This is a genomic window from Nocardia sp. NPDC004123, assembly GCF_053603795.1.
Map to the genome: position 1 here is coordinate 1 of NZ_JBSGGG010000002.1, position 56,408 is coordinate 56,408.

A 56,408-nucleotide genomic window follows, 5' to 3' on the forward strand; every position below is an offset into this window, starting at 1 on the left:
ATCTACGGCATGCCGGTCCTCAACGTCGACCAGGCCAAGAGCGTGATCGTGCTCAAGCGGTCGATGAACTCCGGCTTCGCCGGCATCGACAACCCCCTGTTCTACGCCGACCACACCTCCATGCTGTTCGGCGACGCCAAGAAGTCCGTCGGCGCGGTCACCGAGGAACTCAAGGCGCTGTAGCGGTTTCGTGAAGTACCCCGTTCTTGACCTCCAGGTCCGGAACGGGGTACTTTTGCATTCATGGGCCGACCACGGAACTTCGACGAAGACGCCGTGGTGGAACGTGCAATGGAGACGTTCTGGACCCATGGCTATGCGAACACCTCTCCCGCCCAGCTCGCGGAAGCCTGCGGAGTCGGAAAAGGCAGTCTGTACAACACCTTCGGAAGCAAGCGGGAGTTGTTCGACCAGTGCATGGCGCTCTACGACCGGACCGGGGTGGAACTGGCCCGGGAGGTCTTGTCACAGCCGGGGACGACCCGCGAACGACTGCGCGCCTGGATGCGGTGGACCGTCGACAACGATCTGGCCCAGCCGGTCCGCCGGGGGTGCCTGGTGGTGAATACCGCCATGGAGCTCGGCGGGCATGATGCCGAGGCGACCAAGGCGGTGACGGCCGCGCACACACACCTGGTCGAGGCGTTCACCGAGCGCATCGAGCAGGGGCAGCGCGACGGCGATGTCCCAACGCAACTCGACGCCCTGGCCTACAGCGAGTTCTTGATGAATACCATTGGCGGCCTTCGCATCATGGCCAAGATCGCGGACGCGGAGACGCTGTACCGCATTATCGACACCGCACTGACCACCCTCTGACCGACTCACGGGCCGCATCCGGCGGCCCTTTCCTTTACCCCAGTTTTTGACCTATAGTTCAAGAAAGGTACGAATCATGGATCTCGGACTGAACGGCAAGACCGCCCTCGTCACCGGCGCCAGCCGGGGCATCGGACTGGCCGTCGCCGAAGCGCTGGCCGATGAGGGCGTGCGCGTCGTGGGCGTGGCCCGCAACGTCACCCCGGAGCTCGAAAAGGTCGCGGCAGCAGCGGTTTCCACCGATCTGAGCACCACCGAGGGCGCGCTGGCCGCGGTCGAGGCGGCGCTGTCCGAGCTCGGCGGCATCGACATCCTGGTCAACAATGTGGGCGGCGGCGACGCCGACCAGCTGACCCTGGGCGGGTTCCTGGACGCCCCGGAAGAGCAGTGGCGAAAGCTGTTCGACCTCAACCTGTTCGGCGTCGTGACCACCACCCGCGCGGCATTGCCGAGCATCATCGAGCGGCGCGGCGCGATCGTGACCGTATCCTCGATCAACGCCCGGATTCCGGCGGCCGGCCCGGCGGGCTACAGCGAGGCCAAGGCCGCGCTCACCAACTTCGGCAAGCGGCTCAGCGAGGAGTTCGGCCCGCAGGGCGTCCGCGTCAACACGGTGTCGCCCGGGCCGGTCGGCACCGACATCTGGCGCGGCCCCGACCACCTCGGCGCGAAGCTGGCCGCGGCCAACGGCATGGACCACGAGCAGTTCCTGAACGCCATTCCGGCGCAGTTCAATATCGCCTCCGGCCGCATCGCCGAAGCGAAGGAGGTGGCGGCGCTGGTGACCTTCCTGGCCTCCGAGCAGGCCGCCATCATCACCGGCGCGGACTATGTGATCGACGGCGGCATCATCAAGACGGTCTGACACACCGGTACGACAACGGCCCGCGTTCCCGAAAAGAACGCGGGCCGTTGATATTCGATCGACTACAGGTAGAGGCCGGTGCCGTGCTCGGGGTGGGAGTTGGCGATGGCGTGCAGATCGCGTTCGCGCAGCACGTAATACGCCTGCGCCTGGATCTCCACCTCGAACTGATCGTCGGCGCTGAACAGCACCTGGTCGCCGACGCTCACCGCGCGGACATGGGAACCCACACCACAGACCTCGCCCCACGACAGGCGCTTGGCCACCTGCGCGGTGGCCGGGATGAGAATGCCGCCACTGCTGCGCCGCTCGCCCGCCTCGGGGTTGAGCTTGACCATGACGCGGTCGTGCAGCATTTGGATCTCTAGCTTGGCATCGGACACCGCGGCAGTGTACTGCGCGAGTACGAGCGGTTACGCCCCGGCGCCCGCGTTCGGCCCGGCGACCGACGCCGCGGTCTCGGGCGCGACGATGCGGCGGATGGCGTCCTTGATCCACGCGCGCTGCTCCTCCGGATCGGCGTCCACGCCGATGGTGAAGGCGTTGACCTGCGGGACGGCCAGCGGATAGTTGATCATCGACATGAGCAGCATCAGCACCTGACCGGACGGCATGTCCGCGCGCATCAGGCCCTTGCCCTGCGCCACCTCGACCTTCTCGCGCTTCTCCAGGTAACGGCCGCAGCGCAATTCGCCTGCCGAGGCATGCTCCCGGCCCAGTTCCAGGGCCTCCCACTGCAGCAGGCGCAGCAATTCGGGATGCTCGCGGTGGTAGTCGATGTGCTGGTCGATCCAGGTGTCGAGGTCCTCGATATCAGTGGTCACCGAGCCGGCCACGGCCAGCATGGTCTTCTCCAGCACCTGATGGAAGAGCTTCTCCTTGTCGCCGAAGTAGGCGTAGATGAGCTGCTTGTTGGCCTTGGCATTGCGCGCGATGCGGTCCACCCGCGCCCCGGCGATCCCGTACTGCGCGAATTCCGCGGTCGCGGCCTCGAAGATGCGCGCCTTCGTGGCCTCGGGATCCCTGGTGCCTGCCATGCCCTCGATGGTAACCAACCAACCGGTTGACAAGCCGGGGATCCCCGTGGAATATCTCTAACCAACCGGTTAGTTACAAGACTCGAGTTTCCGGCGCAACGGCGCGCCCGCCACCCCCATTCCCCCTTCACGCTCGGGAGAACGACGTGACCACCCTCGAAAACCGGCCTGCCGCAACGGCTCCCGTCGCGACCGGCACCCTCGAGTTCGCCGCCCGCTGGCGCGCGCTACCCGTCATCCTCAGTGCCATGTTCATGGCGATGTTCGACTGGTTCGTCGTCAATGTCGCCGCCTCCTCGCTGGAACACGACCTGCACGCCGGTGAATCGGCACTGGAACTCATCGTCGGCGGCTACGGCTTCGCCTACGCCTCGGGCCTGATCACCGGCGGCCGGCTCGGCGACCTGCACGGACACCGGCGGCTGTTCGTGATCGGCATGCTCGCCTTCACCTTCGCCTCACTGCTGTGCGGGCTCGCGCCCAATGCCTGGGCGCTGGTCGCCTTCCGCATTCTGCAGGGCGGCACCGCGGCGCTGATGGTGCCGCAGATGCTCGCACTCATCAACACGCTCTTCCCGCCGCACGAACGGCCCAGGGCCATGGCCGCTTTCGGCGCCACCATCGGCATCGGCGCGGTATCGGGTCAGGTGCTGGGCGGGGTGCTGCTCGACGCCGACCTGTTCGGGTGGGGCTGGCGCACCATCTTCTACATCAATGTGCCCATCGGGCTGATCGCCGCCGCCCTGGCCGCGCGCTGGCTGCCCCGGCACGAGCCGACCCACCGGCCGAAACTGGACCCGATCGGCGCGCTGGGCATCTCGGCCGCGCTGGCACTGCTGCTGGTCCCGATCACACTGGGGCGTCCCGAGGGCTGGCCGGTGTGGACCTGGGTCAGCATGCTCGCCTCGATCCCGGTGCTGCTGCTCACCCTGCGCTACGAGAACCGGTTGGCCACGCGCGGCGGCGAACCCGTCCTCGACACCGGCATGGTGCGTGAACGCGGGTTCAGCCTCGGACTGGTGATCGCGGGCGGATACCTGACCTTCTTCGCCGGATTCATGCTGTGCCTGACGCTCATGCTGCAGAACGGGCTCGGGCTCGCGCCGCTCACCGCTGGACTGGCCTTCGCGCCGCTGGGACTGTGCTTCGCGGGCAGCTCGTTCTTCCTCGCGCCGCGGGTCGCCGCCCGGATCGGTAATCGGGTCATGGTGGCGGGGACGCTCACCAGCCTCACCGGGCTGGCGCTGACCCTGGCCGTGCTGGCCACCATGGGCCAGAACGTGACCGTGCTCGCGCTCATCCCCGGCATGATGATCGTCGGCACCGGCAATGGGCTGACCATTCCGTCGGTGGTCGGGGCCGTGCTGTCGTCGGGGATTCCGGCGCGGCAGGCCGGGATGGCGGCCGGCGTGCTCACCACTTCGCAGCAGTTCGGAAACGCCATCGGCGCAACGGTTCTCGGGGTGATCTTCTTCAGCGCCCTGGGCGCGCACCACGGGACCGGCGGCTACGTGACCGCCATGGAGATGGCCGCGCTCGGCGGGGCCGCGGTGCTGGGCGTCGTGCTCACCGCCGCACTCGCCCTGCCGAAGGCCGCCGCCGCACACTGAGAACTCCCGATTGTCGTACGGGCTTCCGGACAAATCAGCCGGAAGCCCGTACGTTCCTGAGTGTGGACATCGATCTCGACACACTGCGCGGTCTGCTCCCGACGGGCATGGTGGTGACCGATCCGGACGTGCTGGCCGGATATCGGCAGGATCGGGCGCTGGATCCGGAGGCCGGGACCGCGCTCGCGCTGGTGCGGGCGCTCACCACCGAGCAGGTCGCGGCCACCGTGCGGTGGGCGGCCGAGCATCGGGTGCCGATCGTGCCGCGCGGAGCCGGGACCGGGCTGTCCGGCGGGGCCACCGCACAGCCCGGGGCGCTGATGCTGAGCACCGAGAAGATGCGGGAGATCAGCGTCGACACCGTGACGCGGACCGCGGTGGTGCAGCCGGGACTGCTGAACGCCGAGGTCAAGCGGGCCGTGGCCGAACACGGGCTGTGGTATCCGCCGGACCCGTCCTCCTTCGAGATCTGCTCCATCGGCGGGAACGCGGCCACCAATGCCGGCGGGCTGTGCTGCGTGAAGTACGGCGTCACAACCGATTACGTGCTCGGCATGGAGGTCGTCCTGGCCGACGGGACCGTGGTGCGGCTGGGCGGGCCGCGGCTCAAGGACTCGGCGGGGCTCTCGCTGACCAAACTGTTCGTGGGCAGCGAGGGGACGCTGGGGATCATCACCGAGCTGACCCTGCGGCTGCTGCCCGCGCAGCCACCGCAGTCCACCGTGGTCGCCACCTTCCCCACGCTCACCGCGGCGACCGACGCGATCCTGGCCATCACCGGCCAATTGCGGCCCTCCATGCTGGAATTCATGGATTCGGTGGCCATCAATGCCGTCGAGGACGAGCTGCGCATGGGACTCGACCGGAACGCGGCGGGGCTGCTGGTGGCGCGGTCCGACGCCCCGGGCGAACACGCCGGGCACGAGGCGGACATCATGCTGGCCGCCTGCGAAAAAGCCGGGGCCACCGAGGCTTTCCGCACCGACGATCCGGACGAGGGCGAAGCCTTCTGCGCGGCACGGCGATTCGCCATCCCGGCCGTGGAACGCAAAGGGCCGCTACTGCTCGAGGACGTGGGCGTGCCGCTGCCGCGGCTCGGCGACCTGGTCACCGGCATCGCCGAGATCGCCGCGCACCGGCGGGTGCTCATCTCCGTCATCGCACACGCGGGCGACGGCAACACCCATCCCCTGATCGTCCACGACCCCGCCGACCCGGAGGAGTCCGAGCGCGCGCACCTCGCGTTCGGCGAGATCATGGAGCTGGCCATCGGCCTGGGCGGCACCATCACCGGTGAGCACGGCGTCGGCCGGCTCAAGAAGGCCTGGTTACCGGATCAGCTCGGCCCCGATGTGATGGCGCTCACTCGCCGGATCAAGGACGCGCTGGATCCGCACGGGATACTCAATCCGGGCGCGGTCCTCTGACCGGCCCGCCGGAACAATCCGCATCGCAAGGGAGTTCACACCGGTCATGAGCACCAAGCTGGAGCACAATGCCGACGCGACCCGCTACGAGATCTACCTGGACGGCACTCTCGCGGGCTACGCCGACTACGCGGAGCGGGTGGACGGCGACACCAGGGTCCGCGACATCCAGCACACCCTCACCTTTCCCGAGTTCCGGGGCCGCGGCGTGGCCGCGCAGGTGGTGGAGTTCGCGCTGAACGACGCGCGCACGGACGGCTTCTCGATCATTCCCACCTGCTGGTACGTCGAGAAGTACATCGGGGAGCACCCCGAATACGCCGACCTGGTGGCCTAATTCGCGCGGTGGTGCCGACGCTGCCAGACCCGGAAATGCCGGTCGGCGCTGCCCACCATCGCCTCCCCCACCTTCGCGTCGTCGAACCCCGGTAGTGACTGCAGCTTGGCCAGGAACGCGGTGTCGGCGGCCGAGTAGGGCACCACGCACCCCTTACCGGTCGCCCCGATCAACACGAAGAACACGTCCCCCGCGAACGGGCCGTCGGCCGCCGTAATGATCCGCACCTCTGCCAGTTCCGTCCACGCGACCTCTTCCACCCGTCCGTCGGCCAGTGTGCGCCGGACGAAGGTGTCGTTGATTTCGACTCCGGCCATGGCTCCATAGTGCCCCCGGCATCCCCACCCGAACAGCCCTCAAACCCGCGCTTTACCCGAGGAAGCCGCGAAGAGAAGTTCCGGCGAACCCTCTTGCCGCACATGGGCGGCGAGCCGAGTGCCAGAGCAATCCTTCAGCTACTGAACAGATTTCGCCGCGTCCGCGGCCCGCGCGTCACGCGGCGGTCGAATCCCGCTGATTCACAGGAGATTCCCGGCTAAGTGAAGAACTAACGTTTCAATACTCGGTTAGGGTCCGGAAGTCCCCTGGACACAGGGGTTTTCGACAACAACTGGGGAGAAACAGACCCGATGAAGAAGTCGGTCCTTGCTCGTTCGAGCGCCGGTATCGCCGGAGCCGCTGCCGTGGCCGGGCTCACCCTCGCGATGGCCCCCGCGGCCTCCGCGCAGCTCGCCATCACGACCTCCACGGCCTACTGCGCCGGCACCACCTACACCATCACCTTCCCCGCGGCCGACGCCGCGGCCATGGCCTCCCAGTACGGCGACAACAACTTCGTCCTGGAAGCCACCAACACCACCAGCAACGTCACCTGGTGGTCCGCCGCCGTGGCCTCCACCTCGGGCCAGGACGTGACCTTCCAGTGGACGCCGTCGCAATCGGTGCCCGCGTCCGCCACCGCGACGGGCTCCTGGAACCTGTTCGTCACCGAGGCCCATGTCGCGGCCACCGCCGAGGGCCCGCTGGCGGTCACCGTCGTGCAGACCGCACCCTCCGGGACCAGCTGCACCCCGTCCACCGGAACCGGCAGCTCCAACTCCATCCCGCTGATCGGCGGCCTGCTCAGCAGCCTGTCCGCGCAGTAGTTCGCAGACGTCCGGCCCGGTACTCCCTCACCCGGGCCGAACGCAACGGAGGCGGCCCCGAGCCCGGCTCGGAGCCGCCTCCCGCGTATCCGCCGGATCGAAAAGCGATCAGCGCAGGATCTGACGCGACATGACGACGCGCTGGATCTGGTTGGTGCCCTCGTAGATCTGGGTGATCTTGGCGTCGCGCATCATGCGCTCCACCGGGAAGTCGGTGGTGTAGCCGGCGCCGCCGAAAAGCTGGACGGCGTTGGTGGTGACCTCCATGGCCACATCCGAGGCGAAGCACTTGGCGGCCGCGGAGATGAAGCCGAGGTTCTTCTCGCCACGCTCGGCGCGGGCGGCCGAGGTGTAGACCATGAGGCGGGCGGCCTCGATCTTCATGGCCATGTCGGCCAGCATGAACTGGGTGTTCTGGAAGTCGGCGATGGCCTTGCCGAACTGCTTGCGGTCCTTGGTGTAGGCGATCGCGGCGTCCAGGGCGCCCTGGGCGATACCGACGGCCTGCGCGCCGATGGTCGGGCGGGTGTGGTCCAGGGTCTGCAGGGCGGTCTTGAAACCGGTGCCGGGCTCGCCGACGATGCGGTCGCCGGGGACCTTGCAGTTCTCGAAGTACAGCTCGGCGGTCGGGGAACCCTTGATGCCCAGCTTGTGCTCCAGCGGGCCGACCACGAAGCCCTCGTCGTCCTTGTGGACCATGAACGAGGAGATGCCGTTGGCGCCCTTGTCGGCGTCGGTGACGGCCATGACGGTGTACCAGTCGGACCGGCCGCCGTTGGTGATCCAGCACTTGGAGCCGTTGATGATCCAGCCGTCGCCGTCGGCCTTGGCGCGGGTGCGCATGGAGGCGGCGTCGGAGCCGGCCTCACGCTCGGACAGGGCGTACGAGGCCATCTTGCCCGCGACGATGTCGGACAGCACCTTGTGCTTGAGCTCCTCGGAGCCGTTCAGGATCAGGCCCATGGTGCCCAGCTTGTTGACGGCCGGGATGAGCGAGGAGGAACCGCAGACGCGGGCGACCTCTTCGATCACGATGCAGGTGGCGACCGAGTCCGCACCCTGGCCGCCGTAGGCCTCCGGCACGTGCACGGCATTGAAGCCGGCCGCGTTGAGGGCGGTCAGCGCCTCCTCGGGGAAGCGGGCGTTGCCGTCCACGTCCTTCGCGTAGGGGGCGATCTCCTTCTCGGACAGGCCGCGGATGGCCTCGCGCAGCTCGTGGTGGAAGTCCTCGAGCTGGAACAAGTTGAAATCGGGGTTGCCCGCCATGGGGTTCGTCTCCTGGTCTTCGGGGGATCGCCGCTGGTTGCCCAGCATCGCCAACTTGTGCGGCACTCAGTGCCAGTCGAAATCGAGTATACGCCGCGAAATCGCAGTTACGTGCAGGTACCTGCGAACTAATCTGTGGCACGCAGTGTCATTTGCGCCACTGTGGGCGTCTCACAACGTATCGAGGCGACGGGCCAGCAGGTCCGCGACCTGCCGTGGCGAGAGATCACGGGGAAACACCGCCACCACCATCTCGTCCGAGGCCGGCGCGGGCCCGCGTCCCCCGCGCGGAATCGCCGCCAGCGCCGCCCGCAGATCCGCCGGGCTCGCCGCCGACTCACCCCGGACCATCCGCCGCAGCAGATAGTTGTGGGTAGCCGTCACCGCGGCCGTGAACTGCACCAACTCCAGATCCGCGGTCCCCTGCAATCGCCCGCGCAGATAGTCGGTGAACAACCGCTCGTACCGGAAGACCGTCACGATCTCCCGCTCGCGCAGCGTCGGCACCTGCCGCACCACCCGGTAGCGCCGGGCCGCGATCTCCCGCCACTGCGTGAACCGCTCGAACACCTCGACCACGGCCTCGCACACGGCATCCCACGGATCCCCCTGCGCCGCCTCCGACGGTGTGCTCTCCAAGAATGCCCGCGCCTGCGCCAGCTGCGACTCGTGATCGGCGAAGACCACGTCCTCCTTGGACCGGAACTGCCGGAAGAAGGTCCGCCGCGAAATCCCCGCCGCCTCCGCGATCTCGTCGACCGTCGTTGCCTCGTAACCCTTTTCGGCGAACAGCCGTAGCGCCTGATCCACCACGGTGAGACGGCGCTGGGTCGGATCCGCGTCGGCGCGCGGCCGTGCGGGCTGGTCGGTAGGCATCCGCCAACCGTAGCGACCCCGCCGCCCGCCCCGGCACCGCCTCGCGATGGCACGCCGTTCCACCGATCCGGCGCCACGGTCACCGACGACGAGCACGCAGTGCGAAGAGGTCCCGGCGCATGTGCACATCACGCCGAAACAGTTCGAGGCGGCGCTTGCCGCACCGCCTCGTCCCGTCGCCGAATCGCGGCGCTAGCCCAGGAGTTTGGTGCGCAGCGCCTCGTCCTTCTCGAGGACCATGTTTTCCAGGCCGGCCTGGAAAAGCTCCATGCGGGAACGCAATTCGGGGTCGGCGGTGGCGAGGATGCGGACCGCGAGCAGGCCGGCGTTGCGGGCGCCGCCGATGGAGACGGTGGCGACCGGGACGCCGGCGGGCATCTGGACGATCGACAGCAGGGAGTCCATGCCGTCCAGGTACTTCAGTGGCACCGGCACGCCGATGACCGGCAGCGGGGTGGCGGAGGCGACCATGCCGGGCAGGTGGGCCGCGCCGCCCGCGCCCGCGATGATCACCTTGACGCCGCGCTCGGCCGCGTTCTTGGCGTAGTCGAGCATGCGCTGCGGGGTGCGGTGCGCGGAGACCACGCCGACCTCGAAGCGAATGCCGAACTCGGCCAGGGCTTCCGCGGCCGCCTCCATGGTGGGCCAGTCGGAGTCCGACCCCATGATGAGGCCAACCTGTGCGGTGTCAGTCATGGTGCGGATCCCATCCGTCGGTCCAGATCGCGTGCGACATCCAGTGCGCCGCCCGCTCGGCTTTCTCCCGGGTCTCGGCCACGTCGTCGCCGAGGATGTTGATGTGGCCGATCTTGCGGTCGGGGCGTTCGCTCTTGCCGTAGAGGTGCACCTTGGCCTCGGGGATGCGGGCCGAAAGATGGTGCAGCCGTTCGTCCATGGACATCTCGGGGGCCTGCGGCGCGCCCAGGATATTGGCCATGACGGTGACCGGGGCCAGCGGCCTGGTGCTGCCCAGCGGGTAGTCCAGGACCGCACGCAGGTGCTGCTCGAACTGACCGGTGCAGGCGCCGTCCATGCCCCAGTGGCCGGAGTTGTGCGGCCGCATGGCCAGCTCGTTGACCAGCAGCTCGCCGGCGTGGGTCTCGAACAGCTCCACGGCCATGGCGCCGGTCACGCCGAGCGCGGCGGCCAGGCGCAGGGCGAGCGCCTCGGCCTCGGTGGCCCTGGCCTCGGTCAGGTCCTGCGCGGGCGCGATGACCACCGCGCACTGGCCGTTGCGCTGCACGGTCTCCACCACCGGCCAGGCGGCGGCCTGCCCGAACGGGGAGCGCGCCACCATGGCCGACAACTCCCGCTTCAGGTCCACCTTGGCCTCGGCCATCAGCGAGACCCCGTGGGCCAGCTGGTCTTCGATGATCGGGGCGGCCTCGGCGGCGTCGGCGGGCATCCACACGCCGCGGCCGTCGTAGCCGCCGCGCACCGCCTTGAGCACGAACGGCCAGCCGTGCTCGTCGGCGAAGGTCACGGCGTCGGCGACCGAGGTCACCTCGGTGTAGGCCGGGATCGGCACGCCCAGCTCGGCCAGCTTGCGCCGCATCCGGAGCTTGTCCTGGGCGTAGATCAGCGCCTGCGGCGGCGGCTGCACGTTCACACCCTCGGCGATGAGCGCCTCCAGGTGCGCGGTCGGCACGTGCTCGTGGTCGAAGGTCAGCGCGTAGGAGCCGACGGCGGCCTTGCGCAGCGCGGCCAGATCGTCGTGGCTGCCGAGGACCACGTCCGGCGTCACCTGGGCGGCCGGGTCGTCGGGGCGCTCGGCGAGCACGCGCAGCCGCTGGCCCAGCGCGATGGCCGCCTGATGGGTCATGCGCGCGAGCTGGCCACCGCCGATCATGGTGACGGTGGGCATCGCGGAGGAATCGAAGGAACGGGCGCTCACGCTGCACCATGTTGTCATGACACCCACCGGCTACCGACCCTCGGGTCGCATGACAGGTATCTGCCCCCATTTGTACCGGCCGGACAGCGTGTGGACCAGAGACGTAGACTCGCTCCGTGTCATTTGTCGACAAAGTGGTCAACCGCCTGCCCACCCCCCTGCGGGCCCTCGCGGACCGCCATTACGAACTACTCAAGTTCGCGATAGTCGGTGCGACCACGTTCGTCATCGACCTGGGCATTTTCTACGTCCTCAAATGGACGATCATGGACACCAAGCCGACCGTGGCCCGCATCATGTCGGGCACGATCGCGGTCATCGTGTCCTACATCCTCAACCGGGAATGGACCTTCGACAAGCGCGGTGGGCGCGAGAAGCACCACGAAGCGCTGCTGTTCTTCCTGGTCAGCGGAATCGGCGTCGGACTCGCCGCGCTGCCGCTGTGGGTGTCGAGCTACGTGTTCGACCTCCGGCAGCCCAATGTGAGTTTCACCGTCGAGAACATCGCCGACTTCTTCAGCGCCTTCATCATCGGCAACCTGCTGCAAATGGCATTCCGATTCTGGGCCATGAAGCGGTGGGTGTTCCCCGACGAAATGCAGGAACTGCAAACCGAATTCGAGGACCTCGTCAACGAGGCCGAAGATCTCGTCACCGAGAACGAGGAACAGCTGGGTCACAGCTGAGAGTGACGGTCAGGCGGACGCCGCCCGCCGGACTTTCCCCGATGGTCGCGGTACCGCCGTGTAGGCGGGATTGCTGTGCGACCAGGGCCAGACCCAGGCCGCTGCCCGGCGTCGTGCTCGCCCGGTAGAACCGTTCGAAGACGCGCTCCCGATCCGGTGCCGGGATCCCGCGACCGTCGTCGTCGACGGTGAGGACGACGTGATCGTCGTCGCGCCGCGCCGCGATCTCGATGCGCCGCGCCCCGCCGTGCCGGACGGCATTGGTCACCGCATTGTCGACGATCGAACGCAGCCCCGCGGCCAGCCCGCGCAGCACGATGGGCTCTACCGCCTCGGTGTCGATGAGCACGCCGGGATTCGAGCGCCGGGCGTCGTCCACCACTTGATCGATGAGCTGTCCGAGCTCCAGATCCTCCCGATCGGATTCGGTGGCCAGATCGCCCGCCGCCAGCCGTTCCAGGGCCTGCAGGGTGGCCTCGACCGAACTCTGCGCACTCAGGATCTCGTCGAGGATCTCCGCGCGCTCGGCATCCGACAGCGGCATGGACCGCAGCACCTGCAGGTCGGTGCGCATGGCCGTCAGGGGCGTGCGCAGCTCGTGCGCGGCGGTGGCGGCGAAATCGCGTGCCGTGACCAGTGCTTCGCCGGTGTGCCGGCGCTCGGTCGCGATGCGCCCCAGCATGGTGTTCATGGCCTCGGCCAATTCCGTCGTCTCGCTGGCCACCGGATGACGCGGGGTCTGCAGGGCCAGCCCCTCGCCCAGCCCGGCCGTCGCCGCGGTCAGCCGCCGCAGCGGGACCACCGCCCGATGCGCGGAATACCAGCCCAGCACCGCCGCCAGCAGCACCGCGGCCAGTCCGATGAGCACGATCCGGATCCGCTGCTGCGCAGCCGAATCCGAGGCCACATCGGTCGACACGGTCACCGCCACCGGGTGGCCGTCGAGCGCCACCGTGCGCGAGTACTCCGCCTCCGGACTGCCCGGCTCGCCGCGCACGACGAGCACCCCGGGTTCCGTGGCGGCGGGTAGGCCCGGCTCGGGAGCAGCCGTGCCGCCGGGCAAGGGGAGACTCGGCAGCACGGGTTCCGGCAGCGACCGGCCGGGTTGCAGCTGGGCGGGGGCGAGCACGATCGCGCTGACCACCCGGCCGACCTGATTCGCCGCGTCGTTCGGCGCGAACGCGAACAGCACCACCGACATGGCGGCGACCACCACCGCGGCCGTCGCGGCGCTCGCCAGCGCGACCCGGGCGCGCAGCGACACCGGCCGTCGCGGCAGCCTGGTCACGGCTCGGTCCGCAGCACGAAGCCGACGCCGCGCACGGTGTGCACGAGTCGCGGGGATCCGGCGGCCTCGATCTTGCGGCGGAGGTAGGAGACGAACACATCGACCACCTTGGTCTGGGTTTCGAAGTCGTAACCCCAGACCCGGTCGAGGAGCTGGGCGCGGGAGAAGACCTGCCCCGGCGCCGCGGCCAGCGCGGCGAGCAGATCGAATTCGCGTTTGGTGAGGTCGAGGGGCGTGCCGTCGACCCATGCGCGCCGCGCGCCGGGTGCGATGGTCAGCGGGCCGACGGTGATGTGATCGTCGGTGACGTGGGCCGGGGCGGGCGCGCGCCGCAGCATGGCGCGCAGCCGGGCCACCAGTTCGCCCAGGTCGAAGGGCTTGGTGAGGTAGTCGTCGGCCCCGGCCTCCAGGGCGTCGATGCGATCGGTGACCTCGGCGCGGGCGCTGAGCACGCAGATCGGGATGTCGTTGCCCAGCGAGCGCAGTGCCGTGACGACCTGCACGCCATCCAGATTCGGCATGTTCAGGTCGAGCAGCATGGCCTGCGGGGCATACGCGGCGATCTGGCGGAGCGCGGCGGCCCCGTCTGCCGCGGTTTCGACGTCGAAACCCGACATCCGGAGCCCCCGCGCCACCGAGGACAGCACCCTGACATCGTCGTCCACAATCAGAATCCGGGGACCCGTCACACGATCAGACGATACTGACGTGAGCTGAGAGCGGAGCCTCAGCGACCCGGGTTCACCACGATGGTCTGCGACGGTTTGCCCGGCAGGACCGCCACGCCCGGATCGCCCGGCGGCACGGTCACCACGCCGGGCGCCGGCAGGCCCGGCTGCAACGGGAGGGCCGGCACGGCGCCGGGGCCGGGCGGCACACCCGGCTCGGCCTGGCGCACAGTCACATTGCCGTCGCGATCCTTGATGATCAGCACGCCCGGACCGGTGGGGGCGGCCGGGGCGGCGGGCTCGGCACTGCCCGTATCCGCCAGTCCCGCAATCGAATCCGGCGTCGCGGCCTGCGCCACCGCGGGCAGTACCAGCGCCCCGAGGGCCGCGGTCCCGAGGACCGCGGCGCTCGTGGTGCGGCGGACGGTGAAGATCGGCATGGCGTCTCCTGTTCTCTCACCGGCGATGGTGCGCCGGCTCCGGTTGACGAATCCGAAGGTAGGAAGCGGATTCTCAGGACCGGCTAACGAACGGTTAGAGAACGGATAGAAGATCAGCGCGGCTCGGTGCCGACCGCGATCGGCCGCGACGCCACCCCCGAGGAGCCGAGGAACACGGCGAACAGGGCGGGGCGGCGACGCTGGAGTTCCAGTCGCCCGCCGTCGGCTTCGATCAGCGCGCGGGCCAGGGCCAGCCCGACGCCGGTGGAGCCCGCCGCCGAGAAGCCGCGATCGAAGATGTGCGGCGCCAGCTCATCTCGCACGCCGTCGCCCTCGTCGGCGACCTCGACGACCACCAGCGGCTCGTGATCGTCCATGCGGCCCGTCACCGTGCGCACCGACACCGTGCAGGTGCCGCCGCCGTGCATGAGCGCATTGTCGACCAACACCGCGAGCGCCTCGCGCAGGCGTGAACCCGTCACGGGCGCTTTGAGAGTCGGGTCGCCGAGCAGCACCAGCTTGCGCCCGGCCTCGGCGAAGGGATGCCGCCATTCCGCGACGACACTGCGCAATTCGGCCACCACCGGCAGCGGATCGCGCTCGGCCGCGCCCTCGTCGCGGGAGGCGCGCACCAGTTCGTCGATGGCGTCGGTGAGCCGATCCACCTGCGCCATGGCCTCTTCCGCCTCGTGCACCACCGCCGGGTCGGCGTGCGCGGAGAGCTCGTCCAGGCGCAGGCGCACGGCGGTGAGCCGGCTGCGCAGCTGATGCGAGACATCGGCGACCAGGGCGTGCTCGCGCTGCAGCCGGCCCGCGATTTCCACTGTGGCCGAATCCAGGACGTCGGACACCCGGTCCAGTTCGGTGATGCCGTGGCGGCGCGGATCGGCGCGGAAGTCGCCCATGGCCAGCCGCGCCGCGCGGGCCGCCACGTCCCGCAGTGGGTCGGCCACCCGGCGCGCGGTCACCACCGCCACCGCGATGCCCGCGCCCAGCGAGATGAGCACCAGGCCCAGCACCGCGCCGAGCGCCTGCCGCTGCATGGAATGCATTGGGGCCGAAGGCACTTCCAGCCGCAGCGAGCCGTCGGTGCCCATCGACCAGGACTCCGAGAGCGGATCGCGCACCGTGTTCGCGCCGATGTCGACCTTCTTGTTGGGCTCGGTCGGCGTCGGATAGATGATGGTCAGCTTGCCGTTGGCGGGAATCAGCAGCCGCACCGCCTTGGTGTCCAGCTCGCCGTACAGCACGCCGTCGCGCTCCTGTCGCGTCACCTCCTCGGAGATGCCGTCGAGCCGGTTGCGCAGTTCGTTGCGGTTGATGTCCTCGACCCACTTCCAGGCCGTGAACGCCAGCGGCACACCGAGAACCAGAGTGGTGAGGGTCAAGGCGGCCACCATGGACAGCAGGATCCTGCGTCTCATCGTCGAGATGCCTCGCTTCGCCGGGTTTTCGGGGTTCGGACGCGCGCGGAACAGCACAACAGTAAGGATTTCGAACTGAGCGGCTAGTCGGTATTGAACCGGAAGCCTACGCCGCGGACGGTCACGATACGCCGCTCGGCCACCGGCCCCTCGTCGCCGATCTTGCGGCGCAGCCACGACATGTGCATGTCCAGGGTCTTGGAGCCGCGCAGATCGGCGTCACCCCACACCTCGCGCAGGATCATCTCGCGCGAGACCACCTGCCCGGCCCGGTCGATGAGCACCTTCAGCAGCTCGTACTCCTTGTTCGCCAGGTTCACCTCGATGCCGTTCACCAGCACCCGCCGCGCGGCCGGCTCCAGCCGGATGCCGCCCACCTCCACGGTCTCGTCCCCGATTCCGCTGCGGCGCAACAACGCCCGCACCCGGGCCAGCAGCTCGGCCAGCCGGAACGGCTTGCCCACATAGTCGTCCGCGCCGGCGTCCAGGCCGACCACGAAGTCCACCTCGTCGGTGCGCGCGGTGAGCATGAGCACGGCCAGCTCGGCGCCGCGCGCCCGCACCTGACGGCACACCTCGAGCCCGTCCATACCGGGCAGGCCGAGGTCCAGGATCAGCAGGTCGTGACCACCCTCCAGGGCCCGTTCGAGCACGGCGGGACCGTAGCTCTCCACGGTCACCGAATAGCCTTCACGGCCCAGCGCCCGCGACAGCGGGGCGGCGATGGCCTCGTCGTCTTCGGCCAGCAGTACTGCGGTCACGGCACCAGACTACGGGTACGCCCCGGCGGATCCGTAGAAGCCGCCACCGTTCGGATTGTTCTGCACCACATCGAAGACCTGGTGATAGAGCAGCGCGTGCACCTGCTGCACATGCGGAATGTCGTCGTACTCCAGCGGATCCTCCGACGACGAACCGATGATCAGCGTGCCGGTACCCAGCATGCGATCGAACAACCCATGGCGGAACTGCACATTCGAGATCCGGTTCATCGGAATGTCGATGCCGGTGTGGGTGAGCACGCCCTGCCGGATCAGCACCCGCCGATCGGTCACGATGAAATGCGTCGACTTCCACCGGATCAGCGGAGCGAGGCTGCGCCACACCACGATCCCCAGCCACAGCACCAGAATGGCGAGCAGCAAACCGGTCTGGAGGGTGCCGCCGGTATTGCGCGCCGTCACCCCCGCGGCGAATCCGGCCAACGCGGTGATCAGGATGAAAGTCACAGCAGGCCAGAACAACATCTTCCAGTGCGGATGGCGGTGCAGCAGCAGCACCTCTTCGGGCGCCAATGCCTCCTCCGGATAACCCATACCGAAACCCTATCGCGGCCGGATGCCGGAAGGCCGCACGGCGACCTGCGGGCCGGGGAGCAATCGTCCGGTTGCCGGTACCATCAGCAGGCACGAGTTGCCTCTTCCTAGCTGTACCGCGCAAGACCTTCAGGGTTTTCCCGAGCAGGACCATCCGGCTTCGCCGGTGATCGTCGACAGCAGGCTCTACCCGGTTGTGACACAGGAGGCGAGTGTGACCCGAGAGTTGACGCAGTTCCAGATACTTCGCGAGCTCGAACCGGTCGCCGAGGCGAATCTGAATCGGCATCTGTCGATGGCCAAGGAATGGCACCCGCACGATTACGTGCCGTGGGAGCAGGGCCGCAATTTCGCCGCCATGGGTGGCGAGGACTGGGATCCCGCGCAGTCGCGGCTGACCGAGGTCGCCAAGATCGCGATGATCACCAATCTGCTCACCGAGGACAATCTGCCCTCGTACCACCGCGAGATCGCCGAGAACTTCTCCCAGGACGGCGCCTGGGGCACCTGGGTGGGCCGTTGGACCGCCGAGGAGAACCGGCACGGCATCGTCATGCGGGACTACCTGGTGGTCACCCGTGGCGTGGATCCGGTGGCGCTGGAACAGGCGCGCTTGATCCACATGACCAATGGCGTGCGGTCGCCCGGTGATTGGGGCGGCTTCCTGCAGAATGTCGCGTACGTGACCTTCCAGGAGCTGGCCACCCGGGTGAGTCACCGCAATACCGGCCGGGTCTGCAACGACCCCGTCGCGGACCGCATGCTGCAGCGCATCGCCGCCGACGAGAACCTGCACATGATCTTCTACCGCACCCTGTGCGCGGCCGGCCTGGACCTGGCGCCCGACCAGGCGGTCGCGGCCATCACCAAGGTGCTCACCCATTTCGTGATGCCCGGCCACGGTATGCCGAACTTCCGCCGCAACGGGGTCATGATGGCCAAGCACGGCATCTACGACCTGCGCCAGCACCTGGAGGAAGTGGTCGGTCCGGTGCTGAACAATTGGAATATCTTCGAGCGCAACGACTTCGGGCCGCGCGGCGAGAAAGCGCGCGAGGAGCTGGCCGCCTATCTGGACAAACTGGGCCAGGACGTCGTCAAGTTCGAGGAACAGCGCGACCGCATGCTCGCCCGGGAAGCCGCCCGCGGCGAATTGCAAAAGGTCTGACACCGGGGGGACGTTGTGTGCGATTGAAATAAATTCGGTTCGCTAAGGTGTCCCCCAGTGTGACGAGAGGAAATCCGTTGGGGGATGGCTACCTGGGCCGATACCGCCTCGACGAACTGCTCGGCAGCGGCGGGTCGGCGGAGGTGTGGCGTGCACACGACACCGTGGCGGATCGCACCGTCGCGCTCAAAATGCTGGCACCCGTCCTGACCGCCGATCCCGAATACCGGCGGCGCTTCGAGCGGGAGGCCCGGGCCGCCGCACTGCTGCACGGACCGCACGTGGTGCCCGTGCACAGCTACGGCGAGCTCGAGGGCCGGCTGTACATCGATTCGGAATTCGTGGACGGCCTCGATATCGAGGCCCTGCTCGAATGGGAGGGCCCGATGGCCGCGGACGCGGCCGTCGACCTCATCTCCCAGGTCGCCTCCGCGCTCGACGACGCCCACGCCGCCGGGCTGATCCACCGGGACGTCAAGCCGCAGAACATCATCGTCGCCCCCGACGACGTCGCCTACCTCATCGACTTCGGCACCGCCCTGCAGGACGGCCAGAGCGCCATCACCCGGAGCGGCATGCTGGTCGGCACCCCCGCCTACATGGCGCCGGAGCGGTTCGAGGGCGCCGCCTCACCGAGCTCCGACATCTACTCCCTGGGCTGCGTCCTCTACGAATGCCTCACCGGGCAGCGGCCCTTCCGGGTGCGCAATCCGGCGCAGCTCATGCGCGCCCACCTCGACCTCGCGCCCAAGCCGCCGTCCACCCTCGACGAGACCGTTCCGGCCGCCCTCGACGCCGTCGTCCTGCGCGCCCTGGCCAAGAACCCCGGCGAACGGTATTCCACCGCAGGCGAATTCGCCGCCGCCGCCAAGGCCGCCCTCAGCGCGCCCGCCGTCCCGGCCGAGTCGGCTGCCGAGGCACAGGTGACCATCCCCAACCCGGCCGGCACCGACGCGCGCACCACCGCCCTCCCGCGCCCGGCGCCCGCCGCGGGAATCCCGGCCGGAATGGATGTGCGTACGGTCGCACTGTCGAAGGAACCCGATCTGGGTCTGCCCACTCGCCGCTGGACCCGGCGACGACTGCTCGCCGCCGCGGGCTTCGCGGCCGCCACCACCGCCATCGGGATCGGCGCCGCGTTGTTCACGAGCCGTGCCGCGGAACCGCAGCCCGAGCAACGCGCCCGGACCTCGGCCGTACCGACCACGAAAATTCCTGTCCAGGAGGCGCTTCCACCGACCACCGAGCCGACGACCGAGCCTCCCGAGGACCCCGCCGCCGAATCCGTCACACCGACGCCGGACGACACACTGGCCCCCGCCGAACCGCCGACCGTCGACGCCCCGGCCGGCCCGAGGCTGCCCGGGCTCGAGATCCCCGGCCCCGGTCTTCCCGCTCCCGGCTTCACCCTTCCGGGCTTCCCCGGGCCCGCCGGCGGCAACCGCCACGGCGGCCGCCCGCACGGACAGAACAGCCAATAGTCCGCGCGCCGAACCTGTTCGGGGACCGGCGCGAATCAGGTTGCGGGAAACGCGTTTCTGTCAGTACTCGGCGCGCAGGTGGGTGACATCGCCCGCCGATACGGCGCGATCGCCGATCAGCAGCCTGCCGTATTCGTCGATGCCCGTGGCAATTCCGGTGAGAACCTCCCCGCCGGGTAGCTCCGCGCGGACCTGCGCGCCGAGGGTGGCACACCGTTCGCGATAGGCCGCGGACAGCTCGGTGATATCCCAGCCGGACGCCTCCCAGGCGGTGAAGCGGCGGGCGAACTCGCGCAGCATCGCCTGCACCAGCACCGTGCGATCGATCTCGGGAGCCCCGGCCAGCAGCAGGGACGTGGCGTGCGGGACAGGCAGTTCGGCCTCGGTGAGGGACACGTTCAGCCCGACCCCGACCACCACCGCCGGGTCCGCACCCGCGGCGGCGATCTCGGCCAGGATCCCGGCCAGCTTGCGGCCGTCGACCAGCACGTCATTGGGCCACTTGAGCACCGCCTTCACCCCGGCCACCGCGCGCACCGCGTCCACCACGGCCACGCCGGTGAGCAGCGGCAGCCAGCCCAGCACGGCGGGATCGATCCCGCGCACCCGCACCAGCAGCGACATGGCGATCTGCGCCCGCGCGGGGCTCACCCACCGCCGGTCGTGGCGGCCGCGGCCGTGCTCCTGCGACTCGGCGATCAGCACCAGCCGATCGGCACTCGAATCCGCGGCCCGCGCAACCAGATCCGCATTGGTCGACCCGGTCGACTCGACCACCTCGACGGCCGAGAAGAAACCCAGCTCGGGCACCTCGGCAACACTCCGGCCCAGCACGTCAACATCCAGCGGCGACCTGTCCATGCACCGCACGCTACTCCCCCGCCCGCATCCACACGGCAACGACAAGGGGCGGGTCCGGATCGGACCCGCCCCTTCGCGCCCGGCGCGCTACCGCGGCGCGGACACCGCCTGCAACATGCTCGCGAGGGCCTCGAACAGGCCCGTGAGCACCTGCTCGGAAATGTCCTCGCGCGCAGGCTCGGCCGCGTCGGACTCGGCGTCGGCGGACACGAGTACCGGGGTACCCGCGCCCGCCACCGGGGTGCCCGGGACCGGCATCACCCGACCCGCACACGGCATCTCCGCGTACTCAGGGGCGGCGGCGTCCCCCGTCGATTCGCCGCCACCCCCGGTACGGCCGTCGCACGCGAGCGGGGCGGTGCGCCCGCCGCCGCTCGCGCCGTCGTCGTCCGAGGTTTCACTGAATTCCGGATCGGTCACTGTCGGCTCCGGATCACGGATCCGCCACGCGGTGAACGATGCCGCCGCTGCCCGATCTGCTTGGTGTTCACTCCAGCTCCACATAACCGCCTCCCCAGGTCGTCGGTTTCGGATGCGACTCCAGAGTGACCCACGACCCGGGCCGAGCACGACCGGTTTTTCGGGTGCGGACGGCATCAAGGCTGGTAGATAAGGACTTTCACGACGAAGATCGGTGTCCGGACCGGACAGCGGGACGGGTCCGGCGGCTCGGATTCAGGCGTCGACCGGTTCCAGGCCGAGGGCGCCCGCGGTGAATCGGCGCACGGTCACCAGGCCGTCCGCCAGCGCGGCGTCGTATCCCGCACGGGCCCAGCCGGTCACGGTCGCGGTGCCGTCGGCATTGGGCCGCACACCGATCTCGGCGACCATCTCCGCGGTGGTGGGGATGCACACCGCCCACGAGAAGTGGGTCTCCTCAGCCCATTCGGCGCTGCGCCGAGCCACATAGCCGGGCTCGGTGATGCCGGCGTCGGCCAGGGCGGGCCGGTCGTCGATGCGCTCGTCCGCACGCAGGGCCCGCAGATACCAACTGCCCGCATTGATCTCGATGGGCTCCATCAGTCCTCCGATCCCCGATCCAGTCGCCGCTGCCGCCGGCGCTCCCGGTGCTCCCGCCGCTGCCCCGGATTGCCGCCGCCGTACAGCACCGCGCCCGCCAGCGGGATCAACAGGAACATCCACCACTGGTGGGTCACGAAGAACAGGATCAGCGCGATGATCGGGACGACCGGCATCACTCGATCACGCCAGTGCGCACCGAACCGCGACTCCCGTTGCGCCGGAACGCTCTTCTCCGCCACCGGCTCCGGCAGATCGGTGAACACCCGCTCGAGGTCACCGCGCGTCAGGGCGGCGGCCACGACCCCACTGCGCTCGTCGAACTCCGCGACGCTGAGCCGCCCCGCCGCGAAATGATCGGACAGCCGCTTCATCGCGTCCTCACGCTCGGCGGTGCCAATACGGATCTCGGGTGGTTCAGCCATGCCATGACATTAGCGCGAGTGGCCGCCCACCTGCAGGTGAGCGGCCACTCGGCGACTTGCGTTGCGCTAATTCATGCGAATCGTGTTGCGCTACTTGATCTCGGCCAGGACGGTGCCCTGGGTGATGGCGGCGCCCGCCTCCACCGAGAGACCGGTGATGACACCGGCCTTGTGGGCGGTGACCGGGTTCTCCATCTTCATGGCCTCGAGCACGACCACCAGGTCGCCCGCCTCGACGGACTGACCCTCTTCGACCGCGACCTTGACGACGGTGCCCTGCATCGGGGCGGTCACGGCGTCACCGGAGGCGGCACCGGCGCCCGCGCCACCGCGCTTGCGCGGCTTCGGCTTCTTGCGCACCACACCCGCGCCATTGGCGGACGCGGCCGTGCCGACCGAGAACTGGCCCGGCAGCGACACCTCGAGGCGACGGCCGCCGACCTCGACGACCACCTTCTGGCGCGGCGCCTCGTCCTCGTCCTCGATGGGCTGGGCACCGGCGTAGGGCTCGATGTGGTTGTCCCACTCGTTCTCGATCCACTTGGTGTAGACGTCGAACTTGGTGCCGTCACCGACGAACGCCGGGTTCTCGACAATGTGGCGGTGGAACGGGATGACCGTGGCCAGGCCCTCGATCTGGTACTCGTCGAGCGCGCGGGCGGCACGCTGCAGCGCCTGCTCGCGGTTCTCGCCGGTGACGATCAGCTTGGCGAGCATGGAGTCGAACTGGCCGCCGATGACCGAGCCCTCGACCACACCGGAATCGACACGCACACCCGGGCCCGCGGGCTCGGAGTACACGACGACCGGACCGGGCGCGGGCAGGAAGCCGCGGCCGGCGTCCTCACCATTGATGCGGAACTCGAAGGAGTGGCCGCGCGGGGTCGGGTCCTCCTTGATGGACAGCTCGTGGCCCTCGGCGATACGGAACTGCTGGCGCACCAGGTCGATACCCGCGGTCTCCTCGGTGACCGGGTGCTCGACCTGCAGGCGGGTGTTCACCTCGAGGAACGAGACGGTCTCGCCCTGCACCAGGTACTCCACGGTGCCGGCGCCGTAGTAACCGGCCTCGCGGCAGATCCGCTTGGCGGACTCGTGGATCTTGGAACGCACTTCGTCGGACAGGAACGGCGCGGGGGCCTCCTCGACGAGCTTCTGGAAGCGACGCTGCAGCGAGCAGTCACGGGTGCCGGCGACCACGACATTGCCGTGCTTGTCGGCGATGACCTGCGCCTCGACGTGGCGGGCCTTGTCCAGGTACTGCTCCACGAAGCACTCACCGCGACCGAAGGCGGCGATGGCCTCACGGGTGGCGGACTCGAACAGCTCGGGGATCTCCTCGATGGTGTGCGCGACCTTCATGCCGCGACCGCCACCACCGAAGGCGGCCTTGATGGCCACCGGAACGCCGAACTCCTTGGCGAACGCCACGACCTCGTCGGCGTTCTTGACCGGGTCCTTGGTGCCCGCGGCCATCGGCGCGTTGGCGCGCTCGGCGATGTGGCGGGCGGTGACCTTGTCACCCAGATCGCGGATCGACTGCGGCGAGGGGCCGATCCAGATCAGCCCGGCGTCGATCACGGCCTGCGCGAAATCGGCGTTCTCGGAGAGGAAGCCGTAGCCGGGGTGGATGGCGTCCGCGCCGGCCTTGGCGGCGGCGTCGAGGATCTTGTCGAACACCAGGTACGACTCGGCCGAGGTCTGGCCGCCCAAGGCGAAGGCCTCGTCGGCGAGCTTGACGAACGGCGCATCGGCGTCCGGTTCGGCGTATACGGCCACACTGGCGATACCGGCGTCCTTGGCGGCCCGGATCACGCGCACGGCGATCTCGCCTCGGTTGGCTACGAGGACCTTTGTGATCTGCGCGTTGGCATGGTTGGGCACTGAGCCTCCTGTGCTCTGGATACTTTCGTCTGTCGGCAGTGTAGGCATCGTGCCAACAATCACCGAACCGAGGATAGGGCTACCGAAGAGTAGGCCCGAAGAGTGAGCAATGCGACTCTTCGAACGGTCCTTTTTAGAACCTGTTCTACCAGACCCTCCCGCGACCTTCCCCTGTGCATACCCCGGGAGGGGGGCGGGCGTTACGAGCTTGCCACGACCGCGGGCGGCTCGCCGGGTTCTTCGCCGATCACGATGGGCGCACCGACCGCATTGGCCCACTCGGTCCAGGAGCCGTCGTAGTTGCGCACACCGGGCACGCCCAGCAGATACGTCAGCACGAACCAGGTCAGCGCCGACCGTTCGCCGACCCGCGAGTAGACCAGCGGCGCGACGCCGGTGACCACCGCGCCGTAGATGACATCGAGCTCGGCCCGCGGCCGGAAGCGGGCGTCCGCGCCGACCGAGGAGGTCCACGGAATATTGACCGCGGTGGGAATGTGGCCCGCGCGCAGCGCCTGTTCCTCGGGGCGATCGAGAACGACCAGCTCCCCGGTGTACTCGTCGAACCCGCGCGCATCGATGAGCGGGCCGCCGAAGTGCGCGAGCACGTCCTGACGGAACGCGCGGGCGGACTTGTCGTCACGATCGGCCACCGGATAGTCGCCCAGCCCGGCCGCGGGCACCTCGAAGGTGGTGTCGCGGGCCTCGGAGATCCAGGCGTCGCGGCCGCCGTCCAGCAGGCGCACGTCCTCATGTCCGAAGAGGGAGAACACCCACAGGGTGGCGGCCGCGGTGCCATTGGATTTGTCGCCGTAGATGACCACGGTGTCATCGCGCTCGATGCCCTTGACCCGCATCAGGTCGGCGAAGGCCACGCCGTCGACGACGTCACGGGTGCGGGGATCGATCAGCTCGGTGCGCCAGTCGATCTTGATGGCGCCGGGCACATGCCCGATGTCGTATAGCAATATGTCTTCGTTGGACTCGATGATCTTGAGTCCCGGCGTGCCGATGTTTGCCGATAGCCACTCTGTGGTTACTAGTCGGTGAGGATGTGCGTAGGAGCCGAACGAGTGATGCGGATCCGGAGCGACGGGCACGTTGTGGTCCTTCACGCGTGGTGGGTTAGGTATTGGCGGTTCGAATCTCGACACCGATCGTAGGCATGTGGCGGTTACGTAACTCGTTTCAGATCACGAATCGGATGATTGAGCGAATTAAGCGCAGCTTCATCCGATAAAGTCTCTCGAGAGGAGGGGTGAGCTATGTCCGATTCTTGGCCGCGACGGCGACTGCTTGCGATCCTACGTGGCGCCAGCGAGCCTCTCGACGCCCAGGAACTGGCGCGCGTCACCGGACAACATGTGACAACGGTGCGTTTTCATTTGGACGTCCTAACCCGGGAATCGCTGGTCCGCCAATTTCAGCAGCCGCCGCGCGGCCGCGGTCGCCCGCGCATCGGCTATACCGCGGTACAGCGATCGGTGGGTTATCAGGAATTGGCGCAGGTGCTCGCCGATCAGCTGGGCAGCGATCCGCGCCGCCGCTCCGAGGCCGCCATCGCGGCCGGGCGCGCCTGGGGCTCGAAACTGGAGGCGGCGGACCAGCCCGTCGAAACGCTGGAAGACGCCAAGGACCTCACCGTCACGCTGATGTCGGAGCTCGGCTTCGCCCCCGAACGCGACCAGGCCGGCGAGACCGAAGAGTCGGCCCTGATCCGCATGACCGCCTGCCCGCTACGCGAACTGGCCCGCACCCACTCCGAGGTGGTGTGCGGAGTGCACCTGGGACTCATGCGAGAAGTACTGGACCGCAACGGCGGCCGCGAGAGCGTGACCGTGCGCCTACACCCGTTCGTGGAACCCGAACTGTGTGTCGCCCGCCTGGAACTACTGCAGGGACGCCCCGGCGAGGCCGGGCGCGAGGAGGGTCGGGCCGAGTCCGGCGAGCCTCGGCTAGCGCCCTCGACCGGCCGTATCGCACCGCAACTGCGGACCGCCACCGAACCGCAGCTACGCGCGGCCACCGACCCACAGCTGCGCAATACCGACGCCTGCTTCGGCCAGTAGCCGCCGCACGAGCGGCAGGCCGATACCGATCACACTCGACGGATCACCGTCGATCTTGTCCACGAACCAGCCGCCCAGGCCGTCCAGGGTGAAGGATCCGGCCACCTGCAGCGGCTCCCCCGTCGCGATGTACGCGTCGAGTTCATCGGGTTCGGGCTTGGCGAAATGCACCGTGGTGGAACTACAGTCGGCCGCCTCGGCGGTGATCTCACCGGCACGCAGCCGCAGCACGCAGTGCCCGGTGAGCAGATCGGCGCTCCGCCCGGCCATCTCGGCCCAGCGCGCGCGGGCGACCTCGGGGGTCAGGGGTTTGCCCTGGAGTACGCCGTCCACGAGCAGCATCGAATCGCAGCCCACCACAACGGAATCGGCGAAGGCGGGATCGGCCGCCAGCTGACCGGCGATCTCACGCGCCTTGGCGCGGGCCAGTTCGATGACGACACGATCGGGTGCGGTATCCGCGGGCAGCGCCGCGGCCACCGCGTCCTCGTCCACATGGGACACCCGGACGACCGGCTCGACGCCCGCATTGCGCAGGACGCCGAGCCGGGCCGGAGATTGAGACGCTAGTACGAAGACGGTCACAGGCCGTCAGTCGCGCGAGTGCGACAGCGCCGGAAAAGCGTAGGGCGAGAAGGGCGAAGAGCCGCGGTGCATCAGGGTCGGCACACCCCAGTTGTCGGCCGGGCCGGTCTCGGCCGGTGCGGCCGCGGCGCTCGCGGACGCGGCGGCGAACACGGTGAGCAGGGCGGCGAGCTCGAGGTCGGTCGGGTTGCCCTTCAGGACCCGGATGACCGGGTCGGTGCTCGACGGTGCGACCTCGGTGACGGCCGTGTCGACGGCGTCCGCCAGTTCATCGACGGTTGCTAGATCCAGTTCGGCGGCGCGCAGTACTTCTTCATCGGCCATGGTCGTCACAGCGCCAGTCCTCCTGTCCGTTCGCCGCAGGGTGTGCGGCGCGTTCGTGGCCCGTGTTTGTCCGGGCCGCAAACGGTATTCGATACAACCCTCGACGGCGAGGGCCATTCCTGAACATCTTCGCTCGGATGAGGCGATCGTGCGCGGTACGAGACCTTTGTCCCATTCGACAGTGTGCGCCCCACACACCGCGCATATCGCATTATCAGAGCGGAATGTTGCCGTGCTTCTTCGGCGGCAGGGACACCATCTTGCGTTCCAGCAGCCGCAGCGCCGACACGATCTGGCCGCGGGTGTGCGAGGGCGGGATGACCGCGTCGACGTAGCCGCGCTCGGCCGCCACGTACGGGTTCACCAGGGTGTCCTCGTACTCGTTCTGCAGCTCCAGGCGCAGTGCGTCGACGTCGTTGCCCTCGGCGGCCGCGGTCTGCAGCTGCTTGCGGTAGACGAAACCGACGGCGCCCGAGGCGCCCATGACGGCGATCTGCGCGGTCGGCCACGCCAGGTTCACGTCGGCGCCCATGTGCTTGGAACCCATGACGTCGTAGGCGCCGCCGTAGGCCTTGCGGGTGATGATTGTGATCTTGCCCACAGTGGCCTCACCGTAGGCATAGAGCAGCTTGGCGCCGCGCCGGATGATGCCGTTGTACTCCTGGCCGGTGCCGGGCAGGAAGCCGGGCACGTCGACCAGGGTGATGATCGGGACGTTGAAGGCGTCGCAGGTGCGCACGAAGCGCGCGGCCTTCTCCGAGGCGTCGATGTCGAGGCAGCCCGCGAACTGGGAGGGCTGGTTGGCGACGAAACCGACACTGCGGCCGTCGATCCGGGCGAAGCCGACGATCACGTTCATCGCGCGCTCGGCCTGGACCTCGAGGAACTCCTCGTCGTCCACCAGGCGCTTGATGACCTCGTGCATGTCGTAGGGCTGGTTCGGCGAGTCCGGGACGATGGTGTCCAGCTCGAGGTCGGCCTCGGTGAGGTTCTCCTCGATGGCGCCCGCGGCGGCGGTGGCCGGGAAGCGCGGAGCCTCGGCGCGGTTGTTGCTGGGCAGGTAGCTCAGCAGGTCGCGGACGTAGTCCAGGGCGTCCTGCTCGCCGGAGGCGACGTAGTGCGCCACACCGGACTTCACCATGTGGGTGTGGGCGCCGCCCAGCTCCTCCATGGTGACCTCTTCACCGGTGACGGTCTTGATGACGTCGGGACCGGTGACGAACATCTGCGAGGTCTGGTCGACCATGACCACGAAGTCGGTCAGCGCGGGCGAGTAGACGTGACCGCCGGCGGCCGGGCCCATGATCAGCGAGATCTGCGGGATGACACCCGAGGCCTGGATGTTGCGGTGGAAGATCTCACCGTAGAGGCCCAGGGAGACAACGCCTTCCTGGATGCGCGCGCCGGCGCCCTCGTTGATGCCGACCAGCGGGCGGCCGGTCTTGAGCGCCAGGTCCATGACCTTGACGATCTTCTCGCCGTAGACCTCACCGAGGGAACCACCGAAGACGGTGACGTCCTGGGAGAAGATGCAGACGTCGCGGCCGTCGATGGTGCCGTAGCCGGTGACCACGCCGTCGCCCAGCGGACGCTGGTTCTCCAGGCCGAAGTTCACGCTGCGGTGGCGGGCCAGAGCGTCGAGTTCGACGAACGAGCCTTCGTCCAGCAGGGCGAGGATGCGCTCGCGCGCGGTCATCTTGCCCTTGGCGTGGACCTTGTCGACCGCGGCCTCACCCATCGGGTGCTTGGCCTCTTCCAGCCGATTGCGCAGGTCAGCCAGCTTGCCGGCGGTGGTGTGGATATCAGGGGCGCCCGCCGACCCCGGCGAAGGCTGCTGCTGGACACTCGTCATGACGGGGAGTGTAACCAGTACCAGACCCCCTTCGTAATCCAGACGGGGCTACTCGCGAGTACGGTTATTGGCTACCCGCCAGTAGAAAGCCGCAGGTAGAGCGCGTGATTCGAGCACCGCACCGACTCGACTCGAACGCTGTTCAATAGCAAATTCCCCCAGTCATCCCGGCCCGGTTTTGGCCGGGTCCACACACTGCGGACCGGCGGGATTCCGGCCCGCGCGCGCCCCGGAAAGCCGAGGGGCTCAACGCATGACGCCGGTGTGGCCGGTCGAGTATCTGCCCGGCTGGGGCCAGATGGTGAGACCGTGCGGGCCGCGGCCGACGGGGATGCGCGCGAGCAGCTTCCACTCGACGATGTCGATGGCGTAGACCTCGCTGTTGTTGCGGCCGGAGACCCAGAAGACGCGGCCGTCGGCGGAGAGATTTCCCATATCCGGGCTGCCGCCGCCGGGGATGCGCCACTTGCTCGCCAGCTGTCCGGTCGCGAAGTCCAGGACCGAGATGCTGCCCTCCTTGCGGTTGGTGATGAGCATCTGCTTGGAGTCGCGGGTGACGTAGAGACCGTGGGTGCCCGCGCCGGTTGCGATGAAGCCGGTGTTGTCGAAGGTCTTGGCGTCGAAGACGTAAATGCCATTGGCCATCATGTCGGCCACGTAGAAGGTGCGGCCGTCGGGCGCGAGCTTGACGTCCTGCGGCATGCCGGAGCGGCCGCCGGGCAGATCGATCATGCGCAGCAGGCGCAGGCCCGCGATGTCGACCACGGCCAGGCGCCCGCCGAATTCGCAGCTGACCAGGGCGGTGCGGCCGTCGGCGGTGAAGTCCATGTGGTTGACGCCCGGGCAGTCGGGGACCGCGATGTCGTGCTGCTTCTCCCAGCTGTGCGGGTCGTAGAAGTCCAGGGAGCGGTCGGCCTCGGCGACGACGAGGGCGTACTTGCCGTCCGGGGTGAAGTACATGTTGTACGGATCGCGGACCGGGATGGGGTCGCCCGCCTCGCCGGTGCGGGGGTCGATGGGCAGCAGGCTGCCGCTGCCGATGGGGAGATCGTTGTTGGCGTAGAGCATCTGCATGTCGTAGGAGGGAACGACGTGCTGGGGTTCGCGGCCACCGGCCGGATAGGTGTCGATGACCTGGAAGGTGTCCGGGTCGATGACGGTGATGGTGTTGGATTCGCTGTTGGGGACGTAGACGCGGGTGGGCTGATCGGCCACGGCGGGACTGAGTTCGCGGGTGGCGGCGTAGACGTCGTCGGGCGAGAGCGGCGGCGGCATGCCGGGTAGCAGGTCCGGCGCCACCGCCGCGCCGGGTGGGATGGCCGGGGGCGCGGAAGGGCGCGGCACGGTGACCGCACCACCACTCGAGCAACCGGCCAGCATTGCGATGGAAATGACCAGACCCAGACGTGCACGGCGCGCGATCACAGGGCGCACCGTGCCATGGCGGCATTGCGGTGAGCTGACATGTCGTCGAATAGTAGGCGGCGACATGGAGGTTCGCGGCGCGATCACGGAGTGTCGCTCCGCGCCACGCGGTTCGGGCAAAAGCGACTATTCAGCAAACGCAGACAACTCGGACCCAACCGGTCGGGTTGCGGCTCAGGCCAATACGCGTCCGAGGGCGTCCACGGCCTCATCCAGCTCCGCCTCGGTTACCGTCAGCGGCGGCCGGAAACGAATGCCACGCTCGCCGGTGCCGAGGATCAGGATGCGCTCCCGCTCGCGCAGCCGCTTCACCGCCTCGTTACGCAGCTCCGGGGTCGCCAGGGTGATGGCGCACATCAGGCCGCGGCCGCGCGGATCGGTGACTTCCGCATGGGCCATGGACAATTCGGTCAACCGGGTGAGCAGGTACGGGCCCAGCTCCCGGGCCCGGCCCACCAGATCCTCGTGCTCCATCACCTCGAAAACCCGCCGGGCCCTGACCATGTCGGCCAGATTGCCGCCCCAGGTGGAGTTCAGGCGCGAGCTGACATGGAAGACATTGTCGGGCACCTCGTCCACCCGGCCGCCCGCCATGATGCCGCAGACCTGGGTCTTCTTGCCGAAGGCCACGACATCCGGTTCGAGGCCGAGCTGCTGGTAGGCCCACACGCTGCCGGTCATACCGACACCGGTCTGCACCTCGTCGAGGATGAACAGCGCGTCGTGTTCGTGGCACAGCTGCTGCATCGCACGCAGGAACTCCGGGCGCAGATGCCGGTCGCCGCCCTCTCCCTGAATCGGCTCGGCGATGAAACATGCTATGTCGTAGGGGTTTTCGGCGAAGGCGCGGCGCGCCTGGTCGAGCGCGTGCCGCTCGGCGGCCTCGATGTCGGGATGATCGGGTCCGACGTACGGAGTGTCGATCCGGGGCCAGTCGAACTTGGGGAAGCGCGCGGTCTTGACCGGGTCGGTGTTGGTGAGCGAGAGCGTGTAGCCGGTGCGGCCGTGGAAGGCTCCGGTCAGGTGCAGCACCTTGGTGCCGAGTTCGCCTGGGCGACCGTGCATTTCGTTGTGGCGCGACTTCCAGTCGAAGGCGGTCTTGAGGGCGTTCTCGACGGCGAGGCCGCCGCCGTCGATGAAGAACAGGTGCGGCAGCCGCGGATCACCGAGCACCCGCACGAAAGTGTCCACGAAGCGCGCCATTTCGACGGTGTAGACGTCGGAGTTGCTGGGCTTGTTGAGCGCGGCCGCGCTGAGGCCGGCCAGAAAGGGCTTGTCACCCAGCAGGGCGGGATGGTTCATGCCCAGCGTCGAGGACGCGAAGAAGCCGAACATGTCGAGGTACGCGGTGCCGTCGCGGGCGTCCACGAGCCGGCGGCCATGGGACTCGCGCAGGTCCAGTACCAGGTCGAAGCCGTCGGCGAGAATGCTCCCGGCGAGAATCTCATGCACCCGGGCGGGGGTGACAAGGGTGGTTTCGGCGGCCGCCCCGAGCCGATCGAGTTCGAGGGTCACGCCACCCAGCGTAAATGAACTTTTACGGCTATGCCGGTAAGTTCCGGAATAATTACGCCCGTGACCGGCGCGAAACCTGAATGTCTGCGGCCGCCGCGGCCTTACTTGTCATAGAATGTCTGCAAAATGATGGTGCTTCTCGTCCGGACGTTGGCCGTCGCTCGGATCTCCTGCAGCAGCTGCTCCAAGTGCCTGGGCGAGGCCACCCGCACCATGAGCATGTAGCTCTCATCGCCGGCGACCGAGTGACACGCTTCGATACCCGGAATGTGCTGGAGCAGTGCGGGTGCGTCATCAGGTTGAGATGGGTCGAGAGGAGTTATCGCGACGAAAGCCGACAGCATCTGGCCCAGCGCCTCGGGATCGACATTCGCCGTGTAGCCGCGAATCACGCCCCGCGCCTCGAGCCGCCGCACCCGCGACTGCACCGCGGACACCGAAAGGTTGGCCTTCTCTGCCAGATTGGACAGGGTGGCGCGACCATCGGCAATCAGCTCACGGATCAGCAGTCGATCGATGTCGTCGAGTACAAGTTTCGCCGGTGTATCCGCCATCAGCGAAGGCTAACGCAGCGAACCGAACTCGGTGCCGGAACCCAACCTGGAGCATGTAATGAGTCACGCACTGTCAGACGGGGTGACCCGTGAGCTCCGTGAGCAGACGGAGAAGTTGCTGCAACGCCTCGGTGTCGAAATGCCCCAGCCGGGTGAACTCTCGGCCCGCACCCCGATCACCGGCGACGAGCTGATCACCCTGCGCGCGAGCGATTCCGCGGCGGTCGACGCCGCCATCGCCCAAGCCGAGACCGCCTTCCGGAGCTGGCGCACGGTACCGGCGCCGCAGCGGGCCGCGGTGGTGCGGCGGCTGGCGGCGCTGCTCACCGTGCACCGGGACGAGCTGGGCGAACTGGTCACCGTGGAGGCGGGCAAGATCGGCGCCGAGGCGCGCGGCGAGGTCCAGGAGATGATCGATATCTGCGAGTTCGCCATCGGACTGTCGCGGCAGCTGTACGGGCGGACCATGCCGTCGGAGCGGCCCGGGCACCGGCTCATGGAAACCTGGCATCCGCTCGGGGTGGTCGGGGTCATCTCGGCGTTCAACTTCCCGGTCGCGGTGTGGGCCTGGAATACCGCGGTCGCGCTGGTGTGCGGGGACACCGTGGTGTGGAAGCCGTCGGACGCGACGCCGCTGACCGCGCTGGCCTGTCACACCCTGCTGCGCCGGGCGGCGCGGGAGGTGGGCGTGGATCCCGAAGTGCACCAGCTGATCCAGGGCCCGGCGGCGATCGGCGAGCAGCTCGTGGACGATCCGCGGGTGGCGCTGGTGAGCGCGACGGGTTCGGTGCGGATGGGGCAGCAGGTCGCGCCGCGGGTGGCGGCGCGGTTCGGTCGCTGCCTGCTGGAGCTGGGCGGAAACAACGCGGCGATCGTCACCCCCTCGGCGGATCTCGACCTGGCCACGCGGGGAATCGTTTTCGCGGCTGCGGGCACCGCAGGCCAGCGGTGCACGACGCTGCGGCGGCTGATCGTGCACGTGGATGTGGCCGGGCCGCTGCTGGATCGGATCTCGGCGGCGTATCGCCAACTGCGCGTGGGTAACCCGCTCGAGGAGGGCGTTCTCGTCGGGCCGCTCATCACCGAGCGGGCCTACGACGGCATGCGGGCGGCGCTGGAGCGCGCGCTGGCCGACGGCGGTGAATTGATCTGCGGTGGTGAGCGTATCGAGGGGCCGGGCGAGAACGCCTTCTACGTCCGGCCGGCCCTGGTGCGCATGCCCGCGCAGACCGAGGTGGTCCGGGAGGAGACCTTCGCGCCGATCCTGTACGCGCTCACCTACCACCGCCTGGACACCGCCATCGAGCTGCACAACGGTGTGCCGCAGGGACTTTCGTCGTCGATCTTCACCCGGGACCAGCGCGAGGCGGAACGGTTCCTGGCCGCCGACGGGTCGGACTGCGGCATCGCCAATGTCAATATCGGCACCTCGGGAGCGGAGATCGGCGGCGCGTTCGGCGGCGAGAAGCAGACGGGCGGCGGCCGGGAGTCCGGGTCGGACTCCTGGAAGGCGTACATGCGCCGGGCCACCAACACCGTCAACTACTCTGCCGAATTGCCGCTGGCGCAAGGCATTCGGTTCGAGTAGCACCCCCCGGCCTGCTCGCCGGACCGCCTAGGCCTCGGGCCGGTCTTCCTCGGCGGCGATCGCGCGCACCTGTTCCTCGTATCGGGCGCGCACCTGCTCGTCGGCCGGGTGCAGCGCCCGGTCGCCGTTGAAGAGCCTGCGCACCAAGCGGACCGCGGGCTCGGGTGCGGCCGCCAGCGCGACGTCGATGGGGCCCAGGTAGTTCGGGACGGCGACCTCGGCGCGGCGGGTGCGCACGGTCCCGAGCACGGCCTCGGCCACGTCCTCCGGGTCGACGGTCGGCATGCCACCGCCCAGCGCCAGGCCCGAGGACAGGCGGGTGCGCACGGCCGATGGCATGACGCAGCTGACGCTGACGCCGTGCGGCGCGAACTCCAGGCGCGTGGCGGCCGACAGGCCCACGGCGGCGAACTTGCTGGCGTTGTAGACGGCCAGGCCCGGAATCGGGATCTTGCCGGCCAGCGAGGCGACGTTCACCACGTGGCCGTGGCCGCGCTCGATCATGCCGGGGACGACCGCGCGCATGCCGTGGATGAGGCCCCAGACATTGACGTCCATGGTGGTGTGGCCCACCGCGTCCGGTTCGTCGAGGAAGGCGCCCGCGGGCATCACGCCCGCATTGTTGACCAGGATGTCGACCGGCCCGAAGTCGGCGACGACCTTGTCCCACTGGGTCCGGTCGCGCACGTCGAGCTCGAAAGCCCTGGCGTCCAGGGCGGCCGCGGCCGTCTGCGCGGCGGCGGTGTCCACATCGGCGATGGCGACCTGCGCACCCTTGCTCGCGAAGAGCCCGGCGGTGCACTGACCGATGCCGCGGCCCGCGCCGGTGATCAGAACCCGGGCGCCGGTCAATTCGATGGCGGGATAGCCGTTTCCGAAGATGCTCATCTGAACTCTCCCTGTTCGACCTGGCGGCGGGTGCTGCCCAGGCTGTGTTCGAAGGTGTCGAGACGGCGGCGGCCGTCCATGAAGTTGGGACCCATGACCGCGAGATCCCCGGCCGTGGCGTCGATGCGCAGCACCCGCACGCCACTGGCGCGCAGCAGGGTGATCTCGGCATCGAGCTTCTCGCTCATACGGTTTCGCAGCTGGCGCTCCAGGAAGTGGCCGGGGCCGGTGACCGGCAGGCGGCCGGTGGAGGCCATCGGGGCGATCACCACGACCTCGTCGAGGCCGGCCGGGATGAGCAGGTCGGCGGACGCGGTGGAGGCCGCGCCGCCGTCGATGAACCGGCGGCCCGCGATCGGGACGGCCGGGAACCAGCCGGGCACCGCCCACGAAGCACGCAGGGCCGCACCGAGATTCGCGTCGGGTGCGGACGGGGACCCGAAGGCCACCCGCTGGCCGCCGGCATTGTCCATGGCCACCAGCCAGGTCGCCGGGTGCTGGACCCAGTCCCGGCCGGGGTTCAGCCGCTCGGCCAGTCGCTGGAGCCAGGCCGGGTCGCCGCCCCCCTGCGGCAGCAACCCACTGCCCGCGGTGAGCAGGGCGTGACCGTTTCCGGGACGGGCCAGCAGTTCCCGGACCGCGCGGCCGGGCGCGCCCAGGCGTGGGCGCGGCAGCGGCGGGAATCGTCCGGGCTCCGAGCGCATGTGGTCGGTGAGGATCGGGTTGGTGGCGGTGCCGCGCTGCATGGCGACCAGGTCGTCGACCCCGATGCCACTGCCCAGCATGGTCAGCGCCTCCGCGCCCGCCGAGGTGCCGATCATGACGTCGGCGGTGCGCGGGTCCCAGTCGAGCACGTCCCGTACCGCGGCCAGCGCGGCGACGATCCAGGCCATGCCGACCGTGCCGCCGCACCCGATGGCCAGGCCACGTCGCTGTGACCCGTTCCTGTTACTCATGGTTTCGCAGACTAGCAGTTTTCACATACCGTCGGTATCCCAAATCCTGGAGTACATAGAATCGTGGCCATGGCACGACTCACCAGGACCGAGAGCCAGGCGCGCACCCGCGCGGACCTGCTCGCCACCGCGCGCGAGATGTTCCTGACGGACGGGTATGCCAAGACCAGCCTGGAACGGGTCGCCGAGGAGGCCGGGTACTCCAAGGGCGCGGTCTACTCGAACTTCCGGACCAAATCCGCGCTCTGCCTCGAGGTGCTGGCCCTCATTCACGAGACCAAGTTCACCGAGCTGAGCGACCTGCTCGCCGGCGAGGACGACCTGGAGGCGCGGATGGAACGCTTCCAGGGCTGGGCCGAGCGCACACTCGGCGATGTCGGCTGGACCCTGCTGGAATTCGAGTTCGCCATCGTGGCCCGCGACAACCCGGATCTGCAGGCCGCGCTGGTCTCCAGCCTGAGCATGATGCGCGGCGCGGTCGCGGTTCAGCTGCAGGCGCTGGCCGACTCCATGCACCTGACCCTGCCCATGTCGGCCGAGGACGCCGCGACCACGCTACTGAGTCTCGGCCTGGGCCTTGGCATTCAACGCGCCGTGGACCCCGGGATCTCGGCCCGCCTGATCACCGACGCCGTGCGGGCCATGCTGGCCGCCGCGCAGCGCATTCCGCAGCGCTAGCTGGTCACGGGCGGAAGTGGAGCGTCCATTCGCCCCGATAGTGCAGCCGGGTGACGGTGACGGGCGGAACATCGATGCGCCAGAAGGACTTTGCTGGCGCATCGAGGGTGACCAGCAGCGCGGCGCGGATCACCGCGGGATGCGTGACGGCAATGGTGGGTTCGCCGTCGAGGGCGATATCGGCGAGCCATTCGCCGGTGCGCTCGATGACGTCGACCACCGCCTCGCCGCCGTGACCGCGGAAGCCCGGGTCGGTCAGCCAGAGATAGAGGTCTTCCTTGGGCACGGACATGAGTTCGCCACCGCGCCAGGCCCCGGCGTCGAGATCGCGTAGTCGATCGTCCTCGTCGCCCGTGAGTCCCATGAGGGTGGCGGTTTCGACGGTGCGGCGCTCGGGGGCGGTGATCACCCGGGCGGCGGTCAGGCGGCCGCAGGCGGAGACCGCGCGGCGGCCCGCGTCCGTGAGGGGTTCATCGACCGGGAATCGTGCTCTGCGCATCGCCTCGGTCATACCGTGACTGACCAGGTCGAGTCGGAGCACCTTCTGCACGGTCCGAAGCCTACGCGCGGGATCTGGAGGCGTATCGCGATGCCGTGTATGACGGGGTTGCCCCCACAGATTGGCGGAGTCTGTCGGTGCGCGGGTGCAGACTGGGGCAATGCATCGGTTCTCACCCGCGACCAGAGAGTGGTTCGACGGTGCGTTCCCCGCGCCGACGGCCGCGCAACTGGGGGCGTGGGAATCGATCGCGGCGGGGCAGCACACGCTGGTGATCGCGCCCACGGGGTCGGGCAAGACGCTGTCCGCGTTCCTGTGGGCCATCGACCAGCTGGCCACCCGGGAACGGGTCGAGGGGCCGCGCAAGACATCGGTGCTCTATATCTCTCCGCTCAAGGCGCTGGCCGTGGATGTGGAGCGGAATCTGCGGGCGCCGCTGGTCGGGATCACGCAGACGGCCCAGCGTTTGGGTGTGGCAGCACCGGAGATTCGCGTGGGGGTGCGCTCCGGTGACACCAGCGCCGCGGATCGGCGCACCATGCAGCGCACGCCGCCGGACATTCTGATCACCACCCCGGAATCGCTGTTCCTCATGCTGACCTCGGCGGCGCGGGAGACGCTGAGCGGGGTGCACACGGTGATCGTGGACGAGGTGCACGCCATCGCGGGGTCGAAACGCGGTGCGCACCTGGCACTTTCACTGGCACGACTGGACCTGCTCCGCTCCGCCTCCCCGGGCTTCGAACGTCCGGCACAGCGGATCGGGCTGTCGGCGACGGTGCGGCCGCCGGAGGAGGTGGGGCGGTTCCTGGTCGGGAGCGCGCCCATCACCATTGTCGCGCCGCCCGCGCCCAAGACCTTCGACCTGTCGGTACGGGTGCCGGTGCCCGATATGACCGAACCCGATGCGGGCGCCGAGGATTCGGATCAACCGGGCTCGATCTGGCCGCACGTGGACGAGGCCATTGTGGATCTGGTGCTCGAGCACCGGTCGTCGATCGTGTTCGCGAATTCGCGGCGGCTGTCGGAGCGGCTCACGGCGCGCCTGAACGAGGCGTATGCGGCGCGCATCGGCGAGACGGTGGACACCGAGCACGCGCCGCCCGCCCAACTGGGCGCGTCCACGGAGGTGATCCACGGCGCCACAACGCTTCTCGCGCGCGCCCATCACGGGTCGGTGAGCAAGGAGCAGCGGGCGCTCATCGAGGACGACCTCAAGAGTGGGCGGCTGCGCTGCGTGGTCGCCACCAGCAGCCTCGAACTCGGCATCGACATGGGTGCGGTCGAGTTGGTGGTACAGGTGGAGGCGCCGCCGTCGGTAGCCTCCGGGTTGCAGCGGGTGGGCCGGGCCGGGCACCAGGTGGGTGAGATCTCGCGGGGCGTGATCTTCCCCAAGCACCGCACCGATGTCATCCACTGCGCGGTGGCGTCCCTGCGCATGACGGCGGGGCAGATCGAGCGACTCCAGGTCCCCGCCCACCCGCTCGACATCCTCGCCCAGCAGACCGTGGCGGCCTGCGCCCTGGAGTCGATCGACGCCGACGCCTGGTTCGACACCGTCCGCGGCACGGGAAGCTATGCGGCGCTGCCCCGTTCGGCCTACGAGTCGGTCCTGGACCTGCTGGCGGGACGCTACCCCTCCGACGAGTTCGCCGAACTCCGGCCGCGCATCGTCTGGGACCGCGACGCGGGCACCCTCACCGGCCGCCCCGGCGCGCAACGGCTGGCGGTGACCTCGGGCGGGGCGATTCCGGACCGCGGCCTGTTCCCGGTCTTCATGGTCGGCGAAAAAGCGTCCCGCGTCGGCGAACTCGACGAGGAGATGGTCTACGAGTCGCGGGTGGGCGATGTCTTCGCCCTGGGTGCGACGAGCTGGCGGATCGAGGAGATCACCTTCGATCGAGTACTGGTGACACCCGCCTTCGGGCTCCCCGGCCGGCTTCCCTTCTGGCACGGCGATTCCCTGGGCCGCCCCGCCGAATTGGGCGCGGCGCTGGGTGAATTCGTGCGCCTCGCCGGACAGGCCGTCGAACAACACCGCGCGGCCGGCCGGGGCACGGCCGAGCCCCCGGCGGCCGGACCGAAGGCAACCGGGAAATCCAAGGGGCGAGCTCCCGTCGAATTGGCACAGGCTCTGGCCGAATTCGCCGCGGGTCACGATCCCGAAGCCGAGGCGGCGGACTCGACGAAAGCCGCTGTTTCGAAAGCACGCGCCTCGAAAGCCGCCGGGCGCAAGCCCACGCCGGAATCCGAACTCGAGCGGGTCTCCCGGACAGCGGGCCTGGACGAGAACGCGACCGGGAATCTGGTGGCGCTGCTCGCCGAACAACGGGAGGCCACCGGGCAGCTGCCGACGGACAAGACGCTGGTGGTCGAGCGGTTCCGGGACGAACTGGGCGACTGGCGGGTGGTGCTGCACTCGCCGTACGGGCTGCCCGTGCACGCGCCGTGGGCACTGGCCGTCGCGGCCCGGCTGCGGGAGCGGTTCGGGGTGGATGCCGCGCCGACCCCGTCGGACGACGGGATCGTGGTGCGCCTGCCGGACACCACCGACGATCCGCCGGGGGCCGAGCTGTTCGTGTTCGAGACCGACGAGATCGACGATCTGGTGACCGAACAGGTCGGCGGCTCCGCGCTTTTCGCGTCGCGATTCCGGGAGTGCGCGGCGCGGGCGCTGCTGCTGCCGCGCCGGGATCCGGGCAAACGCGCGCCGCTGTGGCAGCAGCGTCAGCGGGCGGCGCAGCTGCTGGACGTGGCGCGCAAGTTCCCCGAGTTCCCGATCCTGCTGGAGACCGTGCGGGAGTGCCTCCAGGACGTCTACGACCTGCCCTCGCTGCGGGACCTGCTGGGCCGGGTGGCGCGGCGGCAGATCCGGCTGGTCGAGGTGGAGACGGCCGCGCCGTCGCCGTTCGCGAATTCCCTGCTGTTCGACTACATCGGGCAGTTCATGTACGAGGGCGACAGCCCGCTGGCCGAGCGGCGGGCGGCGGCGCTGTCGCTGGATTCCAGCCTGCTGGCGGAGCTGCTGGGCCGGGTCGAGCTGCGGGAGCTGCTGGATGCCGGGGTGCTGGAGCAGACCGAGCGGGAATTGCAGCGACTCACGCCCGAGCGGCAGGCGCGGGATCTGGAGGGGCTGGCCGATCTGCTGCGACTGCTGGGCCCGCTGACGGCCGCGGAGGCGGCCGAGCGGTGCGTGGCGGAGCCGCGCGAATGGTTCGCGGAGCTGGTGAAATCGCGCCGGGCACTGGAGGTTTCCTTCGCGGGGTCGCAGTGGTGGGTGGCCATCGAGGACGCGTCGCGGCTGCGGGACGCGCTCGGCGTGCCGCTGCCCATCGGGGTCCCGGCGGCCTTCATCGAGCCGGTCGCCGATCCGCTGGGCGATCTGATCGGCCGCTACGCGCGCACGCACGGGCCGTTCACCCTGACGCAGGCGGCGCATCGTTTCGGGCTGGGCCCGGCCGTGGCGGCCACCGCGCTGCACCGCCTCGGGCTCGAGAAGCGGGTGGTGGAGGGCGAATTCACGCCCGGTGCGGCGGGCGCGGAGTGGTGTGACAGCGAGGTGCTGCGCCGCCTGCGCCGGCGCTCGCTGGCCGCCGCCCGCAAGGAGGTGGAACCGGTGGCGACCGCCGCGCTGGGCCGCTTCCTGCCGTCCTGGCAGCATGTCGGCTCCGGGGAGCTGCGCGGCGTCGACGGCGTCGCCGCGGTGGTGGAACAGCTCGCGGGCGTGCCGATTCCGGCCTCGGCGTGGGAATCGCTGATCCTGCCGCTGCGGGTGCGCGACTACTCTCCCGCCATGCTGGACGAGCTCATGGCCACCGGCGAGGTGATCTGGTCGGGGCACGGGTCGATCACCGCCAAGGACGGCTGGATCGCCCTGCATCCGGCCGAACAGGCGGGGCTGACGCTGCCGCCGCCCGATGACATCGATCTCACCGAACGGCACATCGGGCTGCTGACGACCCTGGGGGCCACCGTGATCGGCGGCACCGTCGATGCGGCCGCGCGGGTCGCGGGGGCGGAGGGCGAGGAGCCGGTCGGCACCACCCTGCCGAAGGGCGAATACCAGGTGGTCGCGGGCAATACCGGGGGCGCGTACTTCTTCCGGCAGCTGGTGGACAGTGCCGGCTCCGACGACGAGGCCACCGTGACGACCGCACTGTGGGATCTGGTGTGGGCCGGGCACATCGGCGGCGACACCTTCGCGCCCGTGCGCGCCCTGCTGGCGGGCACCACCCGCACCACCACCGCGCACCGGACGCCGCGCCGCGCCCCGCGCGGTCGAATGTACCTGCCGCGCACCGGAATGCCCGCCCGCGCCGCCTCGCCACAGGTGTCGGGCCGCTGGTCGCTGCTGCCGGAACGGGTGGCCGACACCACGATTCGCGCCCACGCCACCGCCGATGTGCTGCTGGAGCGGTACGGCGTGCTGACCCGCGGCTCGGTGCAGAGCGAAGGCGTGCCGGGCGGGTTCGCACTCATGTACCGGGTGCTCACCGAGTTCGAGGATCGCGGCCGCTGCCGTCGCGGATACTTCGTGGATTCGCTGGGCGGCGCGCAGTTCTCGACCACCGACGTGGTGGACCGCCTGCGCTCCTTCGACACCGATCGCACCCGCACGGCGAGCGATGGCTTCGCACCCGAGCCGGTCGGCATCGCGGTGGCCTTGGCGGCCTGCGATCCGGCGAATCCGTACGGCGCGGCGCTCCCCTGGCCCAAGGCGGCGGCCGAGGGGGCGGGACACCGTCCCGGTCGCAAGGCGGGTGCGCTGGTGGTCCTGGTCGACGGCGAACTCGCGCTGTATCTGGAGCGCGGCGGCAAGACCCTGCTCACTTTCACCGAGGACCCGGCGGTGCGCACCGCCGCGGCCACCGCCCTGGCCGCCCTGGTCCACGACCGCCGGGTGGACTCCCTGGTCATCGACCGGGTGAACGGGGAATCGGTGCACGGCAACACCTTCGCCGGCTTCCTCACCGAGGCCGGTTTCGCGACGACCCCGAAGGGCTTCCGGCTACGGAGCCGCCCGTGAGCGCGCATGCCTGAGGGCGACGCGGTCTTCCTCACCGCCAACCGGCTCCGAAAAGCCCTGGCGGGCAAGGTGCTGACCCGCAGCGACTTCCGGGTGCCCAGATACGCGACCCTCGACCTGAGGGGCCGGGAGATCGAGAGCGTCGGGACCTACGGCAAGCACCTGTTCGTCCGCACCCCGGACCTGAGCATCCACACCCATCTCAGGATGGAAGGCGAGTGGCGGGTCTATGCGCCCGGACAGCGGTGGACCAGACCGGGTTTCACCGCGCGCCTGATCCTCGCCACCGCGGACGCCGAAGCCGTCGGCTTCTCCCTCGGCCTGGTCGAAGTCCTGCGCCGCCCCGACGAACACACCGCGACCGACCATCTCGGCCCCGATCTGCTGGGCCCGGACTGGGATCCCGCCGAGGCGGTCCGCCGCCTGTCCGGCGACCCCGGCCGCCCGATCGGCCTGGCCCTGCTCGATCAGACCAACCTCGCCGGGATCGGCAATATCTACCGCAGCGAAGTCTGTTTCCTCCGCCGCGTCCATCCCGCCACCCCGGTCGGCGAGATCGAGGACCTGCCTACCCTGGTCGACGAGGCCCACCGTGTCCTGGTCCAGGCCGCCCACGAACCACCTTGGCGCGCACAGGCATACGGCCGCCAGCACCGCCCCTGCCCGCGCTGCGGCACGGCCCTGGTCGTCCATCTGCTCGGCGACGACGCGAACGCCACCCGCGCCGAACGCGGCATCTACTTCTGCCCCCGCTGCCAGCCGCCCCACCGCTGACCGCTCTCGGCGGCCGGGCCGTGGTGCGATATTTCACGCGACAGGCACAATTCGTCGCTGCCGAAATGCGTTCCCGGGCCCGGTTTCCGGGCCTAGGGTCATCGACCTGGGCGATATCACCACCGCCCGCGGCACCGAGGTGATGCTGCCGCTGTGGGTGCGGCTCATGGGCGCACTGGGCACCACCGAGTTCAACTACAAGTTGGTGCGCTGAGCGTCCAGCACTTCCCGGCGCGCCTCCGGGGCCACCAGGCGCAGCGCGTCGGCGGAGGCGTCGTCGGGCTGGGTCTGGGAGTCGATCTCGGCTCGGACCCGGGCGGTGTAGATCGCCACCTCGCGCTCGATATCGGCCTCCGACCAGCCCAGCACCGGGGCCACCAGCCGCGCCACCTCGTCGGCGGAATCGATACCGCGGTGGGCGTATTCGATGGAGATGCGGGTGCGCCGGGCCATGATGTCGTCCAGGTGCAGGGCGGCCTCGGCGACGGCCGCGTAGACGGCCTCCACCCGCAGGTAGCCGGGCGAGTCCGTGATCGGTTGCAGCAGATCGGGTTTGCCGTCGGCGAGACCGAGCACCTCGTCGATGAGGGAGCCGTAGCGGTTGAGCAGGTGCTGGATCCGGTACGGGTGGACGCCGTACTTCTCGGCCAGGTGCGGGGTCTGGTTCATCAGCGCGTGATAGCCGTCCGCGCCCAGCAGTGGCACCTTCTCGGTGATGGTGGGCGGTACCCGCTGCGGAATGTACTGTGCCGCTTCGTCGACCGCGTCGTAGGCCATGACCCGGTAGGTGGTGTACTTGCCGCCGGCGATGGCGACCAGGCCGGGGGCGATGCGGGCCACCGCGTGTTCGCGGGACAGCTTGGAGGTCTGGTCGCTCTCCCCCGCCAGCAGCGGCCGCAGACCCGCGTAGACGCCGGTGATATCGGCCTGGGTGAGCGGGGTGACCAGCACCTTGTTGACTTGTTCGAGCAGGTAGTCGATGTCGGATTTGGTGGCGGCCGGGTGCGCGAGGTCGAGATTCCAGTCGGTGTCGGTGGTGCCGATGATCCAGTGGTCGGTGTTCCAGGCGATGACGAAGAGCACGGACTTCTCGGTGCGCAGGATGAGCGAGGTATCGCTGGCGATGCGGTCGCGCGGCACCACGATGTGCACACCCTTGGACGCGCGCACATGGAATCGGCCGCGTTGCTGTGCGAGCGACTGGATTTCGTCGGTCCAGACGCCGGTGGCATTGATGACGACATTGCCGCGCACCTCCGTGGTGCGGCCGTCCTCGGTGTCACGCACCTTGATGCCGACCACCCGGTCCGCCTCCTTGAGGAAGCCGACCACCTGCGTGGAGGTGCGGATGACCGCGCCGTAGTGGGCGGCGGTGCGGGCGACGGTCATGGTGTGGCGGGCATCGTCGACGACGGTGTCGTAGTAGTTGACCCCGCCGGTGAGGGCGTCGCGCTTCAGGCCGGGGGCCTGCCGCAGCGCGGCCGAGCGGGTCAGATGATGCTGTCCGGGAACGGATTTCGCGCCGCCCATGGTGTCGTAGAGCACCAGGCCGGCGGTCACGTAGGGACGCTCCCAGCCGAGGTGGGTGAGCGGGTAGAGGAATTTCAGCGGCTTCACCAGGTGCGGCGCCAGCGTGGACAGCGCCAGCTCGCGCTCCCTGAGAGCCTCACGGACCAGCCCGAATTCCATCATCTCCAGGTAGCGCAGGCCGCCGTGGAACATCTTGGAGGAGCGGCTGGAGGTACCGGAGGCCAGGTCGCGGGCCTCGACCAGGGCGACCTCCAGGCCCCGGGTGGCGGCGTCCAGCGCGATTCCGGCGCCGACCACGCCGCCGCCGATGACGATGACGTCGAAGGTGTCCTTGCCGAGCCGCCCCCAGGCAGCCTCACGCCACTCGGGGCCGAGGAACTGCGATCGCGATTGATTCGTCATGCGAGTCTCCTCCGGGCTAATTTTCGGCTACCCAGCGCTACCGTAGCCCACAGTAGTAGGTCCGTTCGGTTAGCCTCGATCAATGCGTCGCTATGTGGCCGCCATCGATCAGGGCACGACGTCGAGTCGGTGCATCGTCTTCGATCATCAGGGCCGAATCGCCGGAGTCGCTCAGCGGGAACACGAACAGATCTTCCCGCGACCCGGATGGGTCGAACACGATCCCGAATCCATTTGGCGCAATACCGAATCGGTGATCGCCGAGGCATTGCGGACTTGCGGCATCGGGGCCGCGGAGGTGGCGGCCGCCGGTGTCACCAATCAGCGTGAGACCACCGTGGTCTGGGAACGCGCCACCGGCAAGCCCATCCACAACGCCATCGTCTGGCAGGACACCCGCACCGCCGACCTCACCACGGAACTCGCCGGCGACCAGGGCCCCAACCGCTACGCCGACCGCACCGGCCTGCCGCTGTCCACCTATTTCGCCGGGCCGAAACTGCGCTGGATCCTCGACGCCGTGCCGGGCGCGCGGCAGCGCGCCGAATCCGGGGAACTGTGCTTCGGCACCATGGACAGCTGGATCCTGTGGAACCTGACCGGCCTGCACATCACCGACGTCACCAATGCCTCGCGCACCATGCTGATGGATCTGCGCACGCTGCAATGGGATCCGCAGATCTGCGCCGAATTCGGCGTGCCCATGGCCATGCTGCCCGAAATCCGCAGCAGCTCCGAGGTTTACGCGCCCATCACCGTCGGCGCCCTGGCCGGCGTCCCAGTGGCCGGCATTCTCGGCGACCAGCAGGCCGCCACCTTCGGCCAGGCCTGCCTGTCCCCCGGCGACACCAAGAACACCTACGGCACCGGCAATTTCATGCTCATGAACACCGGCACCACCCCGGTCTTCAGCGAGCACGGGCTGCTCACCACCGTCTGCTATCGGCTCGGCGATCAGCCCGCGGTCTACGCCCTGGAGGGCTCGATCGCGGTCACCGGCTCGCTGGTGCAGTGGCTGCGCGACAATCTGGGCATCATCTCCGCCGCCGAGGAGATCGAACCGCTGGCCCGCACGGTCGCCGACAATGGCGGCGCGTACGTGGTTCCCGCCTTCTCCGGCCTGTTCGCCCCGCGCTGGCGGCCCGACGCGCGCGGCGTGGTGGCCGGCCTGACCCGCTTCGTCACCAAGGGGCACCTGGCCCGAGCCGTGCTGGAGGCCACCGCTTTCCAGACCCGTGAGGTCATCGACGCCATGCGCGCCGATGCCGACGCGCAGCGCCTGGATGTCGAGAAGGTCACCCTCAAGGTGGACGGCGGCATGGTGGTCAACGAACTGCTCATGCAGTTCCAGTCCGACATCCTCGACGCCACCGTGGTCCGGCCGGTCGTCACCGAGACCACCGCCCTGGGCGCCGCCTACGCGGCCGGTCTCGCGGTGGACTACTGGTCCTCCACCGACGACATCCGCGCCAACTGGGCCGAGGACAAGCGCTGGACCCCGGCCATGCCGGCCGCCGAGCGCGACCACCTCATGGGCGAATGGAACAAGGCGGTGGAACGCACCTACGACTGGGTGTGAGCACTACTTGCGAGCACTACGCCGACGCGTGCGCCTTGGCCAGCCGGTCGACGGCTTCCGCGAGCGTCGCCTCGTCGGAGGTGGTGAAGCACAGCCGCATCGAGTGGGTGTAGTCCGTGGAGACGGCGAAGGCATTGCCGGGGACGTACGCGACGCCCACGTCGAGCGCCCGGGACAGCAGGGCGGTGGTGTCGGTGCCGTCGGTGAAGTCGACCCACACGAACATGCCACCGGCGGCGTCGGTGCTGGAGACGCGGTCGCCGAAGCGGCCGCGCACGGCGTCGACGAGGGCCTTGGCGCGGGTGCCGTAGACCTGGCGGACCGAATCCACGTGGCCGGCAAGCCATTCGGTGTCGGCGAGCAGGTCCGCGGTGATCTGCTGGGTCAGCGCCGAACCGCACAGGTCCGCACCCTGCTTGAGCAGCTCCACGGCGCGGCACACCGGGGCGGGGGCGATCATCCAGCCCGCGCGCAGCGTGGGGGCGAGGATCTTGGAGGCGCTGGAGAGGCGGATCACGTTGGGCGAGTAGGTCGCCACCGGGGCGGGCGAGGGCCGGTCGAACCAGAGCTCGCCGTACGGGTCGTCCTCGATGATCCAGAAGCCGTACTGCTCGGCCAGATTCGCCAGCTCGCGGCGGCGCTCGGGGCTCAGGGTGACCCCGCCCGGATTGTGGAAGTTGCTGACCGTGTGGACCACGGCCGGGCGCTCCCCCGCCGCCAGCAGCTCACGCAGGGCGTCCAGGCGCATGCCCTCGGAGTCCAGGGGCACGGCCATGATACGCGCCCCGGCGGCCCGGAAGACCTGCAGCGCACCGACATACGCGGGATCCTCCACCACGACCAGTGCGCCCGGGTCCAGCAACACCTCCGACAGCAGCGAGAGCGCCTGCTGCGAGCCGTGGGTCACGAAGATCTCCTCGACCGGGACCGCGCGGCCCAGCCGGCCGGACTCGCGGGCGGCCAGCACCTCGCGCAGCGGGCCCCAGCCCGGGGACTCGGTGTACTGGAGCCGGGAGCGGTCGGACAGCGCCGCGTCGGCGGCTACCGCGATGCGGTCGCGGGGCATGAGTTCGGCGTCCGGCAAACCTCCGGCCAAGCTGATGATGTCCGCGCGCGAGGTGAGCTTGAGCAGGTCACGAATCGCCGAGCTCTGCAGGCCGTCGAGACGCCGCGCGAGGGGCGGGAAGGTCGCGGACATGGAAACACCTCCGAAGGCGATGCCGGGGTATGCGAAATTCCACCATGTCACACGGCTACCAGGATATGAAATCCCATTCCCGAATCATGGGACGATAGGTCCACTTCGGCGCCGGTGGACCGGCCCCGGCCCGCACAAGACGCCCAGGTCCGGCTACTCGATCGACATGATCAGGTGTTTACCGTCACGCACCGTGCTCATGATGTGCTCGGTGTAGACATCGGTGGTGCCGTCCGCGTGATGCTCGGTGATGTCCACGTCGTAGGACTCCGGGGCGACCTCGACGATCTTCAGGCAGTAGGTGGTGCCCGGCTTGAGCAGATCGATGCCCTTGTGCTGGATGACGTCGGCCGGCTGGACCGTCGTCGCCTCCGGCACCACGAACGTGCGCGCCTTCGCGCCGTTGCGGTCCACGTAGAAGGCGTGCTCGAAGCCGAGAATCGCGTCGACGCCGCTGCCGGTGCCGCCCGCGCCGTTGCCGATCGTGAGCTTGCCGTCCTGCTTGGCCGGGCAGCTCAGCGCGGCGTCGGTCGCGGTGGGCGCGGCCGCGCCGGTGGTGGTGGCCCCGCCGGCCGCCGTGTCGTCCTTGCCGCGGGTGACCGCGAAGACCGCGGCGCCCGCCACCGCCAGCACCAGCACCGCCGCGCCCGCGATCAGGCCGATCCGGCGCCACGGCGGGCCCTCGGACTCCGGTTTGCGCTCCGGCACAGGAGTTTTCGGCGCCAGCGCCTTGGCGATCGGATCGTCCGCCCAGGACAGCGATTCCGATTGGGCCGCAGCCGATTCCGATGGCGGCGCGGGCGGGAAGCCGCTGGGCGCGGAGCGCCACCAGGAATCCGCGGGCCCGTCCGGCTCGGCGGTCTCATCGCCGCCCGCCGAATTCCATTCGGCGGCCGACGGATCGGCGGCGCGGGGCGTCGCCGCGTCCGTGGCTGCCGCTTGCGACCCGCCAGGCGGGATTCTCACGGTCTGTTCGACATCGGTGGTAATCGCGGGCTGCCCGGCGCCGTCCACAGCCGGATACTGGCCCGTGGACATGCCGGTGACGGGCGGGTACTGACCGGTGACCGGCTGCCACGCGTCGGGCGCGGGAAACTGCGGCGGCGCGCCCGCGGGCCGCCAGGACAGATCGGGACCCTGCGGAGCGGGCGCGGGACTCCAGCCCGGGGCGGCGGCGGTGGGCGCGGGACCGAAGTCGTTCAGCGACGGACCGAAATCATTGAGCGACGGCCCGAAGTCATTGAGCGAGGGCCCGAACCCGGAATCCGGCGGCCCGGCCGATTCCGGCTGTCGGCCCTCGGATACCTGACGGTCGGCGGATTCGTCCTTGCCCGAAGCCATCACCCGTCCTTTCGCCACAGACGCGTGGGGCGGTCGCTCCCGACCGCCCCACGCGACAACGCTGCTCCCGCCGGCACCGTATCCGGTCCCTGAGGGACCTGTCAGTACTGAACCGAACCGCCCACCTGCGCGGTCACCCCGGCGACGTCGACCGATTGCGACGGCCGATCACCCTCGGGGAGCTTACCAATCTGGGCCGCGGCCTCCAGGACGGTAGCGCCGCCCGGCAGCAGGCGGATGAAGTTCTCGGCATCGGCCTTGGCCGCATTGGCCGCGGCGGTGTCGAGCACGAACTCCATCTTCTGGTCGTTGTCGGGACCATTGCCCGCGAACGCGGTCACCTTGATCTGGTTGACCTTGGTGAAGTCCAGCGACATGCCGGCCTCACCGAGGCCGCCCGGCGTGGTGTAGCCGATGGTGCCGACGTAACCGTCCAGGTTGCTGAAGTGGTGGGTGTTGGCGGCCCAGCCCGGCAGCACCGCGCCGCCGTCGAGGTTGACGCCGAGCTCGGTGTGCGGACCGGTCATCTCGACCACCGGCGCGGCCGGGGCGGTGTCCACCGCGGGCGACTGCCAGTGCGGCTGCTGCTGCGGGGTGACGGTCGGCTGGCCGGTCATGGTGTCCACGGCCGGGTCCTGGCTCGGGGTGGTGACGGCCGGCTGCGCGTTCTGGTCGTTCGGCTTCACCGGCTGGGCGCCCTGCTGCCCCGGCTGGGTCTGCTGGCCCGGTTGGGTCGGCTGCGGGGTGGTGACCGCGGGCTGGGCCTGGGTCGACTGACCCGGCACCGGCAGCGGCGCCACGCGCGGCACGGTCACACCCGGCTGCGAGGGCCGCAGCGACTTGGGCTGCGCGGGCTGCGGGTCGGTACCGGCCGGCTGCACGTTCGGATCGCTCTTGGGCGCGTTGGCGTCCGGCTTCGGGGTGGTGCCGTCCGGCTGGGTGGCGCCCTGCGGCTGACCCGAATCCGGCTTGGCCGCACCGTTGTCCGGTGCCGGGGTGTTCGGCGTGGTCGGGGTGGTGACGCCCGGCTGGCTCTGCTGCGGCTTGGTGGTGCCCGGCTGCACGTTCTCCGGCTTGGGCGCGGGCACGACCTGTGCCTTCGCGTCCGGGGCGGGCGACTCGGTGGGCGGCTGGGTGCCGTCGGGCTGCTGCTGATCGGCCGGGACCGCGCCCGGGTCGGCGGGGGCGGCGTTGGCGGGCGCGGACAGCAGCGACACCACCGCGGCCGCACCGGCCAGCGTCAGGGAGGTGCTCGCCTTGATCCGACTCGGCTTGCGGTGCTTCACGTTTCGCTCAATTCCTTCGTCCCTCGGCGGCACGATCGCTCCGGGCATCGAAGAGCCTCGCATCGGAGGGGAATTGAGAACCCCCCGTACGTAACGCTCGCGACCGCCCTGCCGATCGCTTCCGCCGCGAACTTAATCACAAGGGAGACAAGGCAGCAAGACGGGCCGGTAACAAAGGGGTCCGAAACGTATTGCGGCTAGTCCAGATCGTCGTGCCGCATGAGCTGACGCGCGGCCTCGGTGACCGATCCGGTGAGCGACGGATACACCGAAAACGTCTGGGCCAGATCATTCACCGTGAGGTTGTTCTGCACCGCCAGCGCGATCGGCAAGATCAGTTCGGAGGCGATAGGGGCCACGACGACACCACCGATCACCACGCCGGTGGCGGGGCGGCAGAAGATCTTCACGAAACCCCGTCGCAGGCCCGACATCTTGGCGCGCGGGTTGGTGTTCAGGGGCAGCATGACCGTACGGGCCGGGACCTCGCCATTGTCGATGGCGGTCTGCGAGACGCCGACGGTCGCGATCTCCGGGCGCGTGAACACGGCGGAGGCAACGGTCTTCAGGCGAATCGGCTGCACGCCCTCACCCAGCGCGTGGTACATGGCGATGCGGCCCTGCATGGCGGCCACCGATGCCAGCGGCAGCAGGCCGGTGCAGTCGCCGGCCGCGTAGACGCCGGGCGCGGTGGTCCGCGAAACCCGGTCCACCCGCAGGTATCCGCCCTTGTCCAGCTCGATCCCGAGCCGTTCCAGGCCCAGCCCGGTGGTGTTCGGAATGGAACCGACGGTCATCAGCGCGTGGGTGCCGCTGATATTGCGGCCGTCGGACAGCTTCACCACGATGCCCTCGGCGGTGCGCTCCACCGCGTCGGCGCGGGCGTGCTTGACCAGCTCCACACCGCGCTCCGCCAGCGCATCCTCCAGCACCAGGGCGGCGTCGGCGTCCTCGCCGGGCAGCACGCGGTCGCGGCTCGAGACGAGTTTCACCTGCACGCCCATCTCGGTATAGGCGGAGACGAATTCGGCGCCGGTCACACCGGAACCGACGACCACCAGGGTCTCGGGCAGCTCCTTGAGGTCGTAGAGCTGACGCCAGTTCAGGATTCGCTCGCCGTCCGGCTCCGCGCCGGGCAGCACGCGCGGGCTGGCGCCGGTGGCGATGAGCACCACCTCGGCCTCGATGACCCGTTCCTGGCCGTCGGCGAGGGTGGCCTTGACCAGGTGGGTGGCCAGACCCGGGGCCTGGTCGATGAGTTCCCCGTAGCCGGACAGCACGGTCACGCCGGCGGTCTGCAGCTTGACGCGGATATCGGAGGACTGGGCCTGCGCGAGCGCCTTGACGCGGGAGTTCACCTCGGCCAGGCGCACCTGCGCCTGCGAGGGATGCACGGTGATGCCCAGGTCACGAGCGCGGCGCAGATCGGTGCGCACGCCGGTGGAAGCGATGAAGGTCTTGGACGGCACGCAGTCCCACAGCACGCAGGCGCCGCCGATGCCGTCACTGTCGATCAACGTGACCGGCGCCCCGTGCTGTGCCGCCACCAGCGCCGCTTCATATCCGGCGGGGCCGCCACCGATGATCGCAATGCGGGTCATTGTTCCTCCGCTTTCAGGTCGGCACCCGGGATCTCCGGTGCCGGTCTCTAACGTTATCCCCGCAGCTACCTACAGCTTTAACCGCGTCTCCGGACAATTTTCACACTGTGGCGCATTCCATTCGGGGAGGCGGCGTGTCATGACGGGCGGACGCGCGAACTCGCCGTCACCCCAGGCAGAACCGGCATCGAGCGGGGCGAACGCGGCTTCCGGCGATTCCGCGGCAATCGATCGGGCCCGCGCGAACCGCCTTGTGATCGGGATCGGGGATGGTCTTCCGGGTTTGTTCGATAGGCTTTCCTGGTGCCGATTTACGCCGCCTATGGGTCCAACATGGATCCCGAGCAGATGCTCAAGCGCTGTCCGCACTCTCCGGTGTACGGAACCGGCTGGCTGGAGGGGTGGCGACTCACCTTCGCCGGCGACGACATCGGCTGGGAGGGACCGCTGGCGACGGTGGTCGAAGAAGCCGGGCAACGGGTCTTCGTGGTGCTCTACGACGTCCCCGGTGAGGACGAGCTGAGCCTCGACCGCTGGGAGGGGTCGGACTTCGGCATCCACAAGAAGATCCGCCTGCGCGTCACCCCGAACGCGGGCACCGGCAGCGAGCCGGTACTGGCGTGGTTGTACGTCCTGGATGCCTACGAGGGCGGGCTACCCTCCGCGCGCTACCTGGGCGTCATCGCCGACGCCGCCGAGAAGGCCGGTGCGCCAAACGATTACACGCACGCGCTACGCACCCGCAACAGCAAGAACGTCGGCCCCGGCACCTTCGGGCCGTAGCGCGCGGCGCATCGGACGCAGTCCGACGGATCAGCGGGGCAGGGCCGGAAGATTCGGCGCGGCGCCGCTGTTACGGGAACCGGAAACGATCTCCGAACCGTCGAAAGAGTGAAGCCGATGCCCGCCACCCCCGTACCCGCCCCGATCGCCGAATTCCTGTCCCGCCCCAACCCGGCGATCTTCGCCTCGAATCGCCCGGACGGCCAGCCGGTTTCGGTCGCCACCTGGTATCTGTACGAGAACGGCCGAATCCTGGTGAACCTGGCCGACTTCCGTAAGCGCCTGGACTACCTGCGCGAGGATCCCCGCATCAGCCTCACCGTTCTCGACGGCGACAACTGGTACAGCCACGTCAGCATCCAGGGCCGCATCGTCTCCCTGGAGAACGACCCCGACTCCTCGGTCATCGACCGCATCGCCCAGCACTACATCGGCAGCGACTACGCCGTCCGCGACCAGAAGCGCGTCTCCGCCTGGATCGAGATCGACCGCTGGCACGCCTGGGGCGACATCGCCGGCAAGGTGAAGTAATTCCGCCGCAAGGCGAAGCAATTCCCCGAAACGTGAAGCCGGGCCGCACTTTTCAGTGCGGCCCGGCCTCGTTGTCTCTGGTCAGCCGGCGTTCAGCACGATGTTGGTGAAGACCCGGACTCCGGCGGCGAGGGCGCGCTCGTCGAGGTCGAAGGTGGCCTGGTGCAGGTCGAGTTGCTCGCCCTGACCGGACCAGACGCCGAGCCGGGCCATGGCGCCGGGAACCTCCTCCAGATACCAGGAGAAGTCCTCGCCGCCGCCGGACTGCGGGGTGTCGGCGAGGGCGTCGGGGTCGAGACCGCGGATGGCGTCCTCGAACATGCGCACGGCCTGCTCGTCGTTGACCACCGGCGGCACGCCGCGCTTGTAGTTGAGCTGGTAGCGGACGCCGGTGGGTGCCAGCAGGCCCTCGACGATCTCGCGGACCATGGGCTCGAGCAGCGACCAGGTGGCGTGATCGCCGGTGCGGACGGTGCCGGTGAGCATGCCGGTCTGCGGAATCGCATTGGGCGCCTTGCCCGCCGACACCGCGCCCCACACCATGACCGTGCTGGTGCGCGGGTCGATGCGGCGGGAGAGCAGGCCGGGCAGGCCGGTGATGACCGTGCCGATGGCGTAGACCAGGTCGCTGGTCAGGTGCGGGCGGGAGGTGTGGCCGCCGGGCGAGTCCAGCACCAGCTCCACGGTGTCGGCGGCGGAGGTGATCGGACCGACCCGGATGCCGACCCGGCCCACCTCCAGCCGCGGGTCGCAGTGCAGCGCGAACATGCGCGAGACGTCCTCCATGGCGCCCGCGGCGACCATGTCGATGGCGCCGCCGGGCATGACCTCCTCGGCGTGCTGGAAGACCAGCCGCACGCCGACCGGCAGGTCCTCGATCTCGGCCAGCGCCAGCGCGGTGCCGAGCAGGATCGCGGTGTGCGCGTCGTGCCCGCAGGCGTGTGAGACGCCCGGCACGGTGGAGGCGAACGGCAGCCCGGTGTACTCCTGCAGCGGCAGCGCGTCCATGTCGGCGCGCAGGCCGATGCGCGGGCCGTCGGGGCCGATGTCACAGATCAGGCCGGTGCCGCTCGGCAGCGTGCGCGGCTCGAGCCCGGCCTTGACCAGCCATGACTCCACGAATTCGGTGGTACCGAACTCGGTCCGGGACAGCTCCGGGTTGGCGTGGATATGGCGACGCCACGTCGTGAGGTCGTCCATGTGCTCCGCGAGCCACGACTCCACTACCTCGTGCCCGGTCGCCGATTCCGTCGCGGCGCCGGCCGGCGTCTGCGTGTTGTTCACGCACGACGCCGCCAGTGGTCCGTTGACGCGCGCCGCGGACCGGCCGGTTGTGCTCACCGAATGTCCTCCTGTCGCTGAAACTGCCGTTGTATGACTCGTTCCGACAACCTGTCCCTGTGCAATTTGTCGCCTGCGATGTGTATCGCGGTGCGAGCCAGTGCCGTTGCCCCGTCCAGGACGGCGCGATCGGCCGACGCGTTCACGGCGGCAGCCGCGAACGCGGGCTGGTGGGTCACCGCACCGCCTGCATCGATGCCGATGACCGGGTGGATACCGGCGATGACATTGGTGACATTGCCCATATCGGTGCTGCCCAGCGGCCGTGCCGCCTCGAATTCCGGGGCGATCGGCTCGCGGCCGAGTGCGGTGATCTGCTCGCGATAGGCGCACAGCAGTGCGCTATCGGGAGTGAGCTCGGTGTATGTCGGCGCAAGCTTCCGGATTTCGTGTGTGCACCCGGTCGCCAGGGCACCTGCCTCGAAACATGCTGATGCTCGTTGCATCAGATCATCGAGGGTCGCGGAGTCGACCGCACGTAGGTAATACAGCAGTTCCGCGTGTCCGGGCACGATATTCGGGGCGACGCCGCCCGATCCGACTATACCGTGGAGTTGTTGTCCGGGCAGGAGATGTTGTCGTAGCAAACCTAGAGCAACTTGCGCGACGGTCACGGCATCGAGGGCGTTTCGCCCGTACTGCGGCGCGGCGCTGGCATGCGATTCCCGGCCGTGGAAAACCACCGACAAATCGGCGAGGGCCAGCGAATGTGCACCGGCGATATCCTCCGGGCCCGGGTGCACCATCATGACCATGGCGACATCGTCGAAGACACCGCGCTCGAGCATGAGCACCTTGCCGCCGCCGGACTCCTCGGCGGGCGTGCCCAGCACCTTCACCGTGATGCCGCAGGCGTCGGCGACCGCGGCCAGGCCCAGCGCCGCGCCGACCCCGGCGGCGGCGATGATGTTGTGGCCGCAGGCGTGGCCGATTTCGGGGAGGGCGTCATATTCGGCACAAATGCCGACTACCAGGTCTCCGCTACCGTATTCGGCGGTGAATGCGGTCGGCAGTTCCGCCACGCCCGATTCGATGCGAAATCCGCGTTCCCGCAACGGCTCGATTGTCTTTGCGACACTGCGGAATTCCTCGAAGGCCAGCTCGGGTTCCGCATGAATGTCGTGGGAGAGTGCGATCAGCTGATCGCGGTACCCGGCGACGGCCGCGTCGGCCGCGGCGAGCAGGGCCGGATCCGCCGATGCCACGGCAGCATTCGAGGACGGCACAGACGAGTCGTGCCGACCGATCGGTACGCAGGATCTCCGGTCATCGCCGTTGCGCGATGGTGACATCCCAACAGTCTCGCACTGCCGCGCAACTCTGTCGCAGCAGGTAAGCCGGAAAATCTCCGGCAGAGTGCGGGACACGCAGAAATCATCGCGGCACGCTCAGCAATCAGGGGTTCGAGGGCGAGCCCTCGAACCCCTGCACAGCGGACGGAACGGACCTTTACGGATTGAAGGCCAGGTTCTCCGGGGTCGTCTCCACGGCCAGCCCGGCCAGCGCCTGCTGGTGCAGCGCGCGCTTGATGACCGGCAGGTTCGGCTTGCGGTTGCCCTTGAGCATGTCGGCCCGCGCGACCGCGGTGGCCAGCAACACATCCGCATCCGCCTTGGCGTCCACGATGCCCGCGGCGATGGCGTCATCGGCGGCGTAGCGGCGGCCGGTGGTCATGGCCTCCACCGCGACCTGATTGACCAGGCGATTGGTCAGCAGCGCGTTCATGGCGACGGTGAACGGCATACCCAGGTGCACCTCGGGCAGGCACCAGAAGCCGCGGTCGGCGCGCATGATCCGGAAGTCGCAGGAGGTGGCGAGCATGGCGCCGGCGCCGAAGGCGTGGCCGTTCACCGCGGCGACCGTGGGCAGGCCGAAGGCCAGCAGGCGGCTGTAGAGCGAGTGCACGCGGTCGAGGTACCAGCAGTTCTTGTCGAAGTTGCCGAACAGCCAGTCGGTGTCGAGGCCGTTGGAGAAGAACTTGCCGTCGGCGGTGACCACCAGGGCGGCCGGGCCCTCGGACGCCTCGACCTCGTCGAGCAGCGCGTGGACCTCGGTGATCCAGTCGGGGTGGAAGCGGTTCTCGTTGTCGATGGCCTGTCCCTCGGTCCCGAGGTACAGCACGAACACATCCCCATCACGCTTCAAG

At 69.2% G+C, this 56,408-nt stretch carries 54 protein-coding genes (1 of these 54 running past the window's edge); 18 read left to right on the forward strand and 36 right to left on the reverse strand.

The features are described from left to right. The 3 genes from ACWEQQ_RS02430 to ACWEQQ_RS02440 form a co-directional block, all read left to right on the forward strand. Positions 1-183, forward strand: a 183-nt coding sequence (locus ACWEQQ_RS02430) for an NAD(P)(+) transhydrogenase (Re/Si-specific) subunit beta (protein WP_379394958.1), incomplete at its 5' end; no start/stop codon positions are given. Positions 184-243: 60 nt separating this feature from the next. Beyond that, entirely contained in the window at positions 244-819 is a 576-nt protein-coding gene (locus ACWEQQ_RS02435) for a TetR/AcrR family transcriptional regulator (protein ID WP_452346877.1), read from the forward strand. A 76-nt stretch (positions 820-895) separates the two neighbouring features. Further along, positions 896-1,684 carry an oxidoreductase gene (locus ACWEQQ_RS02440; protein WP_452346878.1) on the forward strand — a complete coding sequence of 263 codons (789 nt, stop codon included), beginning with the start codon at positions 896-898 and terminating at the stop codon, positions 1,682-1,684. 62 nt (positions 1,685-1,746) lie between these two features. Here ACWEQQ_RS02440 and ACWEQQ_RS02445 read toward each other — a convergent pair whose 3' ends face one another. Together ACWEQQ_RS02445 and ACWEQQ_RS02450 are read right to left on the reverse strand one after the other, a co-directional pair. Beyond that, complete coding sequence (locus ACWEQQ_RS02445) at positions 1,747-2,067, reverse strand: GroES family chaperonin (protein WP_356997302.1); 321 nt, start codon at positions 2,065-2,067, stop codon at positions 1,747-1,749. 30 nt (positions 2,068-2,097) lie between these two features. Continuing rightward, positions 2,098-2,721, reverse strand: a complete 624-nt coding sequence (locus ACWEQQ_RS02450) for a TetR family transcriptional regulator (protein ID WP_452346879.1) — start codon at positions 2,719-2,721, stop codon at positions 2,098-2,100. Between the two features lie 146 nt (positions 2,722-2,867). Between ACWEQQ_RS02450 and ACWEQQ_RS02455 the strand changes: the two genes are divergently transcribed. The 3 genes from ACWEQQ_RS02455 (at position 2,868) to ACWEQQ_RS02465 (ending at position 6,095) form a co-directional block, all read left to right on the forward strand. Then, positions 2,868-4,331, forward strand: a complete 1,464-nt coding sequence (locus ACWEQQ_RS02455; RefSeq protein WP_452346880.1) for an MFS transporter — start codon at positions 2,868-2,870, stop codon at positions 4,329-4,331. Positions 4,332-4,438: 107 nt separating this feature from the next. Next, positions 4,439-5,758: an FAD-binding oxidoreductase gene (locus ACWEQQ_RS02460; RefSeq protein ID WP_452347079.1), complete on the forward strand. Its 1,320-nt coding sequence runs from the start codon at positions 4,439-4,441 to the stop codon at positions 5,756-5,758. 46 nt (positions 5,759-5,804) lie between these two features. Then, positions 5,805-6,095, forward strand: coding sequence for a GNAT family N-acetyltransferase (locus ACWEQQ_RS02465; protein WP_354830093.1), 291 nt, complete (start codon positions 5,805-5,807; stop codon positions 6,093-6,095). On the opposite strand, the gene ACWEQQ_RS02470 is transcribed toward ACWEQQ_RS02465, so the two are convergent. Beyond that, positions 6,092-6,412, reverse strand: a complete 321-nt coding sequence (locus ACWEQQ_RS02470; RefSeq protein WP_354830095.1) for a hypothetical protein — start codon at positions 6,410-6,412, stop codon at positions 6,092-6,094. The two genes, ACWEQQ_RS02465 and ACWEQQ_RS02470, sit on opposite strands and share 4 nt — an antisense overlap. A gap of 312 nt (positions 6,413-6,724) precedes the next feature. On the opposite strand from ACWEQQ_RS02470, the gene ACWEQQ_RS02475 reads away from it, so the two are divergent. Next, positions 6,725-7,240 (forward strand): hypothetical protein, encoded by a 516-nt coding sequence (locus ACWEQQ_RS02475; protein WP_379382003.1) that lies wholly within the window; start codon positions 6,725-6,727, stop codon positions 7,238-7,240. A 108-nt stretch (positions 7,241-7,348) separates the two neighbouring features. On the opposite strand, the gene ACWEQQ_RS02480 is transcribed toward ACWEQQ_RS02475, so the two are convergent. The 4 genes from ACWEQQ_RS02480 to ACWEQQ_RS02495 all read right to left on the reverse strand — a co-directional run bounded on the left by ACWEQQ_RS02480 (position 7,349) and on the right by ACWEQQ_RS02495 (position 11,294). Further along, entirely contained in the window at positions 7,349-8,506 is a 1,158-nt protein-coding gene (locus ACWEQQ_RS02480; protein WP_354831566.1) for an acyl-CoA dehydrogenase, read from the reverse strand. 171 nt (positions 8,507-8,677) lie between these two features. Then, on the reverse strand, positions 8,678-9,382 hold the full coding sequence (locus ACWEQQ_RS02485) for a TetR family transcriptional regulator (RefSeq protein WP_452346881.1): 705 nt from the start codon (positions 9,380-9,382) through the stop codon (positions 8,678-8,680). A 192-nt stretch (positions 9,383-9,574) separates the two neighbouring features. Continuing rightward, positions 9,575-10,078, reverse strand: coding sequence for a 5-(carboxyamino)imidazole ribonucleotide mutase (gene purE / locus ACWEQQ_RS02490; protein ID WP_452346882.1), 504 nt, complete (start codon positions 10,076-10,078; stop codon positions 9,575-9,577). Then, positions 10,071-11,294, reverse strand: coding sequence for a 5-(carboxyamino)imidazole ribonucleotide synthase (locus tag ACWEQQ_RS02495; protein WP_452346883.1), 1,224 nt, complete (start codon positions 11,292-11,294; stop codon positions 10,071-10,073). The genes purE and ACWEQQ_RS02495 overlap by 8 nt, the downstream gene beginning before the upstream one ends. A 98-nt stretch (positions 11,295-11,392) precedes the next feature. Here ACWEQQ_RS02495 and ACWEQQ_RS02500 point away from each other — a divergent pair, with 98 nt between their 5' ends. Then, positions 11,393-11,962 carry a GtrA family protein gene (locus ACWEQQ_RS02500; protein WP_364623406.1) on the forward strand — a complete coding sequence of 190 codons (570 nt, stop codon included), beginning with the start codon at positions 11,393-11,395 and terminating at the stop codon, positions 11,960-11,962. Here the strand turns inward: ACWEQQ_RS02500 and ACWEQQ_RS02505 are convergent. The 6 genes from ACWEQQ_RS02505 to ACWEQQ_RS02530 form a co-directional block, all read right to left on the reverse strand. Then, complete coding sequence (locus ACWEQQ_RS02505) at positions 11,928-13,250, reverse strand: ATP-binding protein (protein ID WP_452346884.1); 1,323 nt, start codon at positions 13,248-13,250, stop codon at positions 11,928-11,930. The two genes, ACWEQQ_RS02500 and ACWEQQ_RS02505, sit on opposite strands and share 35 nt — an antisense overlap. Beyond that, complete coding sequence (locus tag ACWEQQ_RS02510; protein ID WP_364623412.1) at positions 13,247-13,939, reverse strand: response regulator transcription factor; 693 nt, start codon at positions 13,937-13,939, stop codon at positions 13,247-13,249. The genes ACWEQQ_RS02505 and ACWEQQ_RS02510 overlap by 4 nt, the downstream gene beginning before the upstream one ends. A gap of 38 nt (positions 13,940-13,977) precedes the next feature. Then, entirely contained in the window at positions 13,978-14,358 is a 381-nt protein-coding gene (locus ACWEQQ_RS02515) for a hypothetical protein (protein ID WP_452346885.1), read from the reverse strand. Between the two features lie 113 nt (positions 14,359-14,471). After that, a complete protein-coding gene (locus tag ACWEQQ_RS02520; protein WP_452338516.1) occupies positions 14,472-15,782 on the reverse strand; it encodes a sensor histidine kinase in 1,311 nt (436 codons plus the stop codon). 83 nt (positions 15,783-15,865) lie between these two features. After that, positions 15,866-16,543, reverse strand: a complete 678-nt coding sequence (locus ACWEQQ_RS02525) for a response regulator transcription factor (RefSeq protein WP_452346886.1) — start codon at positions 16,541-16,543, stop codon at positions 15,866-15,868. A gap of 9 nt (positions 16,544-16,552) precedes the next feature. After that, the gene (locus tag ACWEQQ_RS02530; RefSeq protein WP_452346887.1) at positions 16,553-17,098 is read right to left on the reverse strand and encodes a PH domain-containing protein; all 546 of its coding nucleotides are present in this window, start codon (positions 17,096-17,098) and stop codon (positions 16,553-16,555) included. A gap of 214 nt (positions 17,099-17,312) precedes the next feature. Here ACWEQQ_RS02530 and ACWEQQ_RS02535 point away from each other — a divergent pair, with 214 nt between their 5' ends. Further along, positions 17,313-18,266: an acyl-ACP desaturase gene (locus ACWEQQ_RS02535; protein WP_452346888.1), complete on the forward strand. Its 954-nt coding sequence runs from the start codon at positions 17,313-17,315 to the stop codon at positions 18,264-18,266. A gap of 59 nt (positions 18,267-18,325) precedes the next feature. Beyond that, entirely contained in the window at positions 18,326-19,747 is a 1,422-nt protein-coding gene (locus ACWEQQ_RS02540; RefSeq protein WP_452346889.1) for a serine/threonine-protein kinase, read from the forward strand. Positions 19,748-19,807: 60 nt separating this feature from the next. Here the strand turns inward: ACWEQQ_RS02540 and ACWEQQ_RS02545 are convergent, their stop codons facing one another. The 6 genes from ACWEQQ_RS02545 to ACWEQQ_RS02570 form a co-directional block, all read right to left on the reverse strand. Then, positions 19,808-20,608, reverse strand: a complete 801-nt coding sequence (locus ACWEQQ_RS02545) for a biotin--[acetyl-CoA-carboxylase] ligase (RefSeq protein ID WP_452346890.1) — start codon at positions 20,606-20,608, stop codon at positions 19,808-19,810. 87 nt (positions 20,609-20,695) lie between these two features. Continuing rightward, positions 20,696-21,112 (reverse strand): hypothetical protein, encoded by a 417-nt coding sequence (locus ACWEQQ_RS02550; RefSeq protein WP_452346891.1) that lies wholly within the window; start codon positions 21,110-21,112, stop codon positions 20,696-20,698. A 171-nt stretch (positions 21,113-21,283) separates the two neighbouring features. Further along, complete coding sequence (locus tag ACWEQQ_RS02555) at positions 21,284-21,628, reverse strand: hypothetical protein (protein WP_354830122.1); 345 nt, start codon at positions 21,626-21,628, stop codon at positions 21,284-21,286. Beyond that, positions 21,628-22,053, reverse strand: coding sequence for a DUF1707 SHOCT-like domain-containing protein (locus tag ACWEQQ_RS02560; RefSeq protein ID WP_354830123.1), 426 nt, complete (start codon positions 22,051-22,053; stop codon positions 21,628-21,630). The genes ACWEQQ_RS02555 and ACWEQQ_RS02560 overlap by 1 nt, the downstream gene beginning before the upstream one ends. Positions 22,054-22,143: 90 nt before the next feature. Beyond that, positions 22,144-23,937: an acetyl/propionyl/methylcrotonyl-CoA carboxylase subunit alpha gene (locus ACWEQQ_RS02565; protein WP_452346892.1), complete on the reverse strand. Its 1,794-nt coding sequence runs from the start codon at positions 23,935-23,937 to the stop codon at positions 22,144-22,146. A gap of 200 nt (positions 23,938-24,137) precedes the next feature. Continuing rightward, positions 24,138-25,037: a sulfurtransferase gene (locus ACWEQQ_RS02570; protein ID WP_452338509.1), complete on the reverse strand. Its 900-nt coding sequence runs from the start codon at positions 25,035-25,037 to the stop codon at positions 24,138-24,140. A 273-nt stretch (positions 25,038-25,310) separates the two neighbouring features. Here ACWEQQ_RS02570 and ACWEQQ_RS02575 point away from each other — a divergent pair, with 273 nt between their 5' ends. Then, positions 25,311-26,006, forward strand: a complete 696-nt coding sequence (locus ACWEQQ_RS02575; RefSeq protein WP_452346893.1) for a helix-turn-helix transcriptional regulator — start codon at positions 25,311-25,313, stop codon at positions 26,004-26,006. Here the strand turns inward: ACWEQQ_RS02575 and ACWEQQ_RS02580 are convergent. The 6 genes from ACWEQQ_RS02580 to ACWEQQ_RS02605 all read right to left on the reverse strand — a co-directional run bounded on the left by ACWEQQ_RS02580 (position 25,950) and on the right by ACWEQQ_RS02605 (position 32,261). Then, complete coding sequence (locus ACWEQQ_RS02580) at positions 25,950-26,591, reverse strand: Maf family protein (protein WP_452346894.1); 642 nt, start codon at positions 26,589-26,591, stop codon at positions 25,950-25,952. The two genes, ACWEQQ_RS02575 and ACWEQQ_RS02580, sit on opposite strands and share 57 nt — an antisense overlap. 6 nt (positions 26,592-26,597) lie before the next feature. After that, on the reverse strand, positions 26,598-26,915 hold the full coding sequence (locus ACWEQQ_RS02585) for an acyl-CoA carboxylase subunit epsilon (RefSeq protein ID WP_452347080.1): 318 nt from the start codon (positions 26,913-26,915) through the stop codon (positions 26,598-26,600). 214 nt (positions 26,916-27,129) lie between these two features. Continuing rightward, complete coding sequence (locus tag ACWEQQ_RS02590) at positions 27,130-28,767, reverse strand: acyl-CoA carboxylase subunit beta (RefSeq protein WP_379394913.1); 1,638 nt, start codon at positions 28,765-28,767, stop codon at positions 27,130-27,132. Positions 28,768-29,013: 246 nt separating this feature from the next. Beyond that, positions 29,014-30,192 carry a YVTN family beta-propeller repeat protein gene (locus ACWEQQ_RS02595; RefSeq protein WP_452338506.1) on the reverse strand — a complete coding sequence of 393 codons (1,179 nt, stop codon included), beginning with the start codon at positions 30,190-30,192 and terminating at the stop codon, positions 29,014-29,016. Positions 30,193-30,366: 174 nt separating this feature from the next. Continuing rightward, on the reverse strand, positions 30,367-31,707 hold the full coding sequence (lat, locus tag ACWEQQ_RS02600) for an L-lysine 6-transaminase (RefSeq protein ID WP_452346895.1): 1,341 nt from the start codon (positions 31,705-31,707) through the stop codon (positions 30,367-30,369). Positions 31,708-31,808: 101 nt separating this feature from the next. Further along, positions 31,809-32,261, reverse strand: coding sequence for an Lrp/AsnC family transcriptional regulator (locus ACWEQQ_RS02605; protein WP_040855781.1), 453 nt, complete (start codon positions 32,259-32,261; stop codon positions 31,809-31,811). 58 nt (positions 32,262-32,319) lie between these two features. Here ACWEQQ_RS02605 and amaB point away from each other — a divergent pair, with 58 nt between their 5' ends. Then, positions 32,320-33,849, forward strand: a complete 1,530-nt coding sequence (gene amaB, locus ACWEQQ_RS02610; RefSeq protein WP_452346896.1) for an L-piperidine-6-carboxylate dehydrogenase — start codon at positions 32,320-32,322, stop codon at positions 33,847-33,849. Between the two features lie 27 nt (positions 33,850-33,876). Here the strand turns inward: amaB and ACWEQQ_RS02615 are convergent, their stop codons facing one another. Continuing rightward, a complete protein-coding gene (locus ACWEQQ_RS02615; protein ID WP_452338503.1) occupies positions 33,877-34,737 on the reverse strand; it encodes an SDR family oxidoreductase in 861 nt (286 codons plus the stop codon). Continuing rightward, positions 34,734-35,693 (reverse strand): patatin-like phospholipase family protein, encoded by a 960-nt coding sequence (locus ACWEQQ_RS02620; RefSeq protein WP_452338502.1) that lies wholly within the window; start codon positions 35,691-35,693, stop codon positions 34,734-34,736. The genes ACWEQQ_RS02615 and ACWEQQ_RS02620 overlap by 4 nt, the downstream gene beginning before the upstream one ends. 69 nt (positions 35,694-35,762) lie before the next feature. Between ACWEQQ_RS02620 and ACWEQQ_RS02625 the strand changes: the two genes are divergently transcribed. Then, a complete protein-coding gene (locus ACWEQQ_RS02625) occupies positions 35,763-36,371 on the forward strand; it encodes a TetR/AcrR family transcriptional regulator (RefSeq protein ID WP_452338501.1) in 609 nt (202 codons plus the stop codon). A 4-nt stretch (positions 36,372-36,375) separates the two neighbouring features. On the opposite strand, the gene ACWEQQ_RS02630 is transcribed toward ACWEQQ_RS02625, so the two are convergent. Next, positions 36,376-36,921: a histidine phosphatase family protein gene (locus tag ACWEQQ_RS02630; RefSeq protein WP_452338500.1), complete on the reverse strand. Its 546-nt coding sequence runs from the start codon at positions 36,919-36,921 to the stop codon at positions 36,376-36,378. Positions 36,922-37,030: 109 nt separating this feature from the next. On the opposite strand from ACWEQQ_RS02630, the gene ACWEQQ_RS02635 reads away from it, so the two are divergent. Further along, the gene (locus ACWEQQ_RS02635) at positions 37,031-41,896 is read left to right on the forward strand and encodes an ATP-dependent helicase (protein ID WP_452346897.1); all 4,866 of its coding nucleotides are present in this window, start codon (positions 37,031-37,033) and stop codon (positions 41,894-41,896) included. A 6-nt stretch (positions 41,897-41,902) separates the two neighbouring features. Then, positions 41,903-42,670, forward strand: a complete 768-nt coding sequence (locus ACWEQQ_RS02640) for a DNA-formamidopyrimidine glycosylase family protein (protein ID WP_452346898.1) — start codon at positions 41,903-41,905, stop codon at positions 42,668-42,670. A gap of 195 nt (positions 42,671-42,865) precedes the next feature. Here ACWEQQ_RS02640 and glpD read toward each other — a convergent pair whose 3' ends face one another. Continuing rightward, positions 42,866-44,602 carry a glycerol-3-phosphate dehydrogenase gene (gene glpD / locus ACWEQQ_RS02645; protein WP_452338497.1) on the reverse strand — a complete coding sequence of 579 codons (1,737 nt, stop codon included), beginning with the start codon at positions 44,600-44,602 and terminating at the stop codon, positions 42,866-42,868. Positions 44,603-44,684: 82 nt separating this feature from the next. On the opposite strand from glpD, the gene glpK reads away from it, so the two are divergent. Then, positions 44,685-46,181 (forward strand): glycerol kinase GlpK, encoded by a 1,497-nt coding sequence (glpK, locus tag ACWEQQ_RS02650; RefSeq protein WP_452338496.1) that lies wholly within the window; start codon positions 44,685-44,687, stop codon positions 46,179-46,181. A gap of 16 nt (positions 46,182-46,197) precedes the next feature. On the opposite strand, the gene ACWEQQ_RS02655 is transcribed toward glpK, so the two are convergent. The 4 genes from ACWEQQ_RS02655 to ACWEQQ_RS02670 form a co-directional block, all read right to left on the reverse strand. Continuing rightward, complete coding sequence (locus ACWEQQ_RS02655) at positions 46,198-47,379, reverse strand: aminotransferase-like domain-containing protein (RefSeq protein WP_452346899.1); 1,182 nt, start codon at positions 47,377-47,379, stop codon at positions 46,198-46,200. Positions 47,380-47,532: 153 nt separating this feature from the next. Then, positions 47,533-48,720, reverse strand: a complete 1,188-nt coding sequence (locus ACWEQQ_RS02660; RefSeq protein ID WP_452346900.1) for a hypothetical protein — start codon at positions 48,718-48,720, stop codon at positions 47,533-47,535. 101 nt (positions 48,721-48,821) lie between these two features. Continuing rightward, entirely contained in the window at positions 48,822-50,006 is a 1,185-nt protein-coding gene (locus tag ACWEQQ_RS02665) for a hypothetical protein (protein WP_452338493.1), read from the reverse strand. Between the two features lie 197 nt (positions 50,007-50,203). After that, on the reverse strand, positions 50,204-51,607 hold the full coding sequence (locus ACWEQQ_RS02670; RefSeq protein ID WP_452346901.1) for an NAD(P)H-quinone dehydrogenase: 1,404 nt from the start codon (positions 51,605-51,607) through the stop codon (positions 50,204-50,206). Between the two features lie 303 nt (positions 51,608-51,910). On the opposite strand from ACWEQQ_RS02670, the gene ACWEQQ_RS02675 reads away from it, so the two are divergent. Then, complete coding sequence (locus tag ACWEQQ_RS02675) at positions 51,911-52,390, forward strand: gamma-glutamylcyclotransferase (RefSeq protein ID WP_356997244.1); 480 nt, start codon at positions 51,911-51,913, stop codon at positions 52,388-52,390. Positions 52,391-52,507: 117 nt separating this feature from the next. After that, positions 52,508-52,921 (forward strand): PPOX class F420-dependent oxidoreductase, encoded by a 414-nt coding sequence (locus tag ACWEQQ_RS02680; RefSeq protein WP_379381939.1) that lies wholly within the window; start codon positions 52,508-52,510, stop codon positions 52,919-52,921. 81 nt (positions 52,922-53,002) lie between these two features. Here the strand turns inward: ACWEQQ_RS02680 and ACWEQQ_RS02685 are convergent, their stop codons facing one another. From ACWEQQ_RS02685 to ACWEQQ_RS02695, 3 genes are all read right to left on the reverse strand, one after another. Then, a complete protein-coding gene (locus ACWEQQ_RS02685; protein WP_452338530.1) occupies positions 53,003-54,121 on the reverse strand; it encodes a M20 family metallopeptidase in 1,119 nt (372 codons plus the stop codon). A 137-nt stretch (positions 54,122-54,258) separates the two neighbouring features. After that, positions 54,259-55,446: a M20 family metallopeptidase gene (locus tag ACWEQQ_RS02690; RefSeq protein ID WP_379394972.1), complete on the reverse strand. Its 1,188-nt coding sequence runs from the start codon at positions 55,444-55,446 to the stop codon at positions 54,259-54,261. A gap of 265 nt (positions 55,447-55,711) precedes the next feature. Continuing rightward, on the reverse strand, positions 55,712-56,408 hold the 3' portion of the coding sequence (locus ACWEQQ_RS02695; protein WP_452338491.1) for an enoyl-CoA hydratase/isomerase family protein. It continues 8 nt past the right edge of the window; the window shows 697 of its 705 coding nt (coding positions 9-705); its start codon lies beyond the right edge, outside the window; the stop codon is at positions 55,712-55,714.

Coding starts and splice junctions, on each gene's coding strand:
- ACWEQQ_RS02495 (WP_452346883.1), bottom strand. CDS start 11,294: ATGACAACATGGTGCAGCGTGAGCGCCCGTTCCTTCGATTCCTCCGCG.
- glpK (WP_452338496.1), top strand. CDS start 44,685: ATGCGTCGCTATGTGGCCGCCATCGATCAGGGCACGACGTCGAGTCGG.
- ACWEQQ_RS02470 (WP_354830095.1), bottom strand. CDS start 6,412: ATGGCCGGAGTCGAAATCAACGACACCTTCGTCCGGCGCACACTGGCC.
- ACWEQQ_RS02680 (WP_379381939.1), top strand. CDS start 52,508: ATGCCCGCCACCCCCGTACCCGCCCCGATCGCCGAATTCCTGTCCCGC.
- amaB (WP_452346896.1), top strand. CDS start 32,320: ATGAGTCACGCACTGTCAGACGGGGTGACCCGTGAGCTCCGTGAGCAG.
- ACWEQQ_RS02520 (WP_452338516.1), bottom strand. CDS start 15,782: ATGAGACGCAGGATCCTGCTGTCCATGGTGGCCGCCTTGACCCTCACC.
- ACWEQQ_RS02670 (WP_452346901.1), bottom strand. CDS start 51,607: ATGACCCGCATTGCGATCATCGGTGGCGGCCCCGCCGGATATGAAGCG.
- ACWEQQ_RS02465 (WP_354830093.1), top strand. CDS start 5,805: ATGAGCACCAAGCTGGAGCACAATGCCGACGCGACCCGCTACGAGATC.
- ACWEQQ_RS02585 (WP_452347080.1), bottom strand. CDS start 26,915: ATGGCCGATGAAGAAGTACTGCGCGCCGCCGAACTGGATCTAGCAACC.
- ACWEQQ_RS02515 (WP_452346885.1), bottom strand. CDS start 14,358: ATGCCGATCTTCACCGTCCGCCGCACCACGAGCGCCGCGGTCCTCGGG.
- ACWEQQ_RS02485 (WP_452346881.1), bottom strand. CDS start 9,382: ATGCCTACCGACCAGCCCGCACGGCCGCGCGCCGACGCGGATCCGACC.
- ACWEQQ_RS02480 (WP_354831566.1), bottom strand. CDS start 8,506: ATGGCGGGCAACCCCGATTTCAACTTGTTCCAGCTCGAGGACTTCCAC.
- glpD (WP_452338497.1), bottom strand. CDS start 44,602: ATGACGAATCAATCGCGATCGCAGTTCCTCGGCCCCGAGTGGCGTGAG.
- ACWEQQ_RS02620 (WP_452338502.1), bottom strand. CDS start 35,693: ATGAGTAACAGGAACGGGTCACAGCGACGTGGCCTGGCCATCGGGTGC.
- ACWEQQ_RS02660 (WP_452346900.1), bottom strand. CDS start 48,720: ATGGCTTCGGGCAAGGACGAATCCGCCGACCGTCAGGTATCCGAGGGC.
- ACWEQQ_RS02635 (WP_452346897.1), top strand. CDS start 37,031: ATGCATCGGTTCTCACCCGCGACCAGAGAGTGGTTCGACGGTGCGTTC.
- ACWEQQ_RS02640 (WP_452346898.1), top strand. CDS start 41,903: ATGCCTGAGGGCGACGCGGTCTTCCTCACCGCCAACCGGCTCCGAAAA.
- ACWEQQ_RS02560 (WP_354830123.1), bottom strand. CDS start 22,053: ATGGCTGAACCACCCGAGATCCGTATTGGCACCGCCGAGCGTGAGGAC.
- ACWEQQ_RS02545 (WP_452346890.1), bottom strand. CDS start 20,608: ATGGACAGGTCGCCGCTGGATGTTGACGTGCTGGGCCGGAGTGTTGCC.
- ACWEQQ_RS02460 (WP_452347079.1), top strand. CDS start 4,439: ATGGTGGTGACCGATCCGGACGTGCTGGCCGGATATCGGCAGGATCGG.
- purE (WP_452346882.1), bottom strand. CDS start 10,078: ATGACTGACACCGCACAGGTTGGCCTCATCATGGGGTCGGACTCCGAC.
- ACWEQQ_RS02550 (WP_452346891.1), bottom strand. CDS start 21,112: ATGTGGAGCTGGAGTGAACACCAAGCAGATCGGGCAGCGGCGGCATCG.
- ACWEQQ_RS02555 (WP_354830122.1), bottom strand. CDS start 21,628: ATGGAGCCCATCGAGATCAATGCGGGCAGTTGGTATCTGCGGGCCCTG.
- ACWEQQ_RS02655 (WP_452346899.1), bottom strand. CDS start 47,379: ATGTCCGCGACCTTCCCGCCCCTCGCGCGGCGTCTCGACGGCCTGCAG.
- ACWEQQ_RS02590 (WP_379394913.1), bottom strand. CDS start 28,767: ATGACGAGTGTCCAGCAGCAGCCTTCGCCGGGGTCGGCGGGCGCCCCT.
- ACWEQQ_RS02530 (WP_452346887.1), bottom strand. CDS start 17,098: ATGGGTTATCCGGAGGAGGCATTGGCGCCCGAAGAGGTGCTGCTGCTG.
- ACWEQQ_RS02450 (WP_452346879.1), bottom strand. CDS start 2,721: ATGGCAGGCACCAGGGATCCCGAGGCCACGAAGGCGCGCATCTTCGAG.
- ACWEQQ_RS02615 (WP_452338503.1), bottom strand. CDS start 34,737: ATGAGCATCTTCGGAAACGGCTATCCCGCCATCGAATTGACCGGCGCC.
- ACWEQQ_RS02605 (WP_040855781.1), bottom strand. CDS start 32,261: ATGGCGGATACACCGGCGAAACTTGTACTCGACGACATCGATCGACTG.
- ACWEQQ_RS02475 (WP_379382003.1), top strand. CDS start 6,725: ATGAAGAAGTCGGTCCTTGCTCGTTCGAGCGCCGGTATCGCCGGAGCC.
- ACWEQQ_RS02440 (WP_452346878.1), top strand. CDS start 896: ATGGATCTCGGACTGAACGGCAAGACCGCCCTCGTCACCGGCGCCAGC.
- ACWEQQ_RS02625 (WP_452338501.1), top strand. CDS start 35,763: ATGGCACGACTCACCAGGACCGAGAGCCAGGCGCGCACCCGCGCGGAC.
- ACWEQQ_RS02435 (WP_452346877.1), top strand. CDS start 244: ATGGGCCGACCACGGAACTTCGACGAAGACGCCGTGGTGGAACGTGCA.
- ACWEQQ_RS02685 (WP_452338530.1), bottom strand. CDS start 54,121: ATGGACGACCTCACGACGTGGCGTCGCCATATCCACGCCAACCCGGAG.